This is a genomic window from Methylobacterium sp. 174MFSha1.1 (assembly GCF_900116815.1).
GTDB lineage: Bacteria > Pseudomonadota > Alphaproteobacteria > Rhizobiales > Beijerinckiaceae > Methylobacterium.
Window position 1 is genome coordinate 1 of sequence record NZ_FPCB01000019.1, and the last position, 56,130, is coordinate 56,130.

Annotated in this window: 52 protein-coding genes (1 of these 52 only partly in view); 18 read left to right on the forward strand and 34 right to left on the reverse strand. The window is 71.4% G+C overall.

What is annotated here, in order from left to right; all coding sequences use genetic code 11:
• The first annotated feature begins 559 nt into the window (after nt 1-559).
• On the forward strand, nt 560-1,099 hold the full coding sequence (locus tag BM430_RS17155) for a hypothetical protein (protein ID WP_093568469.1): 540 nt from the start codon (nt 560-562) through the stop codon (nt 1,097-1,099).
• Here the strand turns inward: BM430_RS17155 and BM430_RS17160 are convergent.
• Both BM430_RS17160 and BM430_RS17165 read right to left on the reverse strand, forming a co-directional pair.
• On the reverse strand, nt 1,065-1,997 hold the full coding sequence (locus BM430_RS17160; protein WP_093568601.1) for a DMT family transporter: 933 nt from the start codon (nt 1,995-1,997) through the stop codon (nt 1,065-1,067). The two genes, BM430_RS17155 and BM430_RS17160, sit on opposite strands and share 35 nt — an antisense overlap.
• Nucleotides 1,998-2,138: 141 nt before the next feature.
• Nucleotides 2,139-2,369, reverse strand: coding sequence for a DUF1127 domain-containing protein (locus BM430_RS17165; protein WP_093568470.1), 231 nt, complete (start codon nt 2,367-2,369; stop codon nt 2,139-2,141).
• A gap of 130 nt (nt 2,370-2,499) precedes the next feature.
• On the opposite strand from BM430_RS17165, the gene gcvA reads away from it, so the two are divergent.
• Nucleotides 2,500-3,441: a transcriptional regulator GcvA gene (gcvA, locus tag BM430_RS17170; protein ID WP_093568471.1), complete on the forward strand. Its 942-nt coding sequence runs from the start codon at nt 2,500-2,502 to the stop codon at nt 3,439-3,441.
• A gap of 6 nt (nt 3,442-3,447) precedes the next feature.
• Here gcvA and BM430_RS17175 read toward each other — a convergent pair whose 3' ends face one another.
• The gene (locus tag BM430_RS17175; protein ID WP_093568472.1) at nt 3,448-4,344 is read right to left on the reverse strand and encodes a LysR family transcriptional regulator; all 897 of its coding nucleotides are present in this window, start codon (nt 4,342-4,344) and stop codon (nt 3,448-3,450) included.
• 106 nt (nt 4,345-4,450) lie between these two features.
• On the opposite strand from BM430_RS17175, the gene BM430_RS17180 reads away from it, so the two are divergent.
• Nucleotides 4,451-5,245 (forward strand): SDR family NAD(P)-dependent oxidoreductase, encoded by a 795-nt coding sequence (locus BM430_RS17180; RefSeq protein ID WP_093568473.1) that lies wholly within the window; start codon nt 4,451-4,453, stop codon nt 5,243-5,245.
• A 155-nt stretch (nt 5,246-5,400) separates the two neighbouring features.
• On the opposite strand, the gene BM430_RS17185 is transcribed toward BM430_RS17180, so the two are convergent.
• A complete protein-coding gene (locus tag BM430_RS17185; RefSeq protein WP_093568474.1) occupies nt 5,401-6,216 on the reverse strand; it encodes a nucleotidyltransferase family protein in 816 nt (271 codons plus the stop codon).
• A gap of 6 nt (nt 6,217-6,222) precedes the next feature.
• Entirely contained in the window at nt 6,223-7,320 is a 1,098-nt protein-coding gene (locus BM430_RS17190) for a CgeB family protein (protein WP_093568475.1), read from the reverse strand.
• A 195-nt stretch (nt 7,321-7,515) separates the two neighbouring features.
• On the opposite strand from BM430_RS17190, the gene BM430_RS17195 reads away from it, so the two are divergent.
• The 3 genes from BM430_RS17195 (at nt 7,516) to BM430_RS34785 (ending at nt 9,813) form a co-directional block, all read left to right on the forward strand.
• A complete protein-coding gene (locus BM430_RS17195; protein ID WP_093568476.1) occupies nt 7,516-8,277 on the forward strand; it encodes an endonuclease/exonuclease/phosphatase family protein in 762 nt (253 codons plus the stop codon).
• The gene (locus tag BM430_RS17200) at nt 8,274-9,272 is read left to right on the forward strand and encodes a lysylphosphatidylglycerol synthase transmembrane domain-containing protein (RefSeq protein ID WP_093568477.1); all 999 of its coding nucleotides are present in this window, start codon (nt 8,274-8,276) and stop codon (nt 9,270-9,272) included. Before BM430_RS17195 ends, BM430_RS17200 begins: the two co-directional genes overlap by 4 nt.
• Nucleotides 9,273-9,675: 403 nt before the next feature.
• Nucleotides 9,676-9,813 carry a hypothetical protein gene (locus BM430_RS34785; protein WP_177303085.1) on the forward strand — a complete coding sequence of 46 codons (138 nt, stop codon included), beginning with the start codon at nt 9,676-9,678 and terminating at the stop codon, nt 9,811-9,813.
• Between the two features lie 16 nt (nt 9,814-9,829).
• Here the strand turns inward: BM430_RS34785 and BM430_RS17205 are convergent, their stop codons facing one another.
• Nucleotides 9,830-11,269 carry a phospholipase D-like domain-containing protein gene (locus BM430_RS17205; RefSeq protein ID WP_093568478.1) on the reverse strand — a complete coding sequence of 480 codons (1,440 nt, stop codon included), beginning with the start codon at nt 11,267-11,269 and terminating at the stop codon, nt 9,830-9,832.
• Nucleotides 11,270-11,444: 175 nt separating this feature from the next.
• On the opposite strand from BM430_RS17205, the gene BM430_RS17210 reads away from it, so the two are divergent.
• Together BM430_RS17210 and BM430_RS17215 are read left to right on the forward strand one after the other, a co-directional pair.
• Nucleotides 11,445-14,855, forward strand: a complete 3,411-nt coding sequence (locus BM430_RS17210; RefSeq protein ID WP_093568479.1) for a DEAD/DEAH box helicase — start codon at nt 11,445-11,447, stop codon at nt 14,853-14,855.
• 175 nt (nt 14,856-15,030) lie between these two features.
• Nucleotides 15,031-15,780 carry a YdcF family protein gene (locus tag BM430_RS17215; RefSeq protein WP_177303086.1) on the forward strand — a complete coding sequence of 250 codons (750 nt, stop codon included), beginning with the start codon at nt 15,031-15,033 and terminating at the stop codon, nt 15,778-15,780.
• A 31-nt stretch (nt 15,781-15,811) separates the two neighbouring features.
• Here BM430_RS17215 and BM430_RS17220 read toward each other — a convergent pair whose 3' ends face one another.
• The 8 genes from BM430_RS17220 to BM430_RS17255 all read right to left on the reverse strand — a co-directional run bounded on the left by BM430_RS17220 (nt 15,812) and on the right by BM430_RS17255 (nt 23,578).
• Nucleotides 15,812-16,399, reverse strand: a complete 588-nt coding sequence (locus BM430_RS17220) for a hypothetical protein (protein ID WP_093568480.1) — start codon at nt 16,397-16,399, stop codon at nt 15,812-15,814.
• Between the two features lie 308 nt (nt 16,400-16,707).
• The gene (locus BM430_RS17225) at nt 16,708-17,412 is read right to left on the reverse strand and encodes an ABC transporter ATP-binding protein (protein ID WP_177303091.1); all 705 of its coding nucleotides are present in this window, start codon (nt 17,410-17,412) and stop codon (nt 16,708-16,710) included.
• A complete protein-coding gene (locus BM430_RS17230) occupies nt 17,405-18,145 on the reverse strand; it encodes an ABC transporter ATP-binding protein (protein WP_093568482.1) in 741 nt (246 codons plus the stop codon). Before BM430_RS17230 ends, BM430_RS17225 begins: the two co-directional genes overlap by 8 nt.
• A 2-nt stretch (nt 18,146-18,147) precedes the next feature.
• Entirely contained in the window at nt 18,148-19,188 is a 1,041-nt protein-coding gene (locus tag BM430_RS17235; protein WP_093568483.1) for a branched-chain amino acid ABC transporter permease, read from the reverse strand.
• Nucleotides 19,188-20,066 (reverse strand): branched-chain amino acid ABC transporter permease, encoded by an 879-nt coding sequence (locus BM430_RS17240; RefSeq protein WP_093568484.1) that lies wholly within the window; start codon nt 20,064-20,066, stop codon nt 19,188-19,190. The genes BM430_RS17235 and BM430_RS17240 overlap by 1 nt, the downstream gene beginning before the upstream one ends.
• Nucleotides 20,067-20,322: 256 nt before the next feature.
• Entirely contained in the window at nt 20,323-21,573 is a 1,251-nt protein-coding gene (locus BM430_RS17245; protein WP_093568485.1) for an ABC transporter substrate-binding protein, read from the reverse strand.
• A gap of 160 nt (nt 21,574-21,733) precedes the next feature.
• Nucleotides 21,734-22,534 (reverse strand): putative hydro-lyase, encoded by an 801-nt coding sequence (locus BM430_RS17250; protein ID WP_093568486.1) that lies wholly within the window; start codon nt 22,532-22,534, stop codon nt 21,734-21,736.
• A 147-nt stretch (nt 22,535-22,681) separates the two neighbouring features.
• Entirely contained in the window at nt 22,682-23,578 is an 897-nt protein-coding gene (locus BM430_RS17255) for a LysR family transcriptional regulator (protein WP_093568487.1), read from the reverse strand.
• Between the two features lie 647 nt (nt 23,579-24,225).
• On the opposite strand from BM430_RS17255, the gene BM430_RS17260 reads away from it, so the two are divergent.
• From BM430_RS17260 to BM430_RS17280, 5 genes are all read left to right on the forward strand, one after another.
• The gene (locus tag BM430_RS17260; protein ID WP_244539523.1) at nt 24,226-25,680 is read left to right on the forward strand and encodes a MocR-like pyridoxine biosynthesis transcription factor PdxR; all 1,455 of its coding nucleotides are present in this window, start codon (nt 24,226-24,228) and stop codon (nt 25,678-25,680) included.
• 262 nt (nt 25,681-25,942) lie between these two features.
• Nucleotides 25,943-28,516 (forward strand): putative bifunctional diguanylate cyclase/phosphodiesterase, encoded by a 2,574-nt coding sequence (locus BM430_RS17265; RefSeq protein WP_244539524.1) that lies wholly within the window; start codon nt 25,943-25,945, stop codon nt 28,514-28,516.
• 107 nt (nt 28,517-28,623) lie between these two features.
• A complete protein-coding gene (locus BM430_RS17270) occupies nt 28,624-29,781 on the forward strand; it encodes an aminotransferase (protein ID WP_093568489.1) in 1,158 nt (385 codons plus the stop codon).
• 81 nt (nt 29,782-29,862) lie between these two features.
• Nucleotides 29,863-30,447, forward strand: a complete 585-nt coding sequence (locus BM430_RS35690; RefSeq protein WP_348273083.1) for a DUF4112 domain-containing protein — start codon at nt 29,863-29,865, stop codon at nt 30,445-30,447.
• A gap of 28 nt (nt 30,448-30,475) precedes the next feature.
• Nucleotides 30,476-31,666, forward strand: coding sequence for an ABC transporter permease (locus tag BM430_RS17280; protein WP_093568490.1), 1,191 nt, complete (start codon nt 30,476-30,478; stop codon nt 31,664-31,666).
• A gap of 223 nt (nt 31,667-31,889) precedes the next feature.
• On the opposite strand, the gene alr is transcribed toward BM430_RS17280, so the two are convergent.
• The 6 genes from alr to rpsF all read right to left on the reverse strand — a co-directional run bounded on the left by alr (nt 31,890) and on the right by rpsF (nt 37,457).
• Nucleotides 31,890-32,987 (reverse strand): alanine racemase, encoded by a 1,098-nt coding sequence (gene alr, locus BM430_RS17285; RefSeq protein ID WP_093568491.1) that lies wholly within the window; start codon nt 32,985-32,987, stop codon nt 31,890-31,892.
• A gap of 173 nt (nt 32,988-33,160) precedes the next feature.
• Nucleotides 33,161-34,648, reverse strand: a complete 1,488-nt coding sequence (locus BM430_RS17290) for a replicative DNA helicase (RefSeq protein WP_093568492.1) — start codon at nt 34,646-34,648, stop codon at nt 33,161-33,163.
• A 292-nt stretch (nt 34,649-34,940) separates the two neighbouring features.
• Nucleotides 34,941-35,510, reverse strand: a complete 570-nt coding sequence (gene rplI, locus BM430_RS17295; protein WP_093568493.1) for a 50S ribosomal protein L9 — start codon at nt 35,508-35,510, stop codon at nt 34,941-34,943.
• Between the two features lie 126 nt (nt 35,511-35,636).
• Complete coding sequence (locus tag BM430_RS17300) at nt 35,637-36,605, reverse strand: DUF2232 domain-containing protein (protein ID WP_093568494.1); 969 nt, start codon at nt 36,603-36,605, stop codon at nt 35,637-35,639.
• Between the two features lie 108 nt (nt 36,606-36,713).
• A complete protein-coding gene (rpsR, locus tag BM430_RS17305; RefSeq protein ID WP_012332436.1) occupies nt 36,714-36,965 on the reverse strand; it encodes a 30S ribosomal protein S18 in 252 nt (83 codons plus the stop codon).
• Between the two features lie 3 nt (nt 36,966-36,968).
• Complete coding sequence (rpsF, locus tag BM430_RS17310; RefSeq protein WP_093568495.1) at nt 36,969-37,457, reverse strand: 30S ribosomal protein S6; 489 nt, start codon at nt 37,455-37,457, stop codon at nt 36,969-36,971.
• A gap of 346 nt (nt 37,458-37,803) precedes the next feature.
• Between rpsF and BM430_RS17315 the strand changes: the two genes are divergently transcribed.
• Nucleotides 37,804-38,784, forward strand: a complete 981-nt coding sequence (locus BM430_RS17315) for a DUF2336 domain-containing protein (protein ID WP_093568496.1) — start codon at nt 37,804-37,806, stop codon at nt 38,782-38,784.
• Between the two features lie 27 nt (nt 38,785-38,811).
• On the opposite strand, the gene BM430_RS17320 is transcribed toward BM430_RS17315, so the two are convergent.
• The 5 genes from BM430_RS17320 to BM430_RS17340 form a co-directional block, all read right to left on the reverse strand.
• On the reverse strand, nt 38,812-39,372 hold the full coding sequence (locus BM430_RS17320; protein WP_093568497.1) for a hypothetical protein: 561 nt from the start codon (nt 39,370-39,372) through the stop codon (nt 38,812-38,814).
• Nucleotides 39,369-39,821 (reverse strand): TadE/TadG family type IV pilus assembly protein, encoded by a 453-nt coding sequence (locus tag BM430_RS17325; protein ID WP_093568498.1) that lies wholly within the window; start codon nt 39,819-39,821, stop codon nt 39,369-39,371. Before BM430_RS17325 ends, BM430_RS17320 begins: the two co-directional genes overlap by 4 nt.
• An 11-nt stretch (nt 39,822-39,832) precedes the next feature.
• Complete coding sequence (locus BM430_RS17330; RefSeq protein ID WP_093568499.1) at nt 39,833-40,924, reverse strand: pilus assembly protein TadG-related protein; 1,092 nt, start codon at nt 40,922-40,924, stop codon at nt 39,833-39,835.
• Nucleotides 40,925-41,529: 605 nt separating this feature from the next.
• The gene (locus BM430_RS17335; RefSeq protein ID WP_244539525.1) at nt 41,530-42,678 is read right to left on the reverse strand and encodes an alpha/beta hydrolase; all 1,149 of its coding nucleotides are present in this window, start codon (nt 42,676-42,678) and stop codon (nt 41,530-41,532) included.
• A gap of 94 nt (nt 42,679-42,772) precedes the next feature.
• Nucleotides 42,773-43,447, reverse strand: coding sequence for an HAD family hydrolase (locus tag BM430_RS17340; protein ID WP_177303088.1), 675 nt, complete (start codon nt 43,445-43,447; stop codon nt 42,773-42,775).
• 166 nt (nt 43,448-43,613) lie between these two features.
• On the opposite strand from BM430_RS17340, the gene BM430_RS17345 reads away from it, so the two are divergent.
• Nucleotides 43,614-43,985 (forward strand): hypothetical protein, encoded by a 372-nt coding sequence (locus tag BM430_RS17345; RefSeq protein ID WP_093568607.1) that lies wholly within the window; start codon nt 43,614-43,616, stop codon nt 43,983-43,985.
• Between the two features lie 269 nt (nt 43,986-44,254).
• Here the strand turns inward: BM430_RS17345 and BM430_RS17350 are convergent, their stop codons facing one another.
• The 3 genes from BM430_RS17350 to BM430_RS17360 form a co-directional block, all read right to left on the reverse strand.
• A complete protein-coding gene (locus BM430_RS17350) occupies nt 44,255-45,238 on the reverse strand; it encodes a hypothetical protein (protein WP_244539526.1) in 984 nt (327 codons plus the stop codon).
• A gap of 7 nt (nt 45,239-45,245) precedes the next feature.
• A complete protein-coding gene (locus BM430_RS17355) occupies nt 45,246-45,698 on the reverse strand; it encodes a PRC-barrel domain-containing protein (RefSeq protein ID WP_093568500.1) in 453 nt (150 codons plus the stop codon).
• 63 nt (nt 45,699-45,761) lie between these two features.
• Nucleotides 45,762-46,262: a DUF2721 domain-containing protein gene (locus BM430_RS17360; RefSeq protein ID WP_093568501.1), complete on the reverse strand. Its 501-nt coding sequence runs from the start codon at nt 46,260-46,262 to the stop codon at nt 45,762-45,764.
• 422 nt (nt 46,263-46,684) lie between these two features.
• Here BM430_RS17360 and BM430_RS17365 point away from each other — a divergent pair, with 422 nt between their 5' ends.
• Nucleotides 46,685-47,245 carry a PAS domain-containing protein gene (locus BM430_RS17365; RefSeq protein WP_143132061.1) on the forward strand — a complete coding sequence of 187 codons (561 nt, stop codon included), beginning with the start codon at nt 46,685-46,687 and terminating at the stop codon, nt 47,243-47,245.
• 299 nt (nt 47,246-47,544) lie between these two features.
• On the opposite strand, the gene BM430_RS17370 is transcribed toward BM430_RS17365, so the two are convergent.
• The 5 genes from BM430_RS17370 to BM430_RS17390 form a co-directional block, all read right to left on the reverse strand.
• Nucleotides 47,545-48,336, reverse strand: a complete 792-nt coding sequence (locus BM430_RS17370) for a VOC family protein (protein WP_093568503.1) — start codon at nt 48,334-48,336, stop codon at nt 47,545-47,547.
• A gap of 12 nt (nt 48,337-48,348) precedes the next feature.
• Nucleotides 48,349-49,977 carry an ABC transporter ATP-binding protein gene (locus BM430_RS17375; RefSeq protein WP_093568504.1) on the reverse strand — a complete coding sequence of 543 codons (1,629 nt, stop codon included), beginning with the start codon at nt 49,975-49,977 and terminating at the stop codon, nt 48,349-48,351.
• Complete coding sequence (locus BM430_RS17380) at nt 49,974-50,837, reverse strand: ABC transporter permease (RefSeq protein ID WP_093568505.1); 864 nt, start codon at nt 50,835-50,837, stop codon at nt 49,974-49,976. The genes BM430_RS17375 and BM430_RS17380 overlap by 4 nt, the downstream gene beginning before the upstream one ends.
• 5 nt (nt 50,838-50,842) lie before the next feature.
• Nucleotides 50,843-51,820: an ABC transporter permease gene (locus BM430_RS17385; protein ID WP_093568506.1), complete on the reverse strand. Its 978-nt coding sequence runs from the start codon at nt 51,818-51,820 to the stop codon at nt 50,843-50,845.
• A 226-nt stretch (nt 51,821-52,046) separates the two neighbouring features.
• Nucleotides 52,047-53,666, reverse strand: coding sequence for an ABC transporter substrate-binding protein (locus tag BM430_RS17390; RefSeq protein WP_093568507.1), 1,620 nt, complete (start codon nt 53,664-53,666; stop codon nt 52,047-52,049).
• A gap of 255 nt (nt 53,667-53,921) precedes the next feature.
• Between BM430_RS17390 and BM430_RS17395 the strand changes: the two genes are divergently transcribed.
• Together BM430_RS17395 and BM430_RS17400 are read left to right on the forward strand one after the other, a co-directional pair.
• Nucleotides 53,922-54,377: a cupredoxin domain-containing protein gene (locus BM430_RS17395; protein ID WP_093568508.1), complete on the forward strand. Its 456-nt coding sequence runs from the start codon at nt 53,922-53,924 to the stop codon at nt 54,375-54,377.
• 210 nt (nt 54,378-54,587) lie between these two features.
• Nucleotides 54,588-55,838 (forward strand): acyl-CoA dehydrogenase family protein, encoded by a 1,251-nt coding sequence (locus tag BM430_RS17400; RefSeq protein ID WP_093568509.1) that lies wholly within the window; start codon nt 54,588-54,590, stop codon nt 55,836-55,838.
• Between the two features lie 189 nt (nt 55,839-56,027).
• Here the strand turns inward: BM430_RS17400 and BM430_RS17405 are convergent, their stop codons facing one another.
• Nucleotides 56,028-56,130 carry the 3' portion of a methyltransferase domain-containing protein gene (locus tag BM430_RS17405; protein WP_143132062.1) on the reverse strand. 944 nt of this gene lie beyond the right edge of the window, so the window shows 103 of its 1,047 coding nt (coding positions 945-1,047); the start codon falls outside the window, past its right edge; it ends in the stop codon at nt 56,028-56,030.

Below are 56,130 nucleotides of genomic sequence, written 5' to 3' on the forward strand. Positions count from 1 at the left end.
GGCGGGACGCGACCTTCGGTGAGCAAGGAGCTGTAAGCACGGCCAAGGCCAGAGCAGGATGAGGGACCTGGGACCAGGACACTCCGCCACGTCATCGCGCGTCACAGCGCGTCGGGATGTTGGGAGCCTGGTTCTTCGCAAGGAACGCTTGTGCGCACCCCTTGGTGGCCCGCCGTCGTCCTCGTCGCATCAACCGCGGCGGCACGACGGCATCAGAGGCCGGATACATGACTGCTCCTGAACCGACTGGCTCAAACCGATGCTCACAAACCCTTGCGAAACGGGGGCCGTCCATACATGACGTGGAGCGTTTGGACTGGGTAGGTCCACCCAAACGGGTCCTGAGCAAGCGGCCCCGGCCATGAGCCTCTACCCACAGCAAGACCGGTCAGGACCGTCATGGTGGGGCGAGACACCCGGATTCCATCGGTGTGACCGCATCGGATCGCGGTTCGACCGGGCTCAGTGGACCGCGAGCATGGCTTTACGAGAGATCACGAGGCAGTATCCCTCAGCAACGCGGCATCCACGACGGCGGGCCGCGGCGAGGGATAAGGTCATGAACCTGCTCGTGAGCTTCGCACCCTTCTTCGCCTTCGCGGTCCTGATCCATCTCGGATATGTGGAGGCCGCCTTGTGGGCCGGCGCGCTCGTCGCCGCCGCACTGATGCTGCGCGACCGGCTCGTCCTCGGTCGCTCGCTCAAGATCCTGGAGGCCGGCACGCTCGTGCTGTTCGCCGGCCTCGCGATCTACACCCGCGCCACGGGCCAGACCTGGACGATCCCGGCGGTGCGCCTCGTGGTGGATGCGGGCCTGCTCGTCATCGTGCTCGCCTCGCTGGCCGCCGGGCGGCCCTTCACGGTCCAGTACGCCCGGGAGACCACGCCGCCCGAGGTCTGGAGCACCCCGGAATTCGGGCGGGTCAACCGCGCCGTCACCCTCGCCTGGGCGGCCGCCTTCGCGGTGCTCGTCCTGGCCGATGCGGCGATGGTCTTCGTGCCGGAGATCCCCCGGCGCCTCGACATCCTCGCGACGGTGCTCGCGCTCGTCGGTGCCTACAAGTTCACCGCTCGGGCGACGTCGCAGTCGGCCGTTTGACCCGCTCGTCCTTCTTCCAGCGCAGCAACCGCCCGTCGATCGCCACCAGCCCCAGCCCGATCAGCGCCATGCCGAGGAGCTGGCGCGGCACCACCGGCTCGCCCAGCACCAGGGCGCCGAGCAGCAGCGCCGAGACCGGGATCAGGAAGGTGACGAGCATCAGGTTGGTGGCGCCGGCGCTCGCCAGCAGGCGGAAGAAGATCACGTAGGCGAGGGCCGTCGAGAGCGCCGCGAGACCGATGACCGCCGCGATCGCCGCGACGGGCGGCGCGGCCAGGGTCCAGGGCCGGTCGACCGCGAGGGCGACGGGGCCGAGCAGCAAGGTCGCGGCGGCGACCTGGCCGGCGGCGGCCGAGAGCGGCGGGATGCCCATGCGCTTGAAGCGCCGCCCGTAGATCCCCGCGAAGGCGTAGGAGAGCGCGGCGAGCAGGACAGCGCCCTGGGCCAGCGCCTCGCCCCCGAGCCCGGCGAGGACCGAGGGGCCGACCATCACGGCGACGCCCGCGAGGCCGGCCAGCACGCCGGCGAGGCGGTTAGGCGTCAGGCGCTCGTCGTCGGTGAGCAGGTGGGCCACCAGCACGCCGAAGAGCGGCGTCGTGGCATTGAGGATCGCGGCGAGGCCCGAGGCGATGTGGGTCTGCCCCCAGGCGATGAGGCAGAACGGCACCGCGTTGTTGAGGAAGGCCGCGCCCAGGAAGGCGAGCCAGACCGAGGCGCCCCGCGGCATCGGGATCCCGCGCATCCGGAGCACCAGGGCGAGGATCGCGGCGGCGAGGCCGACGCGCAGGCTCACCAGGGTGAGCGGCGGCAGCGCCCGCAGGGCGACGCCGACGAAGAAGAACGAGCCGCCCCACAGTACCGAGAGGCCGAGGAGCAGGCTCCATTCCGTGGGAGTCATCGGACGGTTGGAGACGGGACGGTTGGCGGCGGGCTGCATCGGGATCGGGCTCTCCGGGACGGATGCCGCACCATGACCGAGGGTCATCGCCGGCGGCATCCCGTTCCTTGCGGTGCAATCCTGATCGGGAATTCCGGCGGATCAGTCCCGCCAGAACGGCTTCCCGGCCTCGCGCACGGCGTCGCTCCGCGACAGCCCGACATCCTTGAGGAGCCCCTCGGGGCAGGCCATCAGGGCGCGGCGCTCGCGCCGGCGGTCGGCCCACAATTCGAGCCGCTGGATCAGCGTGACGGCGGCGCGCCGGCGCGGCGGCGCGATGCGGATGGTGGGGACGAGGCGCAGGTTTCCTCGGCCAGCGACGAGGCTCGTCATGGCTCTCTCCGGATGGGTCGGATGGGTTGCTCGATGGAGAGAGATTGCCTTTCGGGCGCTTCGCGAGCAAACCAGATCGACTCGTCCGCCGCCGCAGGAAATCTGGATCACGTCCCACCGGGGTCGCCGCATGTCCCTCGATCGCAATCCCCGCCGCCGCCTGCCGCCGCTCAACGCGGTGCGGGCCTTCGAGGCCGCCTCGCGCCACGCCACCTTCCACGAGGCGGGGGACGAGCTCGGGGTCAGCGCCGGCGCGGTGGCGCAGCAGGTGAAGATCCTGGAAGGCTGGTTCGGCCTCCCCCTGTTCCGCCGCCTGCCGAGCCGGGGCGTCGCCCTGACCCCGGCGGGCCAGCGCTTCGCGGCGTCCGCCGGCGAGGTGCTCGACCACCTCGCCGAGGCCACCGCCCGCCTGCGCCGCCAGGGCCAGGATCACGTGCTGACGGTGAGCACCACCCATTCCTTCGCCAGCCTGTGGCTGATCCCGCGCATCGGCAGCTTCCGGGCGCAACATCCGGACCTCGACGTGCGGGTAGTGGCCAACAACCGCCTGGTGGACTTTTCCCGCGACGACACGGACGTGGCGATCCGGCACGGGCGCGGGCGCTATCCGGGCCTGCGCTCAGACCTGCTGATGCACGACGTCGTCTTCCCGGTCTGCAGCCCCGGCCTTCGCGATGGCGAGCCGCCCCTGCGCTCTCCCCAGGATCTCGCCCGCCACACGCTGCTCCACGACGACGACCCGATCGACATCGAGGCGGTGGACTGGCCGCAATGGCTCGCCGCGGCGGGCGTCGCCGGCATCGACGCCTCGCGCGGGCCGCGCTTCACCTACACCTTCATGATCCTGCAGGTCGCCACCGCCGGCGGCGGGGTCGGCCTCGCCACCCGGGTGCTCGGGGGCGACCTCGTCGCGGGCATCGGCCAGGCGGGGACCGGCCTGGTGCGGCCCTTCTCCGACGAGGTGGCGAGCCCCTACAGCTTCTTCCTCGTCACCCCGACCGAGACCGACGCCCCGAAGGTGGCGCGCTTCCGGGAGTGGATCCTGGCGCAGGCGGCGGAGTGGAACGGGTGAACCGCCTCATCCCCGCACCGACGCATGTGCCGCCAGGAAGTCGACGAAGCAGCGGATGCGCGAGGATAGCCGCTCGTGCCCGGCATAGAGGGCGTGGATGTCCTCGGCGTCGCCCGGGTTGAAGTCGTCGAGCACCGGCACGAGGCGGCCCGCCGCGATGTCCTCGTCGACGTGGAAGCGGGCGAGCCGGGCGAGCCCCGCCCCGCCGAGCGCCATCAGCCGCACCACCTCGCCGGAATTACCGAAGAAGTTGCCGTGGACCGGCCGCTGCGACACCGCCCCGTCGACCAGGAACGGCCAGGTGTCGAGGGAGCGGCGGAAGCTGAAGTTGAGGCAGTTGTGGTCGGGGAGCGCGTCCGGATGGGCCGGCATGCCGCGCTCCGCGAGATAGGCGGGTGCGGCCACCACCGCGAGGCGGCTGCGGCCCAGGAGCTTCGCCCGCAGGCTCGTGTCCCGCAACGGCCCGATGCGGATCGCCACGTCGGCCCGGGCCTCGACGAGGTCGACCACGTCGTCGGTGAGCGCGAGATCGACCCGCATCCGCGGCTGCTCAACGAGGAACCGCGGCAACACCGGCAGGATCACCCGCATGCCGAACGGCACCGAGGCGTTGACCCGGAGCAGGCCGCTCGGCTGGGCGGCGTCGCGGCCGAAACTGTCCTCGATCGCGTCGAACTCGGCGATCAGTTCGCCGGCCCGGGCGAGGTACAGGTCGCCCTCCGGCGTCAGGGTCATCGCCCGCGTGGTGCGCCGGATCAGCCCGACGCCGAGGCGCGCCTCGAGGCGCGCCACCGCCCGGCTCACCGCCGAGGGCGTGCAGCGCAGGGCCTTGGCGGCCGCCGCGAAGCTGCCGCGGCGCGCCACCTGCACGAAGGCCTCCATCTCGCCGAGCCGGTTGTCCATGGGCCGTCCATTGTTGCGCCAGATGCACGATCATCGTGCCGGCGCGCGTGCTGGTCATCAATCGCCGTCGTCGTCATCTCGTGCTCTCCAGAGACGGAGACCGACCATGGACCTCAGGATCGGCGGCAAGACCGCCCTCGTCACCGGTGCCACCGCGGGCATCGGCCTCGCCATCGCCCGCCGCCTGGCGGCAGAGGGCGCCGAGGTGGTGCTGCCCGGGCGCTCGCAATCGAAGCTGGATGCGGCAGCCAAAGAGATCGCCGCCGAGCCCGGCGCGCGGGCGCCCCGGACGGTGCTGGCCGATCCGGCGACGGCCGACGGCGCGGCGGCCCTGGTCGCGGCGGTGCCGGCGGTCGACATCCTGGTCAACAACCTCGGCATCTACGAAGCGAAGGCGTTCGAGGAGATCGCCGATTCCGACTGGCACCGCCTGTTCGAGGTCAACGTGGTCTCGGGCGCGCGGCTGGCCCAGGCCTATTTCCCCGGCATGCTGGCGCGGAAATCCGGGCGGATCGTGTTCGTGTCGAGCGAATCCGGCCTCGTGCCGCCGCCCGACATGCTGCACTACGCGGTGTCGAAGACCGCTCAGCTCACCATCGCCCGGGGCCTCGCCCAGCGCACCCGCGGCACCGGCGTGACGGTGAACGCGGTGATGCCCGGCCCGACTCGCTCGGAGGGCATCGTGGACTTTCTGAAGAGCGTCGCCTCCGATCCGACTGCGCCGGCGGACGAGCTGGAGGCGGAGTTCTTCCGGGTCCACCGGCCGCTCTCGATGCTCGCCCGGATGATCGATCCCGAGGAGATCGCCGGCCTGGTGGCGTATCTCGCCAGTCCGCTCGCCGCGGCGACCAACGGGGCGAGCCTCAGGGTCGAGGGCGGGATCGTGCCGACCATCGCCTGAGTGCCTATTGGAGCGGTGGCGTCGATCGATCCAGCACAAATGCCGCTATCCCTCGGCGTCATCCCGGGGCCGCGAAAGCGGAACCCGGGATCCATAACCGCCGACGATCCAGGATGAAGCGGAACGCGCCGAGCCCAATCCTGCACCGCTGGGGGTTATGGATCCCGGGTTCTCGCCTTCGGCGAGCCCCGGGGTGACGAGGAGGGTGTCACGGCTTCCGGCCGGCCGAGGGACGACCCCTCCTCCCCCGCCTCCGCCGGCCCGAGGAGCGCCATCGCGGCGCGGTAACCGTTGAGCGTGCCGGTATCGACGTAGGCGGTACCGGCGCAGACACCCGTCGCCCGGCCGCCGGCCTCGAGCCAGGCATTGACGAGGGTGCCGATATACTCGTCGCGGCACTGCCGCGCCTGCCAGAGGGCGTGCAGCTCGGCGAGGATGCGGCCGGTGAGCTTGAACGCACCCCAGACCCAGGACGAGGCGGCATCCCGCCGCTTCACCTGGATCTCCCGCACCGCGTCGCCGTCGAGCACCACGGCGTCGAACAGCTCCGGCCGCTCGACCGGGAAGAGCAGGAAGGACAGCCCGTCCGCCGGCAGGCGCCCGAGGCCATCGTCCGGGAACCACACCGTGTCGGGCAGGCCGACCAGCACCGGCTCGTCGGGGGCGATCAGCGGCAGGGCGCGAAACAGCGCGTCGCACAGACCCGCGGGGCGCGGCTGCACCACGTAGGCGATCGGCACAGGCCCGTAGCCGGAGCCGTAATACTCGACGATGTCGGACTTGCCCGGGGCGATCACGAAGCAGATCTTGTTCGCGCCGCCGCGGATCATCCGCTCGACGACGTACTCGCTGACCGCGCAAGGCCGCTCGGCCCCGTCGCGCAGGCGGCTGCCGACCGGCAGCAGCTCCTTGGAGAAGGCCAGCGGCTGGATGCGGCTGCCGCGGCCCGCGGCCGGAACGATGCCCCACATGCGGTGTCACGCCTCCATCGTGATAGGATTCCGGGCGACGGGGTTTCGGGCCTCGGCGAGGATGGCCTCCAGCTCCGCCGCCCGGTGCGCGGCGGTGTGGTGGCCGAGGGTGCGGGCGCGCCCGGCCTGCGCGATGCGGCGTAATTCCGCGTCGCTCCGGTCGAGGGCGGCGAGCACGTCCTCCGGCGTCTCGGCGAGCAGGATCTCCTCGCCCGGCCGGTAGAAGGCGTCGAGCCCGTCGAAGGCGTCGCTCAGCAAAGCGGCCCCGCAGGCGGCGGCCTCGAACAGCCGGCCCGACGGGCACCAGCCCAGGGCGGCCATCGCCGCCCGGGTGACGTTGAGGGTCAGGCGCGAGGAGGCGTAGAAGGCCGGGTGCTCCTGCGGGGCGAGGTGGCGCACGAAGAAGATGTTGTCGGTCCAGGGAAAATCCTGTGGGTACTGCGCCCCGCCGATCAGGAAGCGCCGGTCCGGCCGCCGCCGCGCCGGCTCGACGAGGCAGGACAGAACCTTGGCCTGCCGGTCGGCCGCGTAGGTGCCGAGATAGGAGAGGTCGGCGGCGTAGTGCGCCTGAGCTGCCGCCGGCCGGTGCACCTCCGGATCGACGTGGCCGTAGAGCGGTGCGACGCGGCGTGCCCCGAGCTCGCTCCGGAGCGCGTCGAGCGCCGGCCCGCCGGTGTAGCTCAGCACGAGGTCGAAGCCGCAGAATCCTCCCGGGCCGACATAGTCCACCGCCTCGCCCCGCCGCAGGCGCTCGAGGGTGACCGGGGTGTCGAGGTCGTAGAACACCCGCAAGCCCGAAGATCCCAGGACGAGGTCGGTGGCCGCGCGCGCGTCGGGACAGTAGGAGGTCACCATCGCGACGTCGGCCGCGGCCACGTCGCGGGCGGCCTGTCCCCGGATCTCCGCCCAGTCGGAGAACAGCACGAGGCGCCCGTTCGGGATCTCGGTCAGGTCGCGGTGGGGGGCGTAGAATGGCAGGTCGCGCTCGTAGAACACCACGCTGTGGCCACGTCGGGCGAGCGCCCGGACCAAGCCCCGCCACAGCGTCGCGTGGCCGTTGCCCCAGGACGAGCTGATCGTCAGGCCGAAGACCACGAGCCTCATCCGGTCTCCCCCCGCGTCTCGCATCGCGCGCCTGTCCGCGTCGCATCCTCGCGGCGCCGGGAGTGAACGCGTGCCGGCTTGATCCGTTCAGGATCTAACATTGCGCTTTTCCGGCAAGCGTGACGGCAAGGCCCGAACCACCGTCAGGCTCGGCCGTTGAGGGAGATCGTCCGCACTCTCGAAGGCCCCGCCCGGTTGCTCCGCGTCCTCACCTACAACGTGCGCCGCTGCCTCGGCGCCGACGGCCGTCTCGATCCGGAGCGCATCGCCGCGGTGATCGCCGCCTGCCGGGCGGACGTGGTGGCGCTCCAGGAGCTCGATGTCGGCCGCGCCCGCAGCGGCGGGATCGACCAGGCCGAAGTGATCGCCGCCCGGCTCGGCATGCGCTCCCACTTCCACCCGGCGATGCGGGTGATGGAGGAGCTCTACGGCGACGCGATCCTGACCGCCCTGCCCTCGCGGCTGGTGCGGGCGGCGGGCCTGCCGGAGCGGGCCGGATGCGAGCCCCGCGGCGCGCTCTGGGCTGCCGTCACCGCCGGCGACACCGAGGTGCAGGTCGTCACGACGCATCTCGGCCTCGGCCGGGGCGAGCGGCGGGCGCAGGCCGAGGCGCTGCTCGGGCCCGACTTCCTCGGCGATCCGGCCTGCCGCGATCCGGTGGTGCTGCTCGGCGACTTCAACGCCCTGCCGGGCTCGCGCGTCCATCGCCGCCTCGCCGCCCGGCTGCCGGACGCGCAGGGCGCGGGGGCCTGGCTGCGGCCGACCTTCCCGGCCCGCCTGCCACTCCTGCGCATCGACCACGTCTTCGTCAGCCGCGGCATCGCGGTGCGGGGGGTGCGCACGGTCGGTGGCAGGCTCGCCCGGATCGCCTCCGACCACTTAGCCCTCGTCGCCGATCTCGACCTCGCGCCGGTCCCCGCCCCCCGCATCCCCGTACCCCGAGAGGAACCCGCGTGACGCAGGCTCGAAGCCAACCCAAGGACAAGCAGGAGACCTCCGCGCGCCGCCGGTTCTGGACCATCCTCCTCACCGTGCTGAGCGTCGCGCTCGGCGGCTACCTGCTCTACCGGACGCTCGCCGGCTACAGCCTGGCCCAGCTCGTCGAGTCGGTGCGGGCGCTCCCCGCCGGCCGGCTCGCCGCCGCCGGGGGCTTCGCCGCCGCGAGCTATCTCTGCCTCACCGGGATCGACTGGCTGGCCCTGCGCGCCGCCGGCAAGCCCCTGCCCTATCCCAAGGTGGCGCTCGCGGCCTTCATCAGCCTGTCGCTCGGCCACAGCATCGGCTTTGCCGGCCTGAGCAGCGGGGCGATCCGCTACCGCTTCTACACCCGCTGGGGCCTCGGGACCGCGGATGTCGCCAAGGCGGTCCTGTTCTGCGGCGTCACCGTCGCGGTCGGCCTGATGGCGCTCGGCGCCGTCGCGGTGCTGGTCCATCCCGACCTCGCCCGGGAGGTGACGGGCTTGAGCAAGGGTGCCGTGCTGGCGGCAGGCCTCGCCTGCGCGGGCGGCGTCGCGGTCTATCTCGGCCTCGCCGCCTGGTGGCGGAAGCCCCTGACCGTCCGGCGCTGGTCGATCGAGATGCCGCCGCTGCCGCTCGCGGCGGCGCAGGTGGGCTTGGGCGCGGTCAACTTCGCCCTGGTCTCGGCCTGCCTGCACCAGGTGCTGTCGGCGGTCTCCGACGTCGGCTACCTCGCGGTGGCCTCGGTCTTCGTCATCGCCAACGCGGCGGTGCTGATCACCCACGTCCCCGGCGGCGTCGGGGTGATCGAGAGCGTGGTCGTCCACCTGCTGCCGAAGACCGACGTCATCGGCCCGCTGATCGCCTTCCGGTGCCTGTACTTCCTCGGCCCCCTGGCGCTCGGCCTCCTCGCCTTCGCGGCGACCGAGGCTGTGTTCCGGTGGCGCGATGCGGGCGGGGCATCGCGGGAGGCCGCCCCGGCGCGGCCGTCGTGATCCGCGCGTGGCGGTGGTCGGGGGAATGCGCTATTTTCCACTCCCCCTTCCCGGACGACTGCAACGAAGGGGAAGGAGATCCGGGATCCAGCGCAAAAAGTCGCGAAGCGTCCCTGTATCTGCAACGGTTCAGCATTCAGAGCCGCTTCGCGGCACTCCCTGTGCTGGATCCCGGATCTCCTTCCGCTGACGCTGCAGTCGTCCGGGAAAGGGGGAGAGGCTGGACTAGGATAAATAATCGATGGATTATGGCCGTCCCGAACCTTAGCAGCATCGGGACTAGGCTTTGTGGCAGTATCGTGCACTTTGGATTTCGATGAGAAAACGCGTTCCACTCCGTCAACACACGCGAAAGCCGCTCCTGCCCGGGGACGCGGTCGAGCGGAGTCCTGCGCGCGAGGAGATGCTCCGAGCCGTCGATGATCCGGGGCTGACCATCGTCTCGGACGAGCAATTCGAGGCCCTTCTCGTCCTGCTGGACAGTCTACCGGCCGTCCCGGACGCGCTTCGACGCGAGATCGCAGCCCGGCGCTGGGTGTAGGGCTGGCGATCCATCCCTACGCCGTCCCGAACGGCCGCTCCGGGTCGAGCAGCTCGGAGCTGACCAGCGGATCGAGCAGCCCCTCCTCTTCCGGCACCTCGCAGACGCGCAAGCTGCGCGGCCCGCCCATCCGGGCCCGGATCGCCGCGATCAGGCCGGCGTCCGCGATCGCCGCGGCCATCACGTCGGGGGCCACGCCGAGATGCTCGGCCACCAGGCGGTCGCGCAGGGTCCGGAGCGCGGCGCGCTCCTCGGCGGTCCGGGCCTCGACCGCGAGGTCGCACTCGGTGTCGAGGGCGACCGAGCGGTTGTTGAGGTTCGAAGAGCCGATGCGCAGGAAGCGGTCGTCGATGAGGACGAGCTTGGCGTGGATCTCGATCTCGCAATCTCCCTCGGGGCCCGGCACCACCGGATAGGCGACGAACAGGCGCCCGAAGCGGTCGATGGCGCGCAGGCGGCGCAGCACCCGGTCGCGCGGCGTCCCCATGGCGACGCGCTCGGTGAAGTTGTGCGAGCGGCGCGTCAGCACCACCACGATCTCGGGCCCGTCCTCGGCGGCCAGATGGACGGCGAGCGCATCGGCGACGAAATCGGCGGTGAGGTACTGCGCCTCGAGGTAGATCGTCTCTTTGGCGGAGGCCAGCGACGCGGCGGTGAGCGCCGCCGCTTCCTCGACCGAGGGCTCGTCGCCCTGGAGCGGCATGGTGCGGGCAATGCCGACCGGGATGTCGGTGAAGAGCGGATCCAGGCCCTGCGGCCAGAGGGGTGCGGCCCCTGCCACCGGCGCCAGCACCTCTCCGGTGGCGGCGCGCCAGCGCTCGCGGGCGACGTCGCCGAGACGGACGGCGGCCTCGCCGTCGACCGCCATCTGCAGGTCGTGCACCGGCGGGTAGAGCTCGCCGTCGGGATTGGTGCGCAACGGGTCGCCGGCCGTGTGGGCGGTGGTGTCCCAGCGCCCGACCGTGAGGTCGATGCCGCCGCAGAAGGCGATCCGGTCGTCGATGCAGACGAGCTTCTGGTGATGGGCGGCGTAGAGCGGGTGGTGCGTGTCGAGGCGCAGGGTGACGTGCGGATGCGCCTCCCACTCGGCCCCGAACAGGAGCGGCAGCGCCGCGCCCGGCCCGTGCAGGGTCGCGACGCTCCAGACCAGCACCCGCACCTCGAGCCCCGGTCGCCGCGCGGCGAGGTCACGCAGGAGCGGCCCGAGGGGCGGCGACTCCTCCGGGCTCGCATCGTGGCGCAGGCGAATGCGCCCGTCGAAGTCCCACCCGACGATCAGGATCGAGTGCTGAGCCTGGCGCAGTGCGTCCTCCAGCCGGGCGAAGTACTCGGCGGAGTCGATCATCACCGCGACCCGCTCGGCCCGCGCCACGCACCAGCAGGTGCGGCCGGGCTGGAGAAGGGTCTCGGTCGCGTCGCGCGCAGGATCGATGGTCCGCGGAGGATCGATGGTCATGGGGTGCTCGTCACTCCTGCTTTCCTGTCAAGGTCCGGAACGACAGGCGGGGCCGTCCGTTCCGGGCCGACGGGAGACGCACAGGCGATTCGCCCGGCCGGCTGCCGTTGCGGTTTCCAACGCCGGACCGGTTCCCTACCTTGGCCCTGGCAGGCCGGAGGCGGACCCCGTTTCGATGCGCAGGACCCTCTCATTCACCGAACGCGACATCCTGCGCAACTGCGGACGCGGCAACTTCAACGACGGCGAACGCGACCTGCGGCAGGGCCGGGTGCTCGAGGTCGAGGTCGACGGGGACGAGCACGTCGAGGGGGACGTCGAGAGCCGCAGCGGGCGGACGGTGTTCACCGTCTCGATCACCGTGGAGCAGGACGACGACGGCGCGCACATCACCGGAAACTGCACCTGCCACGAGCGCTACAATTGCCGTCACGTCGTGGCGGTGCTGCTCGGGGCTTTGCGTCGGGGCGGCATCTCGCGGCCCCCGCCGCCCCCGCCGCCGACTCCCGAGGAGCGGGCCGCCCGCCTGCTCCACCTCCAGGACTCGTCCGACGCCCTGACGCCCGCCCTGCAGAGCTGGATCGCCCGGCTCGACCTCGTCCGGCGGACCGGCGGCGAGGATTTCCCGCCCGAGATCGACCGGCGGCTGATCTACGTCCTCATGGCGCTCCCCGGCCGCGGCGGCACCGCGCCCCGGCTCGGCGTCGCGCCGATGCAGGCCCGCCTCCTGAAGAGCGGGGAGATGTCGGCCAAGCCCCGCCCGGTCGACCCGCAGAGCGTCGCCTATACGCCGAACCCGGCCCAGTACCTGCGCCCCTCCGACCTGCGCATCCTCAAGGCCCTGCACGGGCGGATGCGCGAGGCCGACGGCGACGGGCCGCCGGCCTATCCCCTGCTCGACCAGGCCGGCGCCGGGATCCTGGAGCAGGTCCTGGCGACCGGCCGGGCCCGGTTCGGGACCGTGCTCGGGCCGGCCCTCGCCGCGGGGCCGCCCCGGCCCGGCCATCTCGCCTGGGTGGAGGACGAGGAGACCCTGGCGCCGCATCCGCGCCTCGACAGCCGGGAAGACCGCCAGGAAAACGGCGAAGACGACGGCGAGGTCCTGGCGCTCGCGGCCTATCCGCCGGTCTATCTCGATCCCGGGGCCGGCCTCGTCGGGCCGATCGAACTCGGCCTGCCGGCCCACATCGCCGCCGCCCTGGCGGACGCCCCGCCCCTGCCGGCGGCCTCGGCGCACGCGCTCAACGCGGCCCTGGCGGAGCGGGTGCCCGGCCTGAGCGTCCGCCTGCCGGAGCCGCCGCGGGAGACGATCGTCGACACGGCGCCGGTGCCGGTGCTGCGCCTGACCCAGATCGAGATCCCGCCGCCATTCTTCTATTACGGCAAGCCGCCGCCGCCCGAGGCCCTGCGCCTCGCCGCCCTCTCGTTCCGCTACGGGCCGGTGACGGTGCCGTTCGGCGACATGCGGGCGCGGCCGACGCGGCTCTCCGGCGGGCGGCTCTTCGTGGTCGAGCGCGATGCGCCGGCCGAGCAGCGGGCGGTGGCGCGGCTCCTCGCCCACGGCCTGTCGCCGGTCCAGGAGAAGCGCCCGAATCTGGGCCCGCGCCACGCCCGGGACTTCGTGCCCGATGCCGGCGAGGAGGCCTGGACGGCGCTCCAGGCCGAGACCCTGCCGGCCCTGAAGGCGGCGGGATTCGAGATCGTGACCGATCCGAGCTTCCGCGGCCGGGTGCTGTACCCGGATGCGGCGGTCGAGTTCGAGATCCACGAGAGCACGGGGATCGACTGGCTGGAGCTCGACCTCGGGGTCGAGATCGAGGGCGAGCGCATCCCCCTCGCCGAGCCGGTCGCGGCCCTGCTGGCGCGGCCCGACTTCACGATCGAGTCGATCGACGAGAGGTCGGCCGAGCCGGTGATGGTGCCCCTCGGCGACGGGCGGATGCTGGCCCTGCCGGGCGCGCGCCTGAAGCCGATCCTGCTCGCCTTGCGCGAGCTCAGCCTCGGGGGCGGCGCCGGCGAGGGCGGGCGCCTCCGGCTCGGCCTCGTCGACGCCGCCACCCTGGCGGCCCTGGAGCGGATGAGCCAGGCTGCGATGCTGGCCTGGCGCGGCGGCGAGTCCTTGCGCGCCATGGGCCGGATGCTGCTCGCCGAGGGCGGCATCCCGCAGGTGACCCCGCCGGAGACCTTCCGGGCGACCTTGCGGCCTTACCAGGCGGAGGGCCTGTCCTGGCTCGCCTTCCTGCGCGAGGCCGGCCTCGGCGGGATCCTCGCCGACGACATGGGCCTCGGCAAGACCGTGCAGGCCCTGGCGCTGATCGCCCGCGAGAAGGCGCAAGCCCGCCTCGACCGCCCGGCCCTGGTGATCGCCCCGACGAGCCTGATGGCGAACTGGCGCCGGGAGGCCGAGCGCTTCGCCCCGGATCTGCGGGTCCTCGTCCTGCACGGCCAGGGCCGGCGCGAGCATTTCGACGCGATCGACGGCCACGACCTCGTGCTCACCACCTATCCCCTCGTCGCCCGCGACCACGCGGTGCTCTCCGCCCAGGACTGGCACCTCCTGATCCTCGACGAGGCGCAGACGATCAAGAACCCGGACGCGACGACGACCCAGCTCATCCACGGCCTGTCGGCCCGGCACCGGTTCTGCCTCTCGGGCACGCCGCTGGAGAACAACCTCGCCGAACTGTGGTCGCTGTTCTCCTTCGCCTGCCCGGGCCTGCTCGGCGAGCGCAAGGCCTTCGCCCGGACCTGGCGCACGCCGATCGAGAAGCACGGCGACGCCGAGCGCGGCCGGCTGCTGGCCCGCCGGATCAAGCCGTTCCTGCTGCGCCGGACCAAGGAGGAGGTGGCGCGCGACCTGCCGCCGAAGACCGAGATCACCGAGGAGGTCGAGATGGGCGAGGCCCAGCGCGCCCTCTACGAGTCGATCCGGCTCGCCATGCACGCCCGGGTGCGGGAGGCGATCGCCGCCAAGGGCTGGGAGCGCAGCCGGATCGTCATCCTCGACGCCCTGCTCAAGCTGCGCCAGGCCTGCTGCGACCCGCGCCTGCTGAAGCTCGACCGGGCGCAGGAGGCCGGCTCGGCCAAGCTCGACCGCCTGGAGGAACTGCTCGACGCGCTCTTGGCCGAGGGGCGCCGGGTGCTGGTCTTCTCCCAGTTCACCTCGATGCTCGCCCTGATCAAGCCGCGGCTCGCGCAAAGCGGCGTCGCCTACACGGAATTGACCGGACGCACCCGCGACCGGGAGGGGGCGGTGCGGCGCTTCGAATCCGGCGAGGTCCCGGTCTTCCTGATCAGCCTCAAGGCCGGCGGCACCGGGCTCAACCTCGTCTCCGCCGACACGGTGATCCTCTACGATCCGTGGTGGAACCCGGCGGTGGAGGCCCAGGCCGTCGACCGCGCCCACCGCATCGGCCAGGACAAGCCGGTCTTCGTCCACAAGCTCGTCGCGGCGCGCAGCATCGAGGAGAAGATGGAGGACCTGAAGGCGCGCAAGAGCGCGCTCGCCCAGTCCCTCTTCGAGCACGACGGCACGCCGACCAGCGCGCTCACCCCGGCGGATCTCGACGCGTTGCTGGAGGAGTGAGATCCTTCCCCCGGGACAGCCTGACGCCAGATACGGCGGCTAGCCTCGCTCCTTGCCCGCTCTTCACAGGGGCGGCCCGAGTGAACGAATCGGCCCCGGTGACGGTTGCCTCTCGGCCGCCGCAATCGGCACTATGCTCGGCACGGGTGAGATGACCTCGCGGATGCAGCGCGGAATGACGACGCGAACCGGCGACGTGGTGGGATGGTCCTGGTCGGGCGGCGGATCCGAGGGACCGCCCCCGCCCCGGTGGAGCCTGCGCCGACGCCTCGCCCTCGGCCTCGCCGGCCTGGGGCTCGCCGGGGGCCTCGCCCTCGCCCTCGGCTTCCTCGCCTTCGTGGCCGGCCTCGCCCGCTCCGAGCGGGTGCCCCTCGGCCCCTCCGACGGCATCGTGGCGCTCACCGGCGGGGCGCAACGCATCGAGGACGCGATGGACCTGCTCGCCGGCGGCTACGGCCGGCGGCTCCTCATCACCGGCGTCAACGAGCGCACCAGCCGCGACGAGATCGCCCGGCTCAATCCGGGCCAGCAGCACCTGATCGACTGCTGCGTCGACCTCGACTACCGGGCCCGCAACACCATCGGCAACGCCATCGAGATCCGGCGCTGGATGCGCGAGAACGGTTTTCGGAGCGTCGCGGTGGTGACCTCGAACTACCACATGCCGCGCACCCTGGTGGAGCTCGACCATGCGCTGGCGGAGGGCCACCAGGTGGTGCCGCACCCGGTCGTCCCCGAGGGGGTCGACCCCGACCAGTGGTGGCGCCACCCGGCCTCGGCGCGGCTGCTCGCCTCGGAATACGCGAAGTTCCTGGTCGCCTGGGTCCGCACCCGGTTCGAGACCGACCCCGAGCATTCGAGCGCGGCGGTGCTGGTCAGCCGCGGCCACCCGGTGAAGATGGTGGCCGAGCCGCTGGTGCGGTGAATCTCCGGACGCTCTCGCGGCGACGCCCAGGTCAGGCGATCGTGTAATCCCCCGGCGCGATGTCGGCGCTGCGCAGGAAGATCTGCAGGGCCGGCTGCATCGACCGGTGCAGGTGCGCCAGGTCCTCGCGCCCGGCCCCGAGCGCCCGGGTCATCGCCTCCTCCAGGGAGCCCGCGCCGTAGGGCGCCGCGCCGTCCACCGCCGGCACCCCGCGGGCCTCGTCCCAGCCCATGGCGAGACGACGGATCAGGGCGACGTGCTCGGGACCGACCTCGAACACGATCTGCTCGGGCGACGTTCCCGTGCCCTCGTCTCGAAAGACGTCGGAGACGTGGGACAGGTCGAGCTTGGTCAGGGGGTTGTGGTAGCTGTAGCGGCCGGGCTTGAGGTCGGCATGGTGCAGGAAGGCGACCAGCGCCTCGCCGACCGCCCGGTGCTCCTCGGCCGCGCCCTCGTCGTCGCCGGTGACGTTGGCGATGTCGCCGTCGCGGTCGAGGCTGCCATAGGGCGCGTCCGGGTGGATCACCGGAGCGCCCTGCCCCGCCGGGTCCCAGGCCACGACCAGCCGCCGGATCAGGGCGATGCGCTCAAGCGTGATCTCGGTGGTGCGGCTGGTCATCAAGGGGCTCTCCGTGAGGCCCCTCTGTAGAGCATCGGTGCGGCGGGAGGGAGTCTCCGGCTTACCCGAGGCCCGCTGCTCGCCTCGTCCCCACGACATGACCAACCCTCCGCGTCATCCCGGGGCCGCGCAGCGGAACCCGGGATCCATAACCGCTGACGCTTCAGGAGGAGGCGAATGGCGTTCAGCCTGAGCCTGCACCATCGGCGGTTATGGATCCCTGGTTCTCGACTGCGTCGAGCCCCGGGATGACGTTGAGGGCAGCAGATCGGGGTCTGCTGGACTTGATGGAGCGGCCGGACGGGGCGTCAGATCCCCAGATACACCCGTCGCACCTCCGGATCGTCGCGCAGGGTCGCGGCCGGCCCCGAGAGCATCAGGCGGCCGGTCTGGAGCACGTAGGCGCGGTCGGCGATGCCGAGCGACTCCGCCAGGCGCTGCTCGACGAGCAGGATCGTGGTGCCCGAGGCGCGGATCGCCTCGATGGCGGAAAAAATCTCGTCGACGAGCTTGGGCATGATGCCCTGCGAGGGTTCGTCGAGCATCAGCAAGCGCGGCCGCGTCATCAGGGCGCGGCCGATGGCGAGCATCTGCTGCTCGCCGCCCGAGAGGGTGCCGGCGCGCTGCGGCAGGCGCTCCTTGAGGCGGGGGAACAGCGCGAAGACCCGCTCCAGCGGCGCCTCGCGGTCGGCGGCCTTGCGGTGGAGGTAGCTGCCGAGCCGCAAATTGTCGGCGACCGACAGGCGCGGAAACAGCCGCTTGTTCTCCGGCACGTAGGCGATGCCCCTGGCGGTGATGGCGTGGCCCGGCAGGCCGTCGAGGCGGGTGCCGTCGAACACCACCTCGCCGGATTTGGGCCGCTCCATCCCGGCGATGGACTTGAGCAGGGTCGACTTGCCGGCGCCGTTCGCGCCCGCCACGACGACGATCTCGCCGGAATCGACCTCGATCGAGACGCCCTGGATGGCCAACAGGCCCTGATAGGCGGTGGAGAGCCCGCGGACCTCAAGCAGCACGGTGACGCTCCCCCAGATAGGCGGTGATGACGCCCTCGTGGCGCACGACCTCGGTCGGGTGGCCCTCGGCGAGCACGCGGCCGAGATGCAGCACCACGGCCCGGTCGACGAGCGGCATCACCACCTCCATCACGTGCTCGACCATGATGACGGTGACGCCGCTCGCCGCCACCTTGCGGATCAGCTCGACGCCGGCCTTGGCCTCGCTCGGGGTGAGCCCCGTCAGCACCTCGTCGAGGAGGAGGAGCTTCGGCTCGGTGGCGAGCGCGCGCGCGACCTCGAGGCGGCGCTTCTCGGGCGGCGTCAGCTCGCCGGCCACGGCCTCGGCGCGGTGGCTCAAGCCAGCGAAGTCGAGGGTTTCCAGCGCCACCCGTCGCGCCGCCGCGGCGCTGGCGTGGCGGGCGAAGCCCCCGACGATCACGTTCTCGATCACGTTCATCGAGTCGAACGAGCGCGGCACCTGGAAGGTGCGGGCGATGCCGCGCCGGCAGCGCTCGGGGGCCGAGAGCGGGGTGATGTCCTCGCCGCGAAAGAAGATTTTTCCCTCGCTCGGCTGGTACGTGCCGGAGATCAGGTTGAACAGCGTCGACTTGCCGGCGCCGTTCGGCCCGAGCAGGCCGAGGATCTGGCCCTCGGGCACGTCGAGGCTGACATCGGCATTGGCGACGAGGCCGCCGAAGCGCAGCGTGACGTGGTCGATGTGCAGCAGGGGCGAAGAAGCAGCAGGCATGCTCACGGCGTCGCCTCCTCGTTGCGGGCCTTGCGGGTGCGGCGAAACAGGCTGAGCACGCCTTCCGGCCGGGCCAGCGCCACCACCATCACGAGCACGCCGTAGAGCATCAGGTCGAGGCCGTTGCCGCTGCCCCCGAGATAGGAGCGGCTGATCTCGGTGAGGGGGATCAGGATCGCGGCGCCGACGAGCGGTCCCCACAGCGTGCCGATGCCGCCGAGCACCGCCGGCAGGGCGAAGAGCAGCGAGAAGCGGAAGCTCATCACGCTCTCGGGGTCGATGTAGGAGACGTAGGCCGCGTAGAAGCCGCCGCCGATGGCGGTGAAGAAGGCCGAGACCGCGGCCGCCGCCATCTTGGAGCGGAAGACCTCGACGCCGAGGCTCTCGGCGGCCTGGGCGTCGTCCTTGACCGCGCGCCACCAGTAGCCCCAGCGCGAGCCCTCGATCAGCCAGGTCACGAACCAGACCACCGCCAGGAAGCCGACCGCGAAGTGGACGTACGGGATCTTGTCGCGGGCGAATTGCAGCGTCCACCACGAATCGGGGTTGAACGGCCACTGGATGCCCATCGCGCCGCCGACGAACTCCCAGTTGTGAACCAGGAGGAGGCCGATCTCCGCGATCACGATGGTGGCGATCGAGAAGTAGTGGCCGGCGAGGCGAAAGCACGGATAGCCGAGGATCAGCGCCACCACCGCCGAGAGCATCCCCCCCGCCAGCATGCCGAACCACGGCAGCACGCCGTAATTCACGAACAGGACCGAGGTCGCGTAGGCGCCGAAGCCGAAATACAGCGCGTGGCCGAGCGAGACCTGGCCGCAATAGCCGCCCAGGATGTTCCAGCTCTGCGAGAGCGCGGCGTACATCAGGGTGAGGATCAGGACGTTCTGGAGATAGACGTCGCGGATGCCGTAGGGAAGCGCGGCGAGGCCGGCGAAGACCAGGGCGGCGACGATCAGCTTGCGCCGGCGCTTCGCTGCGTAGCTCGCCTCGGCCCGGGCCGGGGCGGAGCCCGGCGCGAGGGCGGTGGTCAGCGTGGTCATCAAAGCCTCCCGAACAGGCCTTGCGGCCGCGCGAACACCACCGCGAGGTAGAGGGCGTAGACGCCGACGGATTTCAGCGCCGGCGGCAGGATCACCGCCGTGAAGGCCTCGACGAGGCCGACGATGATCCCGGCGACGAGCGCTCCGCCGACGCTGCCGAAGCCGCCGAGCGCCACCGTGACGTAGGCGATGAGGGCGAAGCTCGCCCCGACCTGGGGGTGGATGTAGTAGAAGATCGCCAGCACGGCGCCGGCGAGGCCGACGAGCGCGGCGCCCAACCCCCAGCCGAGGGCGAAGACCCGGTTGCGGTCGATGCCGACGAGCGCCACCGCGCCCTGGTCCTCGCGGGTCGCCTCCAGCGCGCGGCCGAAATCGGTCCGGCTCATCAGGAGGTGCAGGCCCCCGAAGGCGGCGAGCGAGACGAAGGCGCCGAAGATCTGCGGCCAGGGCAGGAAGATCCCGCCGAGTTCGAGGGTGCGCCCGCCGAGCCAGGTGTTCTGGACGTTGCGGTAATCGGGCGTGAACAGGTACTGCGCGGCGCCCTGGAGCAGGATCGCGAGCCCGAAGGTCGCGAAGATCTGCACCATGCCCTGGTTGGCCTTGGCCCGCATGGCGAAGCGCACCACGCCCAGATAGGCGGCGGCCCCCAGCATGAAGAGGAGGGCCGCCACCAGCGGCATCAGCACCACCGGGTCGAGCCGGGTGACCAGCACCAGCCCGAAGGTCGCGTACATCGCCAGCATCAGGAACTCGCCGTGGGCGAAGTTCACCACGTCCATCAGGCCGAAGATGAGGGAGAGTCCGACCGCGATCAGGGCGTAGATCAAGCCCATCAGGAGGCCGCTCGCCAGCACCTGCACCAGGGCTTGCGTCGTCATGGGGGTCGGAGCTCCGGTGGGCGGCGCGTGAAATTGTTCGATCGTCGTCAAGTAAAACGCGGGATCCCCTCTCCCGTGTGGGAGAGGGGTAGGGGTGAGGGTGGCGCGCTTCCGAATAGATCTGAACCGCTACGCTGCCAGCACGACGCTCTCAGCTTTACACGGAAGCGTGTCACCCTCACCCCCGACCCCTCTCCCACACGGGAGAGGGGAGGTATGCTTCACCTCGCGTCGTTCAGCAGGAAGAACGACCGGTTCAAGTATTCATCGGCCACTTCGCCGGCGCGACCGCGGCGGCATCCGGGAAGATCGTGACGAACTTGTCGCCGATCCATTGCAGCAGCACCGGGTCGGCATGGATGTTCTGGCCGTCGGGCCCGAAGGCTACCTTGGTCCAGGGCATCACCGTGCGGACGCCCGGGATGTCGGTAGCGGCGAGCGCGGCGCGGATCTTCTGGCCGTCGGTCGAGCCTGCGCGGTCGAGGGCGTCGGCGAGCACGATCAAGGCCATGAACTGGCGCGAGGAATTGTCGTTGAGGTCGCGGCCGGCCCGGGCCTTGTACATGTTGTTCACCGTCGCGACCATCGGGCGCTTGGCGGCGAGGTCGAGGGAGAAGCTGCCGCGGGAGATCAGCCCCTGCAACTTGTCGCCGACCGCGTCGTAGGTGACCTTCTCGGAGAAGCCGGCGGCCTGCGCGATGATGCTCTTCGGCTTGTAGCCGAGCTCGGCCATGGTCTTGGTGAGCAGGATCGCGTCGGTGGTGTAGCTCGTCGGCAAGAGCACGTCGGCGTTGGCGGTCTTGAGCTGCTGCACCTCGGCGGTCAGAGAGGGCGAGTTGCTCTTGTACTTCACGTCGGCGACGAGCTTGTAGCCGCGCTCGGCCGCCAGCTTGCGCTGCACGGTCGAGGAATCGACGCCGTAGATCGTGTCCTCGAAGAACAGCGCGACCGAGTCGATCGTCTTGCCCTGCTTGCGCTGGGCATCGAGGAAGTCGAACATCGCGGTCGAGAACATCTCGTCGTGCGCGGCCGGGCGGAAGAAGTACTTCAGGCCCTTGCGGTGCAGGCTCGGCGAGGAGGAATCGGCGCAGACGAAGGGCACGCCGTAGCGCTCGGCGGTGGCGCTGACGGTCGCCGAGACCGCCGACTGGTAGCAGCCGACGAGGGCCGAGACCTTGTCCTGGGTGATGAGGCGCTCGGCCTCGGCGCGGCCCTTCTGGGGATCGGCCTGGTGGTCGGCGAAGACGAGGCGGATCTTGGCGCCGCCCATGCCGGACAGGCCCGCGCCCTTGGCGCCCGGCAGGTCGAGGTCGTGGTCGTTGTTGATGAGGTCGAGCGCCGTCTCGATGGCGTGGCGGGCATCCACCCCGACCTGCGCGCTCGCCCCCGACATGGCGTAGAGCACGCCGACCACCACCTCCGGCGCCGCCGCGCGGGCCGGGGCGCCCCGCAACGAGGCGAGCGAGAGGGCGCCGGCGCCCACCAAGAGTTCTCGACGACGGATCATGCGCTGGTCTCCAGGGGGCTGCGATATCCTCTAAGCCTCATTCCGCGTCCCTTGAACAGCCGGCACGACACACATATCGAACCGGCTGTGGACACGATGCACGAACAAGACCCGGAGGTGACTTCAAGTTGCTCTTGAGACGAATGGACCGGGCCCATCTTCAGAGCACGGCGAACTCGTTGTTGCGCCGGTCGGTGATCAGCATGCAGCCGGGGGCGTGGGTGATGGCGAAGGCCGGCCGCACGGCGGCGATCACCGATTGCGGGGTCACGCCGCAGGCCCAGAAGACCGGGATCTCGTCGTCGCGGATCTCGACCGGATCGCCGTAATCGGGCGCCCCGATGTCCTGGATGCCGATCAGGTCCGGCCGGCCGAGATGCACCGGCGCGCCGTGCACGGAGGGGAAGCGCGAGGTGATCTGCACCGCCCGGATCGCCTGGGCGGGGGTGAGCGGGCGCATCGACACCACCATCGGCCCGGCGAAGCGGCCGGCCGGGGCGGTCGCGACGCTGGTGCGGTACATCGGCACCCGCACCCCCATCTCGACGTGGCGCAGGGGGAGCCCGTCCTCGGCCATCGCCGCCTCGAACGAGTAGGAGCAGCCGATCACGAAGGCCACGAGGTCGTCGCGCCACAGATCGGCGACCGAGTCCCGCTCCTCCACCACCACGCCGTCGCGCCAGATCCGGTAGCCGGGGATATCCGTGGCGATGTCGAGGTCGAGGCCGAGTTCGGGAATGCGGCGCTCGCCCTTCGCCGAGACGCCGATGATCGGGCACGGTTTCGGGTTGCGCTGGGCGAAGAGCAGGAACTCGTCGGCGAGGTCGGCGGGCAGCACCGCGAGGTTGCCCTGGACGTAGCCGTCGGCGATGCCGGCGGTGCAGCCGGTGATGGCGCCGCTGCGGCAGGCGAGTCGGGCCGCCTCGCCGCTCATCCGCGCCCGATCGAAGGGAAGGGTCATCACTGCTCCTCGTCCCGGATCTCGCGTGGTCCCGGATCGGTCCGTGCCCAGCGATGCGCCATGATCACCCGTTGTGCAGGTAAGGGCCAATCGTCATTTCGCATCGGTTTCGATAAGTCCTCCTTATCGATTGCCCGCGACGGAGCATCAGCGGCGCCAGTCCGGACAGGCCGCGACCTCGCAGGCGAGCCGCGCCGCCGTCGCGGCGAGCCCGTCGTCGGGGGCGCTGGGATAGGTGGCGGTGAAGTGGATGTCCGGCAGGGCCGGCGCCGGGGCGATGATCCGCAGCGCCCCCTCCTCGATGTCCCGGCGCACCACCTCGGGCGGAATCACCCCGATGCCGATCCCCTCCCGCGCCATCCGGACGATGGTGGAGAGCGAGGCGTTGCTGTGCAGGCGCGGCGGCGGCAGGTTCGACTGCGCCAGCATCTCGCGCAGGGACGCATAAGGGTTGGTGTTCTTCGGGTAGGTGATCAGCGGGTGCCGCAGCAGGCTCGCCAGGGTCACCTCGCCGGGACCGAGATCGAGCCCCGGCGCGGCGATCCAGGCCAGGGACACGCTGCAGAGCGGCAGGTTGACCAGGTTCGGCATGGTGATCGGCCCGACCAGGAAGGCGAGGTCGAGGTCGCGGTTGAGCAGCGCGTCGCGCATGGTGGGCGAGATGTCGACCGCGATGTCGACGGTGATCCCCGGATAGGACTCGTTCATCCGGGCGATGAAGCGCATCAGCCAGGTATGCACGATGGTGTCCGACACGCCGAGGCGCAGCACGCCGCGCATCGTCCCGGGCCCGGCCACCGCCTGCATCATCTCGGTGCGCAGGCGCAGGAAGCGCTCGGCGTAAGCCAGGAGGTCGCGGCCCTTCGCCGTCAGCACCACCGAGCGGGCGCGCCGTTCGAACAACCGGACCCCGAACTCCTCCTCGAGCGCCGCGATGCGCTGCGACACCGCCGGCTGCGAGGTGTTCATCCGCTCCGCCGCCTTGCGGAAGCTGCACAGCGAGGCGGTCCAGTAGAAGATCTCGAGGCTTCTCAGTTCCGCCATGCCCCGTCCCGGATCGCCCGCGGGACATGATGCAGCAAGGTTCGGACCATGCGCAAATGACGGCGGCCTGCGGCGGAATGCGAGAGGGTGGGCGCGGCCTTCTCCTCTCCCCGCGGGCGCAGGGCTGTCCGGGGAAACGAGTGGCGCGGGTTTCCCCTCCCCCCTCTGCGGGGGAGGGTGGCCCCAGCGTCAGCAGGGGCCGGGAGAGGGGCAGCGCGACGCTGATCCAGGTGGCGCGCGTCAAGAAACGCGCGACGTCTCCGGAAGCGTCGCCCCCTCTCCCGGCCCCCTCCGGGGGCCACCCTCCCCCGCAGAGGCTAGCGGATTCACACATCGAGGAAAAACAAAGCCCTGACAATGAGTTAGCTGATCGTCCCTCTACGCAGCCTTTCAAGCTAGGGCGTGGCGAAAAGCGAAACGAAATCAACAACCGGGCTGTCAAGGCTACGCTTCCTCCCGGGGTGTCAGAGTGAGATGTGTGAACACGCTAGCCCGCAGAGGGGGGAGGGAAAAGATCCGCGCCACTCGTTTCCCCGGACAGCCCTGCGCCCGCGGGAGAGGGGAAACCCGCGCCTCGTCCTTCCACGAGAAGCCCGTCTCACTGGTCCATGCTAGACGTCGCTTCGGACGGACAGGACCAGGCCAGTTTGGACGCAACCCCTCCCCGCGCGCTCCCCACGAGCGCCCGCATCGGCGCCGACCTGAAGGCGCAGATCGCCGCGGGCCTCTATCCGCCGGGCTCCGCCCTGCCCTCGACCCGGGCGCTGGCGGCGGAGCTCGGGATCTCGCGCACCACCGTGACGGCGGCCTACGACCAGCTCGTCGCCGAGGGCTATCTGGAGACGCGGCCGGGCGCCCGGACGCGGGTCGCCGCCGGCATCCTGCCGAATACGGCTCCGGCCGCTTCCGGGCCGAACCCGGCGCCCCGCCTCTCCGCCTACGGGCAGCGCCTCCTGGCGGAACCGCCCCCCGCTTCCCTGCCGGCCCCCGCGATCGATTTCCGCTACGGCGACCTCTCGGGCGACGACTTTCCGGTCCTCGCCTGGCGCCGGGCGCTCAACGCGGCCCTGCTGCGCCGGCCGGCCCGGCTCGGCTACGGCGATCCGCGCGGGCTGCCTCAGTTGCGCGCCGCGCTCCAGGCCTATCTCTGGCGGGCGCGGGGCCTCCGCTGCGGCCTCGACCAGATCGTCGTGGTCAACGGCTCGCAGCAGGGGATCGACCTCTGCACCCGGCTCCTCGTCGATCCCGGCGACCGGGTGGTGATGGAGGATCCGGGCTACGGCGCGGCGCGAAAAGTCTTCGCCGCCGCCGGCGCCGCGATCGTGCCGGTCCCGGTCGATGCGGAGGGCCTGCAGACCGGGCGCCTCCCGGAGATCGGCCCGGCGCGGCTCGCCTACGTCACGCCCTCGCACCAGTTCCCCCTCGGCGGCGTGCTGCCCGCCGCCCGCCGGCAGGCGCTGCTGGCCTGGGCGGAGGCCTGCGGCGCGACGATCGTCGAGGACGATTACGACGGCGAGTACCGCTTCGACGCGCGGCCGGTGGAGGCGCTGCGGAGCCTCGACCGGGCGGGACGCGTCGTCTACGTCGGCACCGTCTCCAAGACCCTCTCGCCGCAGCTGCGCCTCGGCTACCTGGTGGTGCCTGAAGCCTTGAGCGCGGCCTTCGCGGAGGCCAAGCGCCTCGCCGACCGGCAGGCGCCGGGGCTGGAACAGGCCGCCCTCGCCACCCTCCTGGCCGAGGGCGGCTACGAGCGCCACCTGCGCCAGGCGCGGCGGCGCAATGCCGGCCGGCGCGCCGCCCTGCTCGCCGCCCTCGCGGAGAGTTTCGGCGGGCGGGTGCGCGTCGAGGGCGCGGCGGCGGGCCTGCACCTCGTCGCCTGGTTCGAGGGCGTTCCGGCCGCGGCCGAGGCCGGGATCGCCGCGGCGGCGCGGGCGGCGGGAGTCGGCGTCTACCCGGTCGGCCCGACCTACCACGACGCGGCGACGCGGCCGGACCGGGCCGGGCTGCTCCTCGGCTTCGCCGGCAGCGAGCCCGAGACGATCCGGACCGGCATCCGCCGCCTCGCCGCGGCGCTCGGTGACGGGCCTCCCAGTGGGACGTGACCGGGGCGGCCGGCGCGCGAGGGGCGCCGTCCCACTCCTGCCGTCACCCCGCCCGCGACGACGTCCCGGCTCGAGCAAGCCTCGACCCGACCGGACCTCGGATACTTCCCACAGTATATGACCAAGGGACAACTCCGAAACAATCGCCGGATGCAGCGCCGACACGTCCGAATCTAAGCGTTCGGCAAGGAATCCCCCCTAGCCCGACAGCAGAGGCAGCATCCGGCCGGTGCATCGCTCCGGCCCTTTCCCGAGGGTCCCCGTGCAGCAACCATCTCCGGCATCGGCGGAGCCCCCGGGTCAGGGGGGGCGGCGGGAGGTCAGGCTGGGGCGCCGGCTCTGGGGCACCGCCCTCCTCCTCGCGGCGGGCCTCGTCGCCCTCACGGCGATCGTCATCGCGCCCTCGGTCGCGGCCTATCGCGACGGCCAGAGCAACCTCGTGCGCATCAGCCGGCTGCGCCAGGTGCTCGAGGCCGCCAACCGCCTCTCGGCGGAACGCGGCCCGGCGAACGTCGCGATGTCGATCGCGCCCGGCAGCGATCCGGCGGCGCAAGGACGGCTCGCCGCGTTCCGGGCGGCGAGCGACGGCGCCCTGGCGGCCCTGCGCGGGCCGGTGAAGGACGAGCCCGGCCACGCCCTCCCCTACGGCCTCCTCGCGGCGGCCGTCGCCCGGCTCGACGAGGCGCGGCGGGACGTCGACCGGGTGGCCGGCCTGCGGGCGGCGGAGCGGGGCCCGGAGGACATCACCGGCGCGATCGCCCGGATGATCGCCGCGGTCGACACGTTCCAGGACGTGGTCGCCTGGGAGATCCGCGAGATCGGCCGGGCCGACCCCGCTCTCGCCGGATCGGCCCTGATCGGCCACGCGGTGAGCGACCTGCGCGAGTATGGCGGCCGGATCGGCTCCGCCATCATCCCGGCCGTCGCCGTACACCGCCCCCTCGACACGCGCCAGTTCACCGACGCCACGCAGATCCGCGGCCGCATCCTGGAGCTGATGCGGCTGCTGCGCGGCCAGTCGGCGTTCGGGCCCGGGCAACCTATGGAAGGACTGTTCCGCGAGGTGGAGGAGACCTTCGCCGGACGCGGGCTCGGCCTGATCGAGGCGACGATCGCGGAGGGGCGCGCCTCGGGCCGGTACAGCCTCACCGCCGACGAGCTCACCCGCCGCTACGTGCCGACCCTGAAGCCAGTCGAGGCCCTGCGCGAGCGCTACCTCGCCGGCATGGTCGCGGGCTTCGCCGCCGAGCGCGACGCGATGCGCGCGCGGCTCCTCGCGGTCGCCGGCGGCACCGTCGCGATCCTCGTCCTGCTGGTCGCCCTGCTGCAATCCCTGCGCGCCTCGGTGCTGCGCCCGCTGCTGGTCGCGCGGGAGACCGCGATGGCGCTGGCCGAGGGCGGCGTGCCCGCCGCCCGCCCGCAGCCGGCCCTGCGCATCGTCGAGATCCGCCGGCTGTTCGACGCGCTCGCGGTGCTGGAGGACCGGATGCGCGAGCGCGCCCGCCTGATGGAGACCCTGCGCCGGCAGGCCGAGACGGACGGCCTGACCGGCCTGAGCAACCGCCGCGGCCTCGCCCTGGCGATGGGGCGCGCCGCCCCCGAGCGGCCGGCCGCCGCCCTGATGATCGACCTCGACGGCTTCAAGAAGGTCAACGACATGCTCGGCCACGAGGCGGGCGACGACCTGATCCGGCAGGCCGGCGCGCGCCTCTGCGCCTGCACGGGCAAGGCCGGCCTCGTCGCCCGGATGGGCGGCGACGAGTTCGCGGTCCTGCTGCCCGGCTACGACGAGGACGCCGCCGTCACGGTCGCCGGGACGATCCTGCACAGCCTCTCCGAGCCGTTCCCGGTCGACGGCCAGACCATCCATATCGGGGCGAGCATCGGCATCGCGCTCAGCCCCGGGCACGGCCCCCTCGCCGACGGGCTGCTCGCCAGCGCCGACATGGCGCTCTACGAGGCCAAGCGCGCCGGGCGGCACTGCCACCGCGTGTTCACGCCCGCCTTGCGCGACGCCACCCTGGCCTGGACCGCGCGCCAGCAAGAACTGCCCCGGGCGCTGGCGGCCGGGGAGTTCGCGCTGGTCTACCAGCCGCAGGTGCGCCTCCGCGACCGCCGGATCGTCGGCGCCGAGGCCCTGATCCGCTGGCGCCATCCCCGGCTCGGCCTGCTCGCGCCGGGCGAGTTCCTGGCTCCCCTCGAGGCGAGCCGGCTCGCCGCGCCGGTGGGCCGCTGGGTGCTGCGCGAGGCCTGCGCCCAGGCCGCCGCCTGGCGCCGGGACGGGGCGGGCGACCTGCGCCTCAGCGTCAACCTGTTCGGCGCGCAGTTCCACTCGGTGAGCCTCGTCGACGAGGTGCGGGCGGCGCTCGCCGATTCCGGCCTGCCGGCCTCCGCCCTCGAACTGGAGATCACCGAGACCATCATCCTGCAGCACGACGAGGCCCTGATCGCCCCGCTGCGGGCCTTGCGCGACCTCGGCATCGGGCTCGCCTTCGACGATTACGGCACCGGCTACGCCTCGTTGAGCCTGCTCAAGCGCTTCCCGCTCACGCGGCTGAAGATCGACCGCTCCTTCGTGCAGGGCATGGAGGCCTCAGGCCAGGACGGGACGGGCCTCAACCAGGCGATCCGGGACCGGGCGATCGTCCAGTCGGTGCTGACCCTCGGCCGCAGCTTCGGCCTTTCGGTGACCGCCGAGGGCGTCGAGACCGAGGCGGTGGCCGGGCGGCTCCTCGCGAAGGGCTGCGAGGAGGCGCAGGGCTACCTGTTCGGCCGGCCGATGCCGGCGGAGGCCTTCGCGGCCCTGTTGCTTCCGGAGGAGCGGCTGAGGGCGTGATCCGCGCCGGCATGGCCGGCGCCCGGGGCGTGACAGCCGGCTCGGTTCCGTCCGGTCCGCCGGCGTGGTAGCGAGGCCGCGTCCCGTCCTCGAACCCGCGTTCCCGCATGAACCCCATCTTCGCCGACCTGCCGACCACCGTGTTCGAGGTGATGTCGGCGCTCGCCCGGGAGACCGGCGCCGTGAATCTCGGCCAGGGCTTCCCGGACGATCCGGGCCCGGCCGACGTGCGCGCCAAGGCCGCCGAGGCGGTGGTGGAGGGCTGGAACCAGTACCCGCCGATGATGGGGCTGCCGGAGCTGCGCCGGGCGATCGCGGCGCATTACGCGCATTGGCAGGGGCTCGACCTCGATCCCGACGCGGAGGTGATGGTGACCTCCGGCGCCACCGAGGCGCTGGCCGGCGCCCTGATGGCCCTGATCGAGCCCGGCGACGAGGTCGTGCTGTTCGAGCCCATGTACGACGCCTACCTGCCGCTGGTGCGCCGGGCCGGCGGCGTGCCGCGCTTCGTCACCCTGACGCCCCCACATTTCCGGATCACCGAAGCGGCGCTCGCCGCCGCCTTCTCGCCGCGCACGAAGGTCGTGCTGCTCAACAATCCGCTCAACCCCTCGGCCACGATCTTCCCGGACGAGGACCTGGAGTTGCTGGCGCGCTTCTGCCAGCGCTTCGACGCCGTGGCGCTCTGCGACGAGGTCTGGGAGCACGTGGTGTTCGACGGCCGCCGCCACCGGCCGCTGATGGCGCTTCCGGGCATGCGCGAGCGCACGGTGAAGATCGGCTCGGCCGGCAAGATCTTTTCCCTCACCGGCTGGAAGGTCGGCTTCGTGATGGCCGCCCCTCCCCTGATGCGGGGGCTCGCCAAGGCGCACCAGTTCCTCACCTTCACCACGCCGCCGAACCTCCAGGCGGCGGTGGCCTACGGGCTCGCCAAGGACGATTCCTATTACGAGGGCATGCGGGCCGACTTCGCCCGGGCCCGCGATCGGTTCGCCGACGGCCTCAAAAGTCTCGGCTTCAGCGTCCTGCCCTCGGCCGGCACCTACTTCCTCAACCTCGACATCGCCCCCCTGGGCGAGACCGACGACGTCGCCTTCTGCGAGCGGCTGGTGCGGCAGCACGGCGTCGCGGCGATCCCGGTCAGCGCCTTCTACGCCCACCAGCCGGTGCGCAGCATCGTGCGGTTCTGCTTCGCCAAGCGCGACGACACCCTCGACCGGGCGCTGGAGCGCCTGCGCGGCCTGGCGGCAGGACGCGCAACCTGATGCGGGGCCTCCTTGTCGAGCCGGGGAGCCGGGGCCACATCCTGGACCATGAGCACCACGCACCCGCTCCGGAGCCCCGGGATGACCTCTTCGCAGACGGCCGGCCGCGTTCCGCCCTTCGGGGCGGGGTCCTTCGGCCAAGGTTCTTTCGGCCAAGGTTCCTTCGACCAAGGGTCCTCCGGCAACGGAGCCGAGTTCAAGGCCGGCGGCTTCAAGGACGGCCGCTTCCCGCAGGACGACCCCTTCTCCTTGCGGGCCCGGGGCCCCAAGGCCCTGGAGGGCTCGTCGCCCGAGCAGGTGATGGCGCGGCTCGACCTGCTCGCCCATCTCCTCGACACGGCGATCCTGCTGCCGGGCAACCGGCGCATCGGCCTCGACGCGATCGTCGGCCTGATCCCGGTGATCGGCGATGCGATCACCACGGCGATCTCGTCCTACATCGTCTGGGAGGCGAAGCGCCTCGGCGCGCCGCGCTGGCTCCTCGCCCGGATGGCCGCGAACGTGGCGATCGACGGCGTGGTCGGCGTGGTGCCGATCGTCGGCGACCTGTTCGACGCCGCCTTCAAGGCCAACCGCCGCAACGTGCAGTTGCTGCGCCGGCACCTGGAGCGCAGCGGCGCGCTGAAGCCCAGCGTGATCGACGTCACCGCGACCCGCATCGATTGATCCCAGACGTACGGCCGGGGGACGCCGCATGAACCAGCGCCCCCCGACGCCTGAGCTCGACGCCGTCCCGGTCACCTCGCCGGCGGCGGGGCCGGTCAGTCTGCCGCTGCCGGGTCCCGCCGGCACCGGGCGGCTGTCGCCGCTGAACCGGCGGCGGCTGGCGAACTTCAAGGCGAACCGGCGCGGCTACTGGTCGTTCGTGCTGTTCTGCCTGCTGTTCGTCACGAGCCTCTTCGCCGAGTTCATCGCCAACGACCGGCCGATCATCGCCTCCTACAAGGGCGAGATCCTGTTTCCGATCGTCGTCGATTATCCGGAGGAGAAGTTCGGCGGCTTTTTGGCCCGCACCGATTACCGCGACCCGGTGATCGTCAAGGAGATCGCGCAGAACGGCTGGGCCGTCTGGCCGCCGATCCGCTTCTCCTACAACACCCACAACCTCGACCTGCCCGTCCCGGCCCCCGCCCCGCCGACCTGGCTCCTCTCGGACGCCCAGTGCAGAACCGTGGCGGAGAAGACCGGCGGCACGACCTGCCGCGACATCGAGTGGAACTGGCTCGGCACCGACGACCAGGGCCGCGACGTCGTCGCCCGGCTGCTCTACGGCTTCCGCCTCTCGGTGCTGTTCGGGCTGACCCTGGCGCTCGTCTCCTCGGTGATCGGGGTGCTCGCCGGCGCGGTGCAGGGCTATTTCGGCGGCTGGGTCGACCTCGTGTTCCAGCGGGTGATTGAGATCTGGACCGCGATCCCGTCGCTCTATCTCCTGATCATCATCTCGTCGATCATCACCCCGAGCTTCTTCGTGCTGCTCGGGATCCTGCTGCTGTTCTCGTGGGTGTCGCTGGTCGGCGTGGTGCGGGCGGAGTTCTTGCGTGCGCGCAACTTCGAATACGTGCGGGCGGCCCGCGCGCTCGGGCTCTCCAACGCCCGCATCATGTTCCGCCACCTCCTGCCCAACGCGATGGTGGCGACGCTGACCTTCCTGCCCTTCGTGCTGAACGGCTCGATCACTACCCTCACGTCGCTCGACTTCCTAGGCTTCGGCCTGCCCCCGGGCTCGCCGTCGCTGGGCGAGATGCTGGCGCAGGGCAAGGCCAACCTGCAGGCGCCGTGGCTCGGGCTGACGGGCTTCGCGGTGATCGCCGTGACGCTGAGCCTCCTGATCTTCGCCGGCGAGGCGGTGCGGGACGCGTTCGATCCGCGCAAGACGTTCCGGTGAGGAGCCCCCGGCTCGGCCTCGCGGCGGTTTTTTCCATCCTCCACGTCATCCCGGGGCCGCGTAGCGGAACCCGGGATCCATAAACTCGACGTTTGAGGATGAAGCGGAACGCGACCCGTCTCGTTCTCGAACGTCGGCGGTTATGGATGCCGGGCTCTCGCCAAGGCTCGCCCCGGGATGACCCGGAGGGCTTCAAGACTGTCGGGCGACCCCCCGACGGTGCTCAGTCCCGGTACACCCGCTCGTAGCGCCTCCCGAGGCCGGTCAGGATCTCGTAGCCGATCGTGCCGGCGTTGCGCCCGACCGTATCGACGTCGAGCCCGTCGCCGATCAGGATCGCGGGCGCGCCCCTGACCAGGGCGTCCTGCGGCGCCTCGGTGACGTCGAGGATGATGAGGTCCATCGAGACGTTGCCGACGAAGGGGCAGCGCACGCCCCCAACCACCGCCTCGCCGCGGCCGGTCGAGGCGCGGGGAAAGCCGTCGGCGTAGCCCAGCGACAGGGTGGCGAGGCGCCGGGGCCCCGGGGCGACCCAGCGGGCGTTGTAGCCAGCGGTCTCGCCGGCCGCGACCTCGCGGACCTGGAGGATGCCGGCCTCGAGCCGCACCACCGGGCGCATCGGGTTGTCGTGGCCAGGCCGCGGGTTGCCGCCGTAGAGGGCGTAGCCCGGCCGCGCCAGGTCGGCGCGGCAGACGGGCAGGAAGTCGCCCGACGAGTTGGCGAGGGAGGCCCGGATCCCCGGATAGGCGGCCCGCAGGGTGGCGAACGCCGCCGCCTGCCGGTCGGTGAGGGGGTCGTGCTCGACCTCGGCACTGACGAGATGGCTCATCAGCAGGTCGATGCCGGCCTCAGCGATCACCGGGTCGCCGGCGAGCGCCAGCCCCTCCGGCACCGACAGGCCGAGGCGGTTCATGCCGGTATCGACGTGGAGCGCCGCCGGGCGCGTCACGCCCTCGGCCCGGTTCGCCGCCGCCCATTCGGCGATCTCCTCGCGCGAACCGAGCACCGGGCGGAGATTCGCGGCCCGGTAGTCCGGCGCGCGGCCGGGCGGGAAGCCGTTCAGCACGTAAATCGCCGCCTCGGGCACCGCCTCCCGGGCGGCCAGCCCCTCCGACAGGTGGGCGACGAAGAAGGTGCGGCAGCCCTCGCGCCACAGGGCCGGCGCGGCCCGGGCGATGCCGCTTCCATAGGCGTCGGCCTTGATGACCGCGGCGGTCTCCGGGCATTCCGCCACCTCGGAGAGGTGGCGCCAGTTCGCCCGCAGGGCCGAGAGGTCGATGGTGAGGCGGCCGCCATGGCCGATGGGGCTCGATTCGCTCATGCGCCCGGTCTACCGCCCGGAAGGGGGAGGAGCCAAGGGCTCGGCGAGATCTGGATGACCGAAAGTCAGGCGATCCCATCTCGACCTCACTGCGTCATCCCGGGTTCCCGGCTGCGCCGGGCCCCGGGATGACGCGGAGGGTGGCGGGGCCGCCGCGAAAGAGGCGGGCAGCCTCACATCGTGTCGGGCAGCCGGTCGCCCTGCGCCAGGTTCGAGAACCGGGTGATCTCGGCGTCGAACTGGAGTTCGACCGTGCCGGTGGGGCCGTGGCGCTGCTTGCCGAGAATCACCTCGGCCTTGCCGTAGACGCGGTTCATCTCGGCCTCCCAGGTGAAGAACTCCTCGGTGCCCTCGCGCGGCTTCTTGTTCTTGACGTAGTATTCCTCGCGGAAGACGAACATCACCACGTCGGCGTCCTGCTCGATCGAGCCCGATTCGCGCAGGTCCGAGAGCTGCGGCCGCTTGTCGTCGCGGGCCTCGACCTGGCGCGAGAGCTGCGACAGGGCGACGATCGGCACCGCCAGCTCCTTGGCGAGCGCCTTCATGCCGGTGGTGATCTCGGTCATCTCCTGCACCCGGTTGTCGCCCTTCTTGGATGAGCCCGACAGGAGCTGGAGGTAGTCGACGACGAGGAGGTCGAGGCCGCGCTGGCGCTTGAGCCGGCGGGCGCGGGCCGCCAGCTGGGCGATCGAGATGCCGCCGGTCTGGTCGATGTAGAACGGGATCGTCTGCATGTCCCGGGCGGCGTCGGTGATCTTGTAGAATTCCTCGGGCCGGATGTCGCCGCGGCGGATCTTGTAGGAGGCGACGCCCGATTGCTCGGCGATGATGCGGGTGGCGAGCTGCTCGGCCGACATTTCGAGCGAGAAGAAGCCGACGATGCCGCCGTTCTTGGTCGCGATCGAGCCGTCGGGCTGCTTCTCGCCGACATAGGCCTTGGCGATGTTGAACGCGATGTTGGTGGCGAGCGAGGTCTTGCCCATGCCGGGGCGGCCGGCCAGGATGATCAGGTCCGAGGCCTGCAACCCGCCCATCTTGGCGTCGAGGTCGGACAGGCCGGTGGCGATGCCCGACAGCCGCCCCTCGCGCTGATAGGCCTTGGCCGCCATGTCGACCGCCGCCGTCAGGGCGTCGGAGAATTTCTGGAAGCCGCCGTCGTACTTGCCGGTCTCGGCGAGCTCGTAGAGCCGGCGCTCGGTCGCCTCGATCTGCTCGCGCGGCGAGGTCTCGACCGGGGCCTCGTAGGCGCCGTTGACCAGGTCCTCGCCGATGGTGATGAGCCGCCGGCGCAGAGCCAGGTCGTAGATCGTGCGGCCGTAATGCTCGGAATTGATGACCGTCGTCGCCTCGGCGGCGAGCCGGGCGAGGTACTGGCCGACCGTGAGGCCGCCGAGATCCGCGTCGCCGAGATAGGTCTTCAGCGTGATCGGGCTCGCGAGCTTGCCGGCCTTGATCAGCGTGATCGACACCTCGTAGATCCGCCGGTGCACCTCCTCCATGAAGTGCTCGGGGAGCAGGAAGTCCGAGACCCGGTAGAATGCGTCGTTGTTGACCAGGATCGCGCCGAGCAGCGCCTGCTCCGCGTCGATGTTGTGCGGCGCGACGCGGTATTCCTGCTGCACGGGTTCGAGGTTCGCCGTCAGGGTGCTGGGAATGGCCATCCGGCGGGGCTCCGGCTCATCGAAGGGGGCGGCACGGGTCGGGCGACCGCGTGTCATATCATAGACGTGGCGGCGACCATCGCACCGTCGTGGTTGACCAAACCTTGCATCCTCGACCGAAGCTCGGACTCAGGCGGCCCGAGCGGTCGCGCGAAACGCAGGCGGGGCCCGCGACTCGCGCCGCGGACCCCGCCATGCTGGAACAAAATGGGAACAAGTCAAGCCCGACAAGCGGGCTTGTCCCCGCTGTCCCGGCAATCCCACCTTCACGGGCGGGATTGCCGTGGAGCGATCAGCGGTCGTCCGCGTCCGGGCCGGCCTCAGCCAGGGCGGCGCCGACCTCGAGGCCGAGATCGTCGAGGTTGAACTCCTCGCGGGTGGTGGTCGACTCGCCGCGGGCCTGGCGCTCGGCCTCCTCGGGGCTGCGGGCGATGTTGACGGTGACCTTCACCTCGACCTCGGGGTGCAGCACCACCGGGACCTCGTGCAGGCCCAGGGTCTTGATCGGCTGCGCGATGTTGAACTGATCGCGGTTCACCGTGAAGCCGTCCTGGGTCACCACCTCGGCGAGGTCGCGCGGGGAGACCGAGCCGTAGAGCACGCCGGTCTCGCCGGCCTGGCGGATCAGCACGAAGCTCTTGCCGTTGAGGGTCTCGCCGACCTTCTCGGCCTCCGAGCGGCGCTCGAGGTTGCGGGCCTCGAGCTGGGCGCGCTGGTCCTCGAAGCGCTTCTTGTTGCCTTCCGTGGCGCGCAGGGCCTTGCCGCGGGCGAGGAGGAAGTTGCGGGCGAAGCCCGGCCGCACCTTCACGGTCTCGCCCATCTGGCCGAGCTTGGCCACGCGCTCGAGCAGGATCACTTCCATGGTCGTCGTCCTTCCAGTATGGGGCCTCGTCGGCCCCGGGTGGTGATGGCGGAGCGTTCCGCCGTCGGGGAACCGGATCGCCTCGCGGCGTCCCGGGGATTCGTCAAGGTCAGGCCACCGGCGGGGTCAGGTCACCGGAGGAGCTTGGGCCGGCCGGCGCCGCCCGGTGAGGGCGTCGACGAGGCCGAACAGGGCGAGCGCGGCGAGCGCCAGCCCCTGGGTGAGGAAGACCAGCACGTAGAGGCCGATCAGGATCGGCGTGCGGCCGGGCTTGCCGCGGCTGCGGTCGTGGAGCGCGGCGAGCCCCTGCAGCGCCAGGGCGGCCGCGAGGGCGCCGAGCAGCGCCACCCCGAAGGCGCCGGCATAGCCCGGCAGGAGCGAGAGCACGGCACCGACGACCAATCCCCACAGGGCCCGGCGCGGCAGCGCGGTGGCGGGCAGGTCCGGCCAGGGCCGGGCGAGGCGGCCGGAAATCTGCACCACCCGGGCGCCGGCCCAGAGATAGAAGGTCAGGAGCAGGGTGAAGGTCGTCGCCATGATGGCAGGGGCGAGGCCCGCGACACGCTCGGCGATGCGGGCGAGGTCGTCCTCCTCCAGCCCGGCGCCGCGGGACGGGGTCTCCTGCATCTGCAGTTGCAGCATCGCCCGGGCGAGGCGGCGGACCCGCTCCTGGTAGGCGGCGTGGTCGCCGGAGGACAGCATCACCACGACCACGAGGGCGATCGCCGCGGTGACGGCGACCCAGGCCAGCAGCCGGCCGGTCGGGTACCATTCCATCCCACCGGAGGACTTTTGCCCGCCGGAGGACTTCTGGCGGCCGAGCAGCGCGAGGTAGCCGAGCCACCAGGCGGGGAGCGCGGTCGAGACCAGGAAGGCGAGGCCGCGCAAGGGGGACGAGACGATCGCGAGGGCGAGCGTGCCGGAAGCGGCGGCGACGAGGCCGGTCCTGTGGCTCCAGCCCATCGCCACGATCAGGATCGGCAGCGGGGCGAGCAGGTAGAGGGCCAGCGCGAGCGGCGTCGCCTGGACGACGACCCCGATCAGGAGCGCCGAGGCGAGGCCGGCGACGACGCCGATGCCGGTGTGACGAACCATGACACCTTGTCCGCTGTCCCGCCGCCCGTCCGGGCGGGGTTAGAGGCGCGAAAGAGAACGCCCCAGCGACCCGGCGGCGGGAAGCCGCCGGGTTGTTGATCGAAAGATTTAGCGGATCACGTAGGGCAGGAAGCCCAGGAAGCGGGCGCGCTTGATCGCCTGGGCGAGCTCGCGCTGCTTCTTGGCCGACACCGCGGTGATGCGCGAGGGCACGATCTTGCCGCGCTCGGAGACGTAGCGCGAGAGCAGCTTCACGTCCTTGTAGTCGATCTTCGGGGCGTTGGGGCCCGAGAACGGGCAGGTCTTGCGCCGACGGAAGAACGGACGACGGCCACCGCCGCCACCAGCACCGAAAGCCATGGCTTACTGCTCCTCGTTCGTGTTGCGCTCGGCGCGCTCAGGCCGCTCCGGACGGTCGCCACGGTCCGGACGGTCGCCGCGCTCGGGGCGGTCACCGCCGCCGAAGCCGCCGCCGAAGCCGTCGTCATCGCGGCGACGGCCGCGCTCGCGGTCCTTGCGCTCGTCGCGGTCACGCTTCTGCATCATCGCGGACGGCTCGGACTCGAGCTCCTCGACGCGCACGGTCATGAAGCGCAGCACGTCCTCGGAGATGCGCATCTGGCGCTCCATCTCGGCGAGGGCCGCCGGGGGAGCGTCGATGTTGAGGAGAGTGAAGTGCGCCTTGCGGTTCTTGCGGATGCGGTAGGCGAGAGACTTCACGCCCCACATCTCGGTCTTCTCGACCTTGCCGCCGTTCTGCTCGATGACGGACTTGTAGGTCTCGACCATCGTTTCGACCTGCTGCGAGGTCACGTCCTGGCGAGCCAGGAACACATGCTCATAGAGAGCCATGATGGGCCTTTCTCAGGGAGACTAAGGCCCGCTGCACGAGCACGCGGGAAGCGGTTTCGGGCGTCGGGCCGGTTCGTCCTCGCGTCGCACGGCGCCAAGCCCTTCGAGCCTGCAAAGGCCCGAGCGGTTGTTCGAAGGCGGAGACACGGGACGACGGGGCGGACCCCTGTGCCGGACATCAAGCCCGACACCGTCCGTTCAGCCCCCGGCCGGAGCGAACGCGAGGCGCGGCCTATAGCAGGTTCGGGAAGGAAGGCAAGAGGGAGCGCGTCGGACGGCGCTAAGGCGGGCGTAACCATCGCGCCGCTAGGGTAGCGCCGCGTTCACTACAGGATGTACTCGCCCGATGGCGTCGGCCGCGGCCTTCCGACCCGACAGAGTGCCGCCGGCGGCCTCCCTCGCCGACCTCGTCGAGGCGGCCGAGCGGGTCGTCGATGCGGGCCGCACCCTCGACGGCGTCGCCGACCTCCTGGTCGCCCGGGCCGGTGGGCTCTCCGCCACGCAGGTCGGCGCCTTCGACGAGGTGCTGACGGTCCTCGTCGAGGGGGCCGGCACGGGCTCGCGCGGGCGGCTCGCCCGGCAGGTCACCGCGCTTGCCCGGCCGCCGCGCAAGCTGGCCCGGCGCCTCGCCTGCGACCCCGAGGCGAGCGTCGCGGTGCCGGTGCTGGCGCGCTGCGCCGCCCTGTCCGACGAGGTGCTGCTGCGCGTCGCCCGCAGCCGCGGACCGGTGCATCTCGCGGCCATCGCCCGGCGCGAGACGGTCGCCGCCCGGGTGGCGGACGTGCTCGCCGACCGGGGCGACGAGGCGGTGATGGGGACGCTCGTCGCCAATCGCGGGGCGCAGCTCTCGCTGTCGGCGCTGACGCTCCTGTCCGCGCGCATGGAGGACCGGGACCGCCTCGCGGCGGGGCTCACGGCCCGCGGCAGCCTGCTGCCGGGCCAGCGCGAGGCGCTCCTGCGGCCCGCTGCCCGCCCCGGCCCGCCGCGGCGCGCCGTCGCGGCGGTCGCCCTGCGGGTCCGGCTCGGGCTCGATGAGGCCGACCTGCGGAGCTGGCTCGCGCATGGCCGGACCGCCGAGGCGCTGATCGGCCTCGCCCACCTCGCCGGCTGCCCGCCCGAGCGGGCCGAGGCGGCGCACCGCGCCCCGGCGTCGCGGGCGCTCGCCCTGATCGTGCGGGCGGCGGATCTGCGGCTCTCGACCCTCGGCGCCTACCTGCGGGCCCGCCCCGGCCCGGCCCCGACCGCCGAGGCGGCCGGCGCGGCGGTGCAGGCCTACCGGTCCGTGACGGTGGCGCAGGCCCGTGCGCTGGTCGCGCCGCAGGGCTGAACGAAGCGGGCAGCGCGGAGGCCGCCGTCAGCAGACGCTCGACCCGCTCGAATGGACCGTCGTCGTCCATCCCCGTAGGGTGGTGCCCGAGGTGATGGTGAACAGACGCGAGATCAGCGGGAACAGGGCGACGTACTTGATCTGGATGACGACGACGATCGCGTTGTCCTTGTCAGACATCAGGGCGAGGGCGCTCGCCGATACGTCGGATTCCAGGTACGTCATGTTGCCGGCACAGATCTTGATCGCGTTGTTACTCTCGCTGATCTGCGCCATGCTGACGGTCGGCTGGTTCTGGCTGTACCGGACCAGGGTGTTGGCCTGCCGCGCCATGTAGGCGTTCATCGTGTTCGTCGTGCAGCTCTGGTCGCTCGATCGGGAGCAGCTGGCGATCAGGCTCCCGATCTGCGTCGACGAGCGCTCGATGTCGCGGGTGATGGTCGAGACCTGGATGAAATCGACCAGCCCGGCGAACAGCAGCAGCAGGATCGTCGCCAGAAGGGCGAATTCCACCGCCACCGACGCCCGTTCGCTGCGGCGGAACCGGTCGATGATGGCGAGCCCTCGCGGGCGGCGCGGCGCGCTCATCGCCGGAACACGACCGAGGCTTGGGCGGTGATCGCCGGAATGAGGGGCAGGATGCGCAACGTCGGCAGCGCCGCCCGCAGCAGCAGCGCGTCGCCGGACGAACCCGCGCTGAACGTCGCGCCGGTGACGCCCGTGGCCGCGGTCGGCGCGTCGGTCAGCCGCATCATCTCGACGACGACCTGCGCCTTGCACGATTGCGTTTGCATGACGCGGATCTTCGCGCACAAAGTCGTCTTGTAGAGGTCGGCGCTGGCGAGCAGCAGCTCCGGCTCGGGCGCCGAGGCCGAATCGTACAACGCGTTCGACAACAGCACCTGCGTGTACTGGGCAATGACGAATTGCAGGGCGCCGATGATCATGAAGATCGTCGGCCAGGCCAGGAAGGCCATCTCGACCGAGGCGACCCCGCGCCGGCAGTCGCGCAGTTCGCGGAGACGATGACGCCACATCTCCTCGCGCCTCAGCTGGGGCAGGAATTGCGGCAGATGCGCAGGTAGTCGATCAGGCCGCCATAGGTGTCCTCCCGGCCCGCCGCCCGCCAGCTGATCCGGTACTCGGTCGTGCTCGCGCCCGGGTCGACCGGAACGACGAAGTTGATCACCCGCTCGGTCCACGCATCCGCCTGCACGCAGACATCGACCATCGAGGAGGCCGCGAAGGTGTAGTTGCCGGACTTCTCGACGTAGACTTCGATGCGGTTGGTCTGTCCGTCGACCTGGTACCACGAGACGTCGCTGTCCTTGGCGCCGCAGATGACCCGGCCGGGCTGGTTCGGATCGCGCTGGCGCGCGATGTACCAGTACCGGACCTGATAATTGCCCGGCGACAGATCCATGATGCGCGACATCGTCGAGTTCGAATGGCAACTCTTGTTGCCGGCATTCGCCGAGGTGTTGCAATCGCTGTCCAGCTCCGCGAAGAAATCGCCGAAGCGAACGACGTTGCTGGCCAGTTCGCGCTGGCCGTTGATCTCGATGCCGGCATTCTGCGTCGTCCAGCCGTTCCAGCTGTTGCCGTTCTTGACGCCGCCGAGCACGCTCCAGCTGTTGTACTGCACGCTGTGGCTCGGTCTCTCGAACGACTCGGTGAACAGCAGCTGCGGCGCGCTACTCGAGGTCAGCGCGGTGGCGGCCGAGACGACCGGGCAATCCCGCGCGACCGCGAAGTCCACACCCTGCATCTTCAGGATCGAGCTGAAGACGATGGGCATCCGTCCGGTCGCCGAGACGTGGACGTTGATGTCGGTGGTGTTGGTAGCCGTCAGGACGTCGCTCGCGTTGAGCCCCTTGGCGACCTTGACGCGGTCGGCGATCGGCTGGATGTCGGAGGCCGGATACAGCTTCGTGGCATCCGTCGACCGCACGTCCTGCGGCTTGCGGGCGTCGATATAGGCCTTGGCCTGGAGGCAGGCCAGTTCGGCCGCGCTGGTCAGGCGCTGGCGGTAAGCAAAGGCGCGAGAGGCCTCGATCGATCCACCGACGCCGATCAAAAGGGCCGGCAGCGCGATCGCGATAATGATTGCGACGCTGCCGCTCTCATCGTTCAATGACATAAAATTGATCCGACGATAGACTCACAAGTGAAACTGCGCCGGCATTTGCTTATTTTTCGATAATGGGTCCCTCGAAAACGAGCATATCTGCGTTTCGCGCACCGCGTGACTGCTCGGCGACCGGCGTTCCAGCCGTCGCGAACAGCGCACGCGGGCAAAATACAGGGATCGTCCTGGGCAGTCCTGCAAATCCCGGCGCCAAGCTGCCGAATTCAACTGCCCGAAGGTCAGCCACTTCTTCGCGCACTTCGGAGGCTCTCGGTGCCAGCCGGGGTCAAGATATAACAGCCGAGATGCTCCGCCCAATGCAGTGCGGACTGTCACGCGGCGCCGGTTGTCTCGTCGAAGCGTCGGCCGGAAAATAGGAATATAGATCCAATCCGCGCCTGTGACGGCTGAGCCTCGTGCATCTCACGAAACTGCCGCCGCACTGGCGCTGCCGCAGCCGGCGACGACGGTGGTCGGGAGATTTGTGAGGGGCGCCTCATGGCCCGCCCCGGCGGGCGGGCCTCCCGCCGCGGGACTCGTCGCAGCCTCGAGCCCCGTCGAGCAGGACAGGGCGGGGCGTCGCGCGACAGGGGCCGGCGGGCCGCGGCCGCATTCCGTCACGGAGCCTTCGCGGCCGTCCCCAGATGCTTGTCGAGGAAGGCGGCGATCTCGGTGAAGACCTCGCGGGTCTCGGGCGCGTCCGGATCGAACAGGTACTGGGCGTGGCTCATGCCCTCGAACACCTGGAGCGAGGCGTCGACCCCGGCCTGGCGCAGCTTGCGGTGGGTGCGCACGGTGTTGGAGAGGAAGAGGTCGCGGGTGCCGGTGGTCAGGATGGTGGGCGGCAGGCCGCGCAGGTCGCCGTAGATCGGCGAGAGCTGGGGGTCGCGCAGGTCGTGGCCGTCGGCGTAGAGCTTGGCCGCCCGGGTCAGCACGCCGTCATAGGAGACGAGCACGTTGTCCAGCCACTCGTTGGCCTTGTAGCTGTCGCCGGTCTCGGTCAGGTCCGACCAGGGGGTGCCGGGAGCGATGGCGGCCGGGAGCGCCAGCCCCTCGCGCCGGGCCCGCAGCATCAGCGCCAGGGTCATGCCGCCGCCGGTCGAGGTGCCGAACACCGCCATGTTCCCGGCCGGCTGCAGGGCGAGCGCGGCCTTCCACACCGCCATCGCGTCGTCCATCGCCGCCGGGTAGGGCGCGTCCGGGGGCATGCGGTAATCGAACGAGATCACCGTGAAGCCGCCGAAGGCCGCCATCAGCACCGCCTCCAGCGTGCCGGCCTCGCCCGGGTTGTAGACGTACCCGCCGCCGTGGATGTGGACGAGGAGTCGGTGACGGTTGCGCTCGGGCACCACCTTCGGGGCGATGATCCAGGCCTTGACGCCGCCGATCACCTCCGGGGTCGAGACCACGCCGAGGCGCTCGCGCAGGGCCGGCAGGGGCGCGGCGGTCTGGGCCGCGAGCTTCGCCACCAGCGCCTTCCACTCCGCCGCATTGCCCGGATCGGCGTTCCAGGCCGGGGTCTTGTAGGGCGCCGCGATCGCCGCCTGGAATTCGGGGCTCACCGTGCCCGGCACCGGGATGCGCCGGCCCGGCACGGTGCGTGGGCCCGGCGCGGCGTTGGCGGCGTTCTGCGCCGCCTCCATGCGGGCGAAGTCCGACGCGTCGGCGCTCGGAGGCCCCGCCGGCTGCGGCTGCTGCTGCGCGAGGACGGCCGTCGGCAGCGCGAAGGCCAGGAGCAGGGCGGCGAGGCGGCGCGGGCCGGGCAATGGACGGCAATCCTGTCAGCGTGGAGCGCCGCACGATTCGCATGGCCGTCCCCATCCCGCAAGATGGGCGGGTCCGGCGCGGGGGGCCGCCCCGCTACGGCAGACCGCGCCGCAGGGGCGAGGCGTCGTAGCCGTCGAGCAGGTCCTGCGGATCGCGGTAGATCGCGGTGCAGCCGGCCTCGCTCAGGCCCGCCTCCGGGAAGCCGCCGCACAGGACGCCGATCACCGGCAGCCCGGCCTTCACCGCGGCCTCGGCGTCGTAGGGCGAATCGCCGATCACGATCGCCTGGCCCCGGGGCGGGCGGCCGAGCTTGTCGAGCGCGGCCTCGAAGATGTCCGGATGCGGCTTCGAGCGCTCGGCCTCGTCGGAATTGGTCGCCACGTCGACGAGGTCGCGGATGCCGGCGATCTCCTGGTAGTGCTCCACCTCCTCGGCCTTGCCGGAGGAAGCGAGCGCCAGCACGTGCCCTTCCGCCTTCAACCGCTCGAACAGGGCCCGCACCCCGGGAAACGGCTTCACCGCCGACAGGTACTTCGTCTTGAACAGGTCGGAACGGAATTGTTCGAGGTTCTCGCCCTCGCGCTCCAGGCGCTCCTTGGGCACGAAGACCGGCATCAGCTGGTCGCCGCCCTTGCCGATCTGGCTGCGGACCCGGTCGGCCGGGACCGTGATCCCGAAGGCGGCGAAGGCCTCCGCCCAGGCCTTCGCGTGCAGGTCGACGCTGTCGAGCAGGGTCCCGTCGATGTCGAAGATCAGGTGGCGGATCATGCGGGATACTCCTGTTGCAGCCGAGCACGAAAGCCATGCAAAGCGCCGGGGTTCCGTGCGGCTGAAGCGGCGCGGCTGGCGTTCGAGCAGCGCGACCGTTAGAGGTTCGTCAACGCCGTTCCCGCCGGCCGGTGGGACGGCTCCTTCGAGAACCCGGGAAGTGTCGATGTCCGTCCTGTCCAGAGCCTGCCTCGTCGCGGCCGTGGCCGCGCTCGCGGGCGGCTGCATCAGCAATCCCCTCGGCCAGGTCGGCGGCGTGCTCCCGGCGGGCGATGTCGGCCCGCCGCCCTCCTTGCGCGGCGACGTGAAGCTGCCGGCCCGCAGCAGCGGCGACCTCGCCCAGGCGGCGACCGAGCCGACCCGCCGCCTCAACGTCCCGACCAATTCCCGCGCGAGCGGCGACACCCTGAGCGCTCCGCCCCGGCGCATCCGCCGCGAGGACATCGAGGGCGAGGGCGGTGCCAGCGGCAGCGGCGGCAGCAGCCTGTCGCCCACCATGGGCTCGGGCGGCTCGGTCGGGCTCGGCGGGAAGTTCTGAGCGGCGAGTCGAAGTTCTGAGGGCCTGTTTGAGCGGTTGCGCCGAACGATCTGCACACAGGCCGACATCCCTCCACGTCATCCCGGGGCTCGTCGAAGACGAGAACCCGGGATCCATAACCGCCGGGGTCTACGGAAGAGGCGAACAGCGTTCCACTTCATCCTGCACCGTCAGCGGTTATGGATCCCGGGTTCCGCTCCGCGGCCCCGGGATGACATCGAGGGTTTCAATGCGGTCGGCCAACTCAAACAGGCTCTGAGCGGCAAGCTCTAGGAGCTTCGAGACTCGCGGCTCTCCGCATCGGCCTTGGCGGCCGCGCGGCGGGCCCGGGTCTCCTGCGCCCGCGCGGTCTCGCGCAGGCGCCGCAGGCGCTCCTCCAGGCCGGCGCGGGTCGCCGGCCACCAGCCGCGGCCGGGCGCGTCGGCCGCCGCCGCCGGCACCGCCTCGGCGAGTTCGCCGAAGGTCGGGATCCGCCACCAGCCCCAGACCAGCGGCCCCGGCGCGGTGATCGCCGGATACTGGGCGAGCGCGTCGGTCTCGGCGATGGGGGCGTCGTCGAGGGCCTCGAACACCACCACCCCTGCCTCCGCCACCTCGACCGCCGCGCCGAGCGGTGGGGGATCGCTCCGCGGCACCGGGTGGCGCCGGCGCCGACGCTCGGCTTCCGCCGCGGGGTCGCGGGCGGCCTCGCGCCGGGCGCGCCGTGCCGCCGGCTCGCTGGCCGCCGCCGCCGCCTCGATCACCGGCCAGACCGCCTTCAGCGCCTCGTAGGAGCGCCAGGGCACCCGCCAGGCCCGGATCTCCGGCGCCCAGGCGGCGAACGGGATGGTGCGCAGGGTATCGACGACACTCCGCGAATAGGGCGTGCGGACGAGGAGCGCGTCGGTCTCGGCCGCGAGGTAGGGGCTCTCCAGGGGCTCGAAGGCGTAGGCGTCGCGGCCCTTGTCGTCGCCGTAGGCGTCGAGGGCCGAGATCTCCCGGGCGATCCAGGCATCGGCCCGCTGCTCGGCGGTGGTGCCGGGCACGAACCAGCGCCGCAGCTTGCGCCGCCAGCGGGCGGTCGGAAACGTCTCCTTGAAGCGGGCCAGGAGCGCGCGGTCGAACGGCATCGCCACCAGCACGCCGGGGCGCTTGGCGGTGCCGGGCGCCACCGCGAAGCCCGCCCCGCGGGCGACCTCGCCGGCAGGCGCCCGCGGCGCGTCGGGCGCGTCCTGCCTGTCCTCTCGCCTGTCCTCCTGCCCCGCCTCGGTCATGACCGTCTCAGATCGTCGGGGCCCGGCCGCCGTAATAATCGTCGAGGCGCCCGCCATAGGACGGATCGGTGAAGGGGTCCTCGTCCGGGCCGTGGCGCGGGGCGCCCGCGAGGGTGTCGGCGTCGATGTCGATGACGTAGCCGCCGAGCCGCACGTCGTAGGTCAGGGACTTCCAGGGCACCGGGTGGTAGCTCTCGCCGAAGCCGAGGAAGCCGCCGAAGGACAGGACCGCGTAGGCGACCTGGCCGGTCACCTTGTCGACCATGAAGTTGTAGACGCTGCCGAGATGCTCGCCCTTGCGGTCGTAGACGGCGGTACCCTCGACCTTGTTCGAGGCGATCAGCCGGCGGGTCTCGTCGAGGGCGACGCCGTCGCCGGACGGGTCGAGCTCCATCGTGCCGGGCTCGCGGTAGGCACGCTCGTTCGGCGAGGCGCGGTTCTGCGGGAGTTCGGTCGGCATGGCGGGACTCCGGGACTGGTGTGCCTCGGGGGAACCGGGCTCGCCCGCAACGGTTCCGCGCGATCAGCGCACCTTGGCTTCCTCTGCGCTCTCCTCCTCTGCGCTCTCCTCGGCCTCCTCCCGCTGCTGCTGGTCGACCTCGGTGCGCACCGTGCGGCTCGCCAGCGTCATCTCGATCGCGAAGGCGGTGAGCGAAGCGAGCGTACAGACGATGGCGGCGCCGAACAGGAAGAACAGCACGCTCGCCACCGCGGCGTCCCGCAGGGTGCCGAGGAAGAGGGTCAGCACCGCGCCGCAGATCGCGACGCCGCCGAGCGCCGCGACCACCACCGCCACGTCGAGGGCGAGGCTGCGCCGGCGCAGGTCCCGGAGCCGGGCCTGGTCGCCGGGCCGCTCGGTGATGCGGTCGGAGAGCTTCTCGACCTGGTCGGCGATGCGGGCGTGGCGGGTCGAGAAGACGTTGAGCAGCGTCGCGATGCCGGAGAGCAGGAAGACCGGAGTCAGCGCCACCTGGATGATGTGGGCGGTCGAATCGACCTGGGACGGATCGGCGGAGGGGAGCATGCGAGAGCAGGGGCGGGCGGGAGGATCCGCCCCGGAGGCGGCGGCGCGGCCGGGCACCGGACCGGATCCGGCGCGATATAGGGCGTGGCAGCGGAACGGCATCACGCGACGCGGATGCTGCAGCGCGGCAGAGGGAGCCGACCGATCGACCAGGGCACAAGTACTCCATTAGAGTACTTTGCACAGGATGGCGGCAATCGACATCCTGCACGCAGAGGTGCCACGCCCACATTGCGCGCGATCCGACCGGCATCTTGCGACGAACGGCTCCTCATCCGGATCATGCCGAGGATGCATTACGACCCGGAGGCCGCCGCCCCACCGGAACCTTGACGCCCGGCCGGTACAAAACTACTAGTACTCGCAGGAGTTGCAGCTTTCCGGGGGGCAACCCGTCGGAACGCGTTCCAGCGGAGGGGTGCGTGCGGGGACGAGATGGGACGCTGGCGGAACCGCCGCCGGGAGGGCTGGCCGCGGCCTGCGCGGCGCCGGATGCGGTGGCGACCTGGCAGTGGGACATCGGGCGCAACGTCCTGTGCGGCGATGCCCGCATGGCGGCCCTCTACGGGCTCGATCCCGACCACCTGCGCATAGGCGCGCCGATTCCCCTTCTCCTCGACCGCATCCATCCGGACGACCGGGCCGGCGTGAAGGCCCGCATCGCGCGGGCCGCGGAGGAAGGCGGGTCCTACGTCCTGCCCTACCGCCTGCTGTCGCGGGACGGCGGCGTGCGCTGGGTCCTGTCCTGCGGCCGCTGCACCCGCGACGCGTCGGGCCGGCCGCTCGAAGGGCGCGGCGTGGTCATCGACCTGACCGGGGGCCAGGCCCATCCCCTGGAGCGCGCGGCCGAGCACGGCATCGCGGTCCGCCGCGCCGTCGACGACTGGCACGACCCGTTCCTGCACCGCCTCGCCGACATGCTGCTCCTGGAGATCGGCCGCGGCCTCGCGGCGGATCAGGGGCCCTCGGTGTGGAAGAACTGAGGGCGTCGCCGGCTCGTTTGTCCCGGTCGCGACGTCGCTCTCGATTCCGCTCGACCAATCCAAAGATATCACATCCTCTGCGTCATCCCGGGGCTCGACGAAGTCGAGCACCCGGGATCCATAACCGCTGAGGTCTCCTGAAGAGGCGGGCAGCGTTCCGCTTCATCCTGAAGCGTCGGCGGTTATGGATCCCGGGTTCCGCTGTCGCGGCCCCGGGATGACGCACAGGGTTTCAAGGCGGGCTTTCACGTCGAACAGGCACCGAATCTGTGCCGGTCACAGCCCGGCCGGCCGTCGCCTCACCCCGCCACGATCGCCAGCCGCGCCCCGTGGGTGAGGCGCAGGTCGAGGTCGCCCGCGGCCGCGGCGGCCCGGAACACGGCCGCGACCGGGCCCTCGCCCCGCTCCGCCAGCGCCCCGGCCAGCACCCCGTCCGCGCCCGTCGGGCTCGCCAGGGTGACGGTGGTGGCCGGTCCGAGCGGCAGGGTCACGGCGCGGGCCGGGCTCCCGAGGATCTCGGCCTCGACGATCGGCGCCTCGGCCCCGGTGCCGAGGAGGGCAGCGGTGCGGGCGCGGGAGGCCGCGACGTCGCGCACCGCCACCGTGAGCGAGGCGACCCCGGTGACGCCGTTGTCGTGGCGGCGCACGTCGCCCTCCTGCACGCGCAATGCGCGGGGCGTGACGTCGCCGCACAGGAACGGCACGTCGGAACCCGGCGCCCGGGCGGTCTTCCAGTCGAGGCGGGCGCCGTCCGGCCGGAAGCGGCCGCCGGCGACCGGATCGGCGATGTCGAGCCCGCGCTCCTGAGCCGCCCTCACGTCGGCCTCGATGGCGGACGGCAGCAGCGCGTGATCGAGGAAGCCCTCGCCGGCGCGGTGATAGACCTCCGACCAGCGGTTGCCGGGTTCGGGCTTCTTGAAGGCGATCAGTTCCAGGTAGGCGCCGTCCTGAAGCACCACCAGCACGTTGTGGGTGATGCCGTTCTGGTGCTCGCCGCCACGGATCACCGTGAAGCCGAGGCTGGAATAATCCGCGAAGGCCGCGTCGAGGTCGGCGACCGCGATGACGAGGTGGTCGAGGGTGAGGGACATGACGTTTCCTCTTCAGGCGGCCGGCATCTGCGGACGGCCGGGGATCCAGGAGCGGCCGGGCACCGCCTCCAGGAGGGCGCGGGTATAGGCGGCCTGCGGGGCGGCGAAGACCTCCGCGGTCGGGCCGGCCTCGACGACGGCGCCGTCCTTCATCACCGCGATGCGGTCGCAGATCTGGCCGGCGACCCGCAGGTCGTGGGTGATGAACAGCATCGACAGCCCGAGCCGGTCGCGCAACGAATCGAGCAGGGCCAGAACCTGGGCCTGGACCGACACGTCGAGGGCCGAGACCGGCTCGTCGGCGACCAGCAGTTCGGGCTCCAGCGCCAGCGCCCGGGCGAGCCCGATGCGCTGGCGCTGGCCGCCGGAGAATTCGTGCGGCAGCCGGTCCATCGCCGCCGGATCGAGCCCGACGAGGCCGAACAGCTCGCGCGCCTTCGCCATCGCGTCGGCCCGGGAGACGCCGTGCAGCATCGGCCCCTGCGCCACCAGGTCGCCGGCGCGGCGGCGCGGGTTGAGCGAAGCGAAGGGGTCCTGGAAGACCATCTGCACCCGGCGGGCCTGGTGCCGCATCGCCTGCCGCGACAGGCCGGCCAGATCGGTGTCGCCGAGGCGGATCGTGCCGGTATCGGGATCGAGCAGGCGCACGATGCAGCGGGCGAGCGTCGACTTGCCGGAGCCCGACTCGCCGACGATGCCGAGCGTCGTGCCCCGCGGCAGCGACAGGCTCACGTCCCGGACCGCGTGCGTCACCCGGGCCCGGCCCGGGATGAGGCCGCCGCCCTTGCGGTAGGTCTTCGAGACGCGGTCGAGCGTCAGGATCGCGGGCCCGGCTGCCGGACGGGGCGGGCGCGGCAGGAGCGGCGGCACCGCGCCGATCAGCGCCTTGGTGTAGGGCGCCCGCGGGCGGTTGAGCACGGCGTCGGCCGGCCCCTCCTCGACGAGGCGCCCGGCCTGCATCACCGCAACGCGGTCGGCGATCTCCGCCACCACCCCGAAATCGTGGGTGATGAACAGCACGCCCATGCCGCGCCGCCGCTGGATGTCGCGGATCAGCGCCAGGATGCGCCCCTGGGTCGTCACGTCGAGGGCGGTGGTCGGCTCGTCGGCGATGAGGAGCGCCGGCTCCAGCGCCAGCGCCATGGCGATCATCACCCGCTGGCGCTGGCCGCCCGAGAGCTCGTGCGGATAGGCCCGGAGCGCCGCCGCCGGATCCGGCATCCGCACCTCGGTCAGCAGCGCCAGGGTTTTGTCCCGGATCGCGCGGGCCCCGAGCTTGGTGTGGATGCGGAAGGTCTCGGCGATCTGGTCGCCGGCCCGGCGCAGGGGATTCAGGGCCGTCATCGGCTCCTGGAAGATCATGCCGATCTCCCGGCCCCGCAGGCGCCGCATCTCCGCTTCCGTCGCCCCGACGAGGTCGTGCCCCCGGAACAGCACCTCTCCGGCATCGGGCCGCACGCCCGCGGGCAGCAGCCGCATCACCGTGTTGGCCAGCACCGACTTGCCCGAGCCGGACTCGCCGACGACGCACAGGATCTCGTTGGCCGCCAGCGACAGGGAGACGTCGCTCAGAGCATGGCTGCGGTCGGCCCCCGCCGGCAGGCGGACCGACAGGTTCTTCACCGTGAGGAGGTCGCTCATGACGCTTCCCCTGCGGCGGTCTTGACCGGTGCGGGGCCGCGCAGGCGCGGGTTGAGGGCGTCGTTGAGGCCCTGGCCGACCAGCGACACGGCGAGCACCGTGACCAGGATCGCCACGCCCGGGATCGCCGAGACATACCATTGCGTGCGCAGCACGCCGCGCCCGGACCCGATCAGGTTGCCCCAGGAGGCGACGTTCGGGTCCGAGAGGTTGAGGAAGGCGAGCGCGCTCTCGAGCAGGATCGCCACCGCCATCACCACGCTCGCGTAGACGATCACCGGCGGCAGGGCGTTCGGCAGGATCTCCCGGGCGATGATGCGGGCGTCGCCCATGCCGAGCACCCGGCAGGCCTGGACGAATTCTCGGTTGCGCAGGGTGAGGAACTCGGCCCGGGTCAGCCGGGCCGGGGCCGGCCAGGAGACGAGGCCGATCGCCACCGTGACGGTGGTGATGTCCGAGCCGAACACCGCCACCAGCACGAGGAGCAGGAGGAAGTTCGGCAGGGTCTGGAAGGCTTCCGTGATCCGCATCAGGACGTCGTCGACGATCCCGCCGTAGAAGCCCGCGACCGCCCCGACCGCGATGCCGATCGCGATGGCGATCACCGTGGCGACGAGGCCGATCAGCAGCGAGACCCGGGCGCCGTGGAAGATCTGGGCGGCGATGTCGCGCCCGCTCGCGTCGGTGCCGAGCCAGACCTTCGGGTTGACGAAGGGCCATTGCAGCGGCCGGCCGGCGAGGCCGAGCGGGTCCTTGGGAAACAGCACCGGGGCGGCGAGCGCCACCGCGATGACGAGGAGGAGGAGCACGGCGCCGAGCAGGGCCGCCGGGTTGCGCCCGTAGCGCGCGAGAGCCGCCATGGCCTCTAGCGCCCCGCCGCGATGCGCGGATCGAGCCGGCCGTAGATCAGATCGACCACAAAATTCACCGTGATGACGAGGAGCGCCGACACGAACACGATGCCGAGCAGGGTGTTGAGGTCGCGCTGCACCACCGATTCGTAGGCGAGCCGCCCGAGGCCCGGCAGTGCGAACACGCTCTCGACCACCACCGAGCCGCCGAGCATCGTGCCGGCCTGCAAGCCCACCAGGGTCACCATCGGCAGGAGCGCGTTGCGCAGGGCATGGCGCACGATCACGCCCGTCTCGCCCAGGCCCTTGGCGCGGGCGGTGCGGACGTAGTCGAGGTTCATCACCTCCAGCATCGAGGCGCGCATGATCCGCAGGTAGGTGGCGAGGAAGACGAGGGCGAGCGTCAGGGTCGGCAGGACGAGGTGGCGGGCGATGTCGAGGAGGCGCGTGAGGCCGGTATAGCCGGCGCCGACCTCCTCGATGCCACCGGCCGGCAGCCAGCCGAGATGGATCGCGAACAGCACGATCCCCATCAGCCCGAACCAGAACGAGGGCGTGGCGTAGAACATCAGCCCGAGGGTCGAGATCAGGGTGTCGGGCCATTGCCCGATCCGCCGCGCCGCCAGCACGCCGAGGCAGGTGCCGCCCGCGAAGGCGAGGGTGAGGGAGGCGCCCATCAGCATCAGCGTCACGGGCAGCCGCTCGGCGATCACGGTGGCGACCGGCTTGCCGTAGATCGCCGACTGGCCGAGATCGAGCTGCACCAGCCGCCACAGGTAGCGGGCGAGCTGGGCCGCCGCCGGCAGGTCGAGCCCGTAATAGCGGCGCAACTCCTCGGCGGTCGCCGGATCGCCGCCGCCCATCTGGGCCATCAGCGCGTCCACGGTGTCGCCGGGGGCGAGCTGGAGCAGCAGAAAGAGCCCCGCCAGGATGACCAGGAGGGTGGGGAGGCTGGCGGCGAGGCGGCGGAGCGCGAGGAGGAGGATGGTCATGGGTGGGCCCCGGGCGCGACGCCCCGACCCCTCCCCCCTCTGCGGGGGAGGGTGCCCCGCGAAGCGGGGCGGGAGAGGGGAACCACGCTTCCGGAGAGGTCGCGACCGTGATGACGGGCGCCACGTCCTCTAACGTCGCGCTGCCCCTCTCCCGGCCTGCTCCGCAGGCCACCCTCCCCCGCAGAGGGGGGAGGGTTCGGCGTCGCGTGCGTGATCGACGGATCGCTCACGCCTCGATCCACGCGTCGTGCCAATCCCCCGAGCCCCAGCGCGGGGTGTTGTGATCCCCGTGCACGCGCTTGCTCGTCGCCGACAGGAAGGTGCGCTCGGTCATCATCCAGACCGGGATCTCGTCGTTCACCGCCTTGACCCACTGGGCGTACAGCACCTTGCGCTTCCCCGGGTCGAGCTCGCTCGCCGCCTCGTCGGTGAGGCGGTCGACGAGGTCGGATTGCCAGCCGTACTGGTTGGTCCAGGGCGCGCCCTTCGGCGAGCCGGAGCGGTACCACACCGTGGTCGAGACCGCCGGATCGCCCCGGTACTGGTGCCAGCCGGTGGCGAGGTCGAAGTTCCAGTCGCGGTAGACCGTCGAAAGGGCGCCCGCCGTGTCGAGGTTGACGATGTCGACCTTGATCCCGACCGCCTGGAGCGATTGCTGGATGAAGGTGGCCAGCAACGGCACGTCCTCGCCGTTCATGATCGGCACGAGCTTGAGCGAGAAGCGGGTGCCGCCGGCGCCGCGCTTGAACCCGGCCTCGTCGAGAAGGGCCGCGGACTTCTTCGGGTCGAAGGCGTAGGGGGCCGGGTTGTCCGGATAGAAGGCGGCCGACGAGGACGGGATCGGGCCGGTCGCCGGCTTGCCGAGGCCGTAGATGAAGTTCTCGATGAAGAACGGCACGTCGATGGCGTGTGCGATCGCCCGGCGCACCCGGACATCCGCCAGCTCCTTGCGGCGGGTGTTGAATTCGAGCGTGTTGTTGAAGGCGTTGGCCTCCAGCCCCTTGCTCGACACGGTGAAGCGCTTGTCCGATTTCAGCCGGTCGAGATCGGCGAGGGCCAGGGCGTTGTAGGTCGAGAGCTGCACCTGCCCGGTCTCGAGCGCGGCGGAGGCCGCCGCCTTGTCGGTGATGAAGCGCCAGACGATCCGGTCGAGGTACGGAAAGCCCTCGCGCCAGTAGTTCGGGTTGCGCTCCGCGATGACGTGCTGGCCGCGCTCGTAGGAGACGAACTTGAACGGCCCGGTGCCGATCGGCGCGGTGTTGGCCGGGTTCTCGAGCACGTTCGTGCCCTCGAAGACGTGCCGCGGCGCGACGTAGCCGAGGTCGCAGAGCGCCCGCAGCAGCAGGTTCAACGGCATCGGCCGCGAGTAGCGGAACACCGCCGTATGCGGATCGGGCGTGTCGACGGCGTCGAGATAGAGCTGAAGCTGGGTGCCGTAGTTGAGGTATTTCTTCCACAGCTCCATCGCGGTGTACTGCACGTCGGCGCTCGTGAACGGCTTGCCGTCGTGCCAGGTCACGCCCTGGCGCAATTTGAAGGTCACGGTCTTGCCGTCGGGGGCCGCCTCCCAGGAGGTCGCGAGCACGCCGGCCGGCTTGCCGTCCTGGTCGAGGTCGACCAGCGGCTCGACGATCTTCGAGGTGATGACGTAGACGCCGGTCGAGGCGCGGATCGCCGGATTGAGCACCCGCTGCTCGCCGTTGAGCTGCACCGTCAGCACGCCGCCGCGCCGGGGGGTCCCGGTTCCTTGGGCGAGCGCCCGCGTCAGGGCCGCCGGGCTCCAGGCCGCGGTGCCGAGCGCGAGAAGGCCGGCCCGCTTGAGGGCGTCGCGGCGGTCGATGATCATCCTGTGTCCCCGTCGTCGTTCGGGCGCCATCCTTGCTGCAACGCAGCGCCGGCGCAATGGAGGAAGCGCGGCAATTTCCGCTCCGTCCGGAGGCACTTCGTCTCCCGCAGGCCCGATTCGGAGAAGATTTGTTGTCACCTGCCCCCGGGTATCGGGCATCGGGTCGCGGGCGGCGACCGGTCGGGCGAGGAAACATCGGGCGCGACCTGGCGTTCTGGCCTCGACCTCGTTCAACCCCTCCGTGAGGAATCCTCGATGCCGATCCCCGCCCGCCTCGCCGCGGCCGCCGCTGTCCTCGCCGTCGTCCTGCCGGGCGGAGCCCGCGCCGCCAACGACCTGCCGCCGCCGAAGACCGACGCGATGCCCCCGGTCGAGGTGACGATCACCGCCGAGAACGGCGCGCCGCGCTGCGCCCCCGCCGAGCTGCGCCTGCCGGCCCAGACCAACGTCGACCTCCATGTGACCAACCAGTCGAACCTGCAGGTGTCGCTCACCGCGCCGCAGATCTTCCAGAACAAGAACGTGCTGCACCACGACGGCGACGTGGTCCACGTGGCGAGCAACGACGCCTATCTGGTCAAGGCCAACGGCAAGGGCGAGATCCGCCTGCGCACCATCGCGCCGGGCGAATACACCTATGGCTGCACCGCCACGTCGAAGCAGGACCAGCCGTTCACCGGCAAGCTGACGCTGATCGATCCGGCGAAGTAGGCGGAACCGCCGCGATCGTCCCGGACACCCGGACGGTCGCGGCGGGCCCCTCCCCCGACCGGGCTCAGCATTCGAAAATCCGGTACGGAACTGAAGCGGCCCGCGCCTCCCCTCCCTTTCGAAAAGGCGGTTTTGCTGGCGCGCGGTTGGCGCTAGGCTCCTGCCCGAACAGGCCGGGGCGCGAGACCCCGGCGACGGGAGGAATCGCGGATGGACTTCACCCTCTCCGAGCGCCAGCGCCACTGGCGCGACCGGGTCCGGGCCTTCATGGACGAGCATGTCCGCCCGGCCGTGCCGACCTACAAGGCCGAGATGGAGGCCTTCGGCACCGACCGCTGGCAGCCGGTGCCGGTGATCGAGCGGCTGAAGCCCAAGGCCCGCGAGGCGGGCCTGTGGAACCTGTTCCTGCCCCCCTCCTCCCAGCACGACGACGGCGAGTTCCGCGGTGCGGGCCTGACCAACCTCGACTACGCGCTCTGCGCCGAGGAGATGGGCCGGATCCAGTGGGCCTCCGAGGTGTTCAACTGCTCGGCGCCCGATACCGGCAACATGGAAGTGCTGCACCGCTACGGCACCAAGGCGCAGAAGGAGCGCTGGCTTACCCCCCTGATGGCGGGCGAGATCCGTTCGGCCTTCCTGATGACCGAGCCGGACGTCGCCTCCTCGGACGCCACCAACATCGAGACCCGCATCCGCCGCGACGGCGACCACTACGTCATCAGCGGCCGCAAGTGGTGGTCCTCCGGCGTCGGCGATCCGCGCTGCGCCGTCGCGATCGTGATGGGCAAGACCGACACCAGCGCCCCCCTGCACCAGCAGCAATCGCAGATCCTCGTGCCGCTCGACACGCCCGGGATCGAGGTGGTGCGGATGCTGCCGGTCTTCGGCTACGACGACGCCCCCCACGGCCACGCCGAGGTGATCCTCAACGACGTGCGGGTACCGGCCGAGAACCTGCTGCTCGGCGAGGGCCGCGGCTTCGAGATCGCGCAAGGCCGGCTCGGGCCGGGGCGCATCCACCATTGCATGCGCACCATCGGGGTGGCGGAGGAGGCGCTGGAGAAGATGGCCAAGCGCCTGCTCGGCCGCGTCGCCTTCGGCAAGCGCATCGCCGACCACTCGGTCTGGGAGCAGCGCATCGGCGAGGCCCGCACCGACATCGAGATGACGCGGCTCCTCTGCCTCAAGGCGGCGGACATGATGGACAAGGTCGGCAACAAGGGCGCCAAGCTCGAGATCGCGATGATCAAGGTCGCGGCCCCGCGCATGGCGCTGAAGATCATCGACGACGCGATCCAGGCCCATGGCGGCGCCGGCGTCAGCAGCGATGCCGGCCTCGCCTATTCCTACGCCCGCATCCGCACCCTGCGCCTCGCCGACGGGCCGGACGAGGTCCATAACCGCTCGATCGCCCGGCTGGAGCTGGCGCAGTACGGCAACCGCGAGCGGCCGAAGGCCTGACGCCTGCAACAAGAGCATCGTCCGCGCGGGCCCGGTCCGAAGGACAAGCGTTTCGCGCGGGCGACACATCAGAAAGACGATGCCTTCGATGGAGCAGACGACGCTCCGGATGCTCTGGACCACCGCGCCGCCCGCCTGGACGGTGCCGAATCTTCTGACCAAGACGACGAGCGAGGACCCGCGGCCCGATCAGGTGCGCTCGGCGGTGCAGACGATGCTGTCGGCGATGCGGCGCAGAAGCGGAACGAGCACGCTCGCGCGCCGCAAACCCTCCGAGGCGATGAGCACCGGC

Coding starts and splice junctions, on each gene's coding strand:
- BM430_RS17155 (WP_093568469.1), top strand. CDS start 560: ATGAACCTGCTCGTGAGCTTCGCACCCTTCTTCGCCTTCGCGGTCCTG.
- BM430_RS17160 (WP_093568601.1), bottom strand. CDS start 1,997: ATGACTCCCACGGAATGGAGCCTGCTCCTCGGCCTCTCGGTACTGTGG.
- BM430_RS17165 (WP_093568470.1), bottom strand. CDS start 2,369: ATGACGAGCCTCGTCGCTGGCCGAGGAAACCTGCGCCTCGTCCCCACC.
- gcvA (WP_093568471.1), top strand. CDS start 2,500: ATGTCCCTCGATCGCAATCCCCGCCGCCGCCTGCCGCCGCTCAACGCG.
- BM430_RS17175 (WP_093568472.1), bottom strand. CDS start 4,344: ATGGACAACCGGCTCGGCGAGATGGAGGCCTTCGTGCAGGTGGCGCGC.
- BM430_RS17180 (WP_093568473.1), top strand. CDS start 4,451: ATGGACCTCAGGATCGGCGGCAAGACCGCCCTCGTCACCGGTGCCACC.
- BM430_RS17185 (WP_093568474.1), bottom strand. CDS start 6,216: ATGTGGGGCATCGTTCCGGCCGCGGGCCGCGGCAGCCGCATCCAGCCG.
- BM430_RS17190 (WP_093568475.1), bottom strand. CDS start 7,320: ATGAGGCTCGTGGTCTTCGGCCTGACGATCAGCTCGTCCTGGGGCAAC.
- BM430_RS34785 (WP_177303085.1), top strand. CDS start 9,676: ATGCTCCGAGCCGTCGATGATCCGGGGCTGACCATCGTCTCGGACGAG.
- BM430_RS17205 (WP_093568478.1), bottom strand. CDS start 11,269: ATGACCATCGATCCTCCGCGGACCATCGATCCTGCGCGCGACGCGACC.
- BM430_RS17210 (WP_093568479.1), top strand. CDS start 11,445: ATGCGCAGGACCCTCTCATTCACCGAACGCGACATCCTGCGCAACTGC.
- BM430_RS17215 (WP_177303086.1), top strand. CDS start 15,031: ATGACGACGCGAACCGGCGACGTGGTGGGATGGTCCTGGTCGGGCGGC.
- BM430_RS17220 (WP_093568480.1), bottom strand. CDS start 16,399: ATGACCAGCCGCACCACCGAGATCACGCTTGAGCGCATCGCCCTGATC.
- BM430_RS17230 (WP_093568482.1), bottom strand. CDS start 18,145: ATGCCTGCTGCTTCTTCGCCCCTGCTGCACATCGACCACGTCACGCTG.
- BM430_RS17235 (WP_093568483.1), bottom strand. CDS start 19,188: ATGACCACGCTGACCACCGCCCTCGCGCCGGGCTCCGCCCCGGCCCGG.
- BM430_RS17240 (WP_093568484.1), bottom strand. CDS start 20,066: ATGACGACGCAAGCCCTGGTGCAGGTGCTGGCGAGCGGCCTCCTGATG.
- BM430_RS17245 (WP_093568485.1), bottom strand. CDS start 21,573: ATGATCCGTCGTCGAGAACTCTTGGTGGGCGCCGGCGCCCTCTCGCTC.
- BM430_RS17250 (WP_093568486.1), bottom strand. CDS start 22,534: ATGACCCTTCCCTTCGATCGGGCGCGGATGAGCGGCGAGGCGGCCCGA.
- BM430_RS17255 (WP_093568487.1), bottom strand. CDS start 23,578: ATGGCGGAACTGAGAAGCCTCGAGATCTTCTACTGGACCGCCTCGCTG.
- BM430_RS17270 (WP_093568489.1), top strand. CDS start 28,624: ATGAACCCCATCTTCGCCGACCTGCCGACCACCGTGTTCGAGGTGATG.
- BM430_RS35690 (WP_348273083.1), top strand. CDS start 29,863: ATGACCTCTTCGCAGACGGCCGGCCGCGTTCCGCCCTTCGGGGCGGGG.
- BM430_RS17280 (WP_093568490.1), top strand. CDS start 30,476: ATGAACCAGCGCCCCCCGACGCCTGAGCTCGACGCCGTCCCGGTCACC.
- alr (WP_093568491.1), bottom strand. CDS start 32,987: ATGAGCGAATCGAGCCCCATCGGCCATGGCGGCCGCCTCACCATCGAC.
- BM430_RS17290 (WP_093568492.1), bottom strand. CDS start 34,648: ATGGCCATTCCCAGCACCCTGACGGCGAACCTCGAACCCGTGCAGCAG.
- rplI (WP_093568493.1), bottom strand. CDS start 35,510: ATGGAAGTGATCCTGCTCGAGCGCGTGGCCAAGCTCGGCCAGATGGGC.
- BM430_RS17300 (WP_093568494.1), bottom strand. CDS start 36,605: ATGGTTCGTCACACCGGCATCGGCGTCGTCGCCGGCCTCGCCTCGGCG.
- rpsR (WP_012332436.1), bottom strand. CDS start 36,965: ATGGCTTTCGGTGCTGGTGGCGGCGGTGGCCGTCGTCCGTTCTTCCGT.
- rpsF (WP_093568495.1), bottom strand. CDS start 37,457: ATGGCTCTCTATGAGCATGTGTTCCTGGCTCGCCAGGACGTGACCTCG.
- BM430_RS17315 (WP_093568496.1), top strand. CDS start 37,804: ATGGCGTCGGCCGCGGCCTTCCGACCCGACAGAGTGCCGCCGGCGGCC.
- BM430_RS17320 (WP_093568497.1), bottom strand. CDS start 39,372: ATGAGCGCGCCGCGCCGCCCGCGAGGGCTCGCCATCATCGACCGGTTC.
- BM430_RS17325 (WP_093568498.1), bottom strand. CDS start 39,821: ATGTGGCGTCATCGTCTCCGCGAACTGCGCGACTGCCGGCGCGGGGTC.
- BM430_RS17330 (WP_093568499.1), bottom strand. CDS start 40,924: ATGTCATTGAACGATGAGAGCGGCAGCGTCGCAATCATTATCGCGATC.
- BM430_RS17340 (WP_177303088.1), bottom strand. CDS start 43,447: ATGATCCGCCACCTGATCTTCGACATCGACGGGACCCTGCTCGACAGC.
- BM430_RS17345 (WP_093568607.1), top strand. CDS start 43,614: ATGTCCGTCCTGTCCAGAGCCTGCCTCGTCGCGGCCGTGGCCGCGCTC.
- BM430_RS17350 (WP_244539526.1), bottom strand. CDS start 45,238: ATGACCGAGGCGGGGCAGGAGGACAGGCGAGAGGACAGGCAGGACGCG.
- BM430_RS17355 (WP_093568500.1), bottom strand. CDS start 45,698: ATGCCGACCGAACTCCCGCAGAACCGCGCCTCGCCGAACGAGCGTGCC.
- BM430_RS17360 (WP_093568501.1), bottom strand. CDS start 46,262: ATGCTCCCCTCCGCCGATCCGTCCCAGGTCGATTCGACCGCCCACATC.
- BM430_RS17370 (WP_093568503.1), bottom strand. CDS start 48,336: ATGTCCCTCACCCTCGACCACCTCGTCATCGCGGTCGCCGACCTCGAC.
- BM430_RS17375 (WP_093568504.1), bottom strand. CDS start 49,977: ATGAGCGACCTCCTCACGGTGAAGAACCTGTCGGTCCGCCTGCCGGCG.
- BM430_RS17380 (WP_093568505.1), bottom strand. CDS start 50,837: ATGGCGGCTCTCGCGCGCTACGGGCGCAACCCGGCGGCCCTGCTCGGC.
- BM430_RS17385 (WP_093568506.1), bottom strand. CDS start 51,820: ATGACCATCCTCCTCCTCGCGCTCCGCCGCCTCGCCGCCAGCCTCCCC.
- BM430_RS17390 (WP_093568507.1), bottom strand. CDS start 53,666: ATGATCATCGACCGCCGCGACGCCCTCAAGCGGGCCGGCCTTCTCGCG.
- BM430_RS17395 (WP_093568508.1), top strand. CDS start 53,922: ATGCCGATCCCCGCCCGCCTCGCCGCGGCCGCCGCTGTCCTCGCCGTC.
- BM430_RS17400 (WP_093568509.1), top strand. CDS start 54,588: ATGGACTTCACCCTCTCCGAGCGCCAGCGCCACTGGCGCGACCGGGTC.